This window comes from Clostridium chromiireducens (assembly GCF_003575225.1).
Taxonomy (GTDB): Bacteria; Bacillota; Clostridia; order Clostridiales; family Clostridiaceae; genus Clostridium; species Clostridium chromiireducens.
In genome coordinates this window covers 1,277-58,947 of record NZ_QXDJ01000001.1, presented here as the reverse complement: position 1 = coordinate 58,947, position 57,671 = coordinate 1,277, and the positions used below count along the sequence as shown (strand labels likewise).

Here is a 57,671-nt window from a genome sequence, read left to right as displayed (position 1 = left end):
TTCTACAGAAGCTGCAAGTTTATTAAAAGATAATGATGTATTAGCTACATCAGGTTTTGCATCATTAGGAGTTCCTGAGGCACTTATGAAGAGTTTAGAAAAAAGATTTTTAGAGGAAAGAAGCCCACAAAATCTAACGTTAATGTTTGCAGCGGCGTCAGGAGATGGGGATAGTAAAGGTTTAAGCCATTTGGCTCATGAAGGTTTAGTGCAAAAAGTTATAGGAGGACATTTTAACTTAGCACCAAAGCTAGGAGAATTAATTAGGAATAATAAAATATGCGCATATAATTTACCACAAGGAATCATGTGTAATATATTCAGAGATATAGCAAGTAAAAAGGTAGCGACTATTAGTAAAGTAGGATTAAATACTTTTGTAGATCCTAGAGTAGAAGGTGGAAAAGTCAATGCAATTACCAAAGAAGATATAGTTGAGGTAGTAGATATATTAGGTAAAGAAAATTTATTATATAAATGTCCAAGCATAGATGTGGCTTTTATAAGAGGGACATATGCTGATGAGAAAGGAAATATCTCAATGGAGCACGAAGCTACTTTATCAGAAGCAACATGTATAGCACAAGCAGTAAGAAATTGCGGCGGAATTGTTATAGTACAAGTTGAGAAAGTTGTTAAAGCAGGCACTTTAGATTCAAGATCTATTAAGATACCGAGAATTTATGTTGATTATATAGTTGAAGCAAAAGACAAAGAGGATCAAGCTCAAGTATTAGGATATGATTATGATCCATCATTATCTGGAGATATTAGAATAACTGTAGATGATTTTGCACCATTGAAATTAGATGCAAGAAAGATAATTGGAAGAAGAGCGGCTATGGAACTTGTTGAAGGAAGTATTGTTAATATAGGAATAGGGGTTCCGGAGGCGGTGTCAAATGTAGCAAATGAAGAAGGGATAGGAGATTTTATTACTTTAACAGTAGAACCAGGACCAATAGGGGGAATACCACAAGGAGGAAAGAAATTTGGATCGTCAATAAATCCAGAATGTATATTTGACCAACCAACACAATTTGATTTTTATGATGGAGGCGGTTTAGATATAGCGTTCTTAGGACTTGCTCAAGCGGACAAGCATGGAAATATAAATGTAAGTAAGTTTGGGACAAGGGTTGCGGGATGTGGAGGATTTATTAATATAACACAAAATTCTAAAAAAGTGGTATTTTGCGGAACTTTAACAGCTAAAGGACTAGAAGTAAAAGTAGAGAATGGAGAATTAAGAATTATAAAAGAAGGCGTAAGCAAGAAATTTATAGAGTCTGTTGAGCAAATTACTTTTAGTGGTGAGTATGCTATGAAAGTTAAACAATCTGTTATGTATATAACTGAAAGAGCTGTTTTTGAATTAAAAGATGATGGGTTACATCTAATTGAGATAGCACCAGGAATCAATATTGAAAAAGATGTATTAGATTTAATGGACTTTAATCCAATAATAGATAAAGATCTTAAGCTTATGGATAAGAGAATATTTATTGATGAAACAATGGGGCTAAAAGATTGATAGAAATATTTGAAGGGGGAAGAAATATGTTAGAAAATTTAAAAATAAAACTTCTTAAGATGGTAAAGGATTCAGAGAGGTATAACCTATGTTCAGAAAATGCAGGAAGTTTCAGTATTAGAGATGAAAGTTCAGGATATGTAATTATAACGCCTTCAAAGATAAAGATAGAGAATTTAGCAGAAGAACAACTTTGCATTTTAGATCTAGATGGAAACAAAATTAAGGTGATGGATGGAATTGAACCAAGCAGTGATTTGCAAATGCATATTGAAATATATAAAGAGAGAAAAGATCTAAGAGCTATTATGCATGTGCACCCAAGTTATACAACATCATTTGCAGTGATAAATAAAGTAATTCCACCAGTAACTTATGATTCAGCAAATTATGGAGGATATATTTATGTAGCTAATTATGATAATGCAAAAACTTCTGAAGCTGCAAAGGATTTAACAGAAAAATTAAAAACAAGTGATGCTTGTTTACTAGAAAGCAATGGAGTTATTATAGTAAGTAGAGATATAGAAGATGTGTTATCTAAAGCAAGACATGTTGAAAAGGTAGCTGAAACTTATTACAAAGCGCTAGTCCTAAATAAGTTCAAGGAGCCTAAAAGATACACAAGAGAGGAACTAGTATCATATCTTGCCAATCACTAGATTGTTATTTTAAATCAATAACTCTAATATAGGAAGGTGAGTAACTACATGCTAAAGTTGTTTTACTACACCTTCAGCTAATTTTTTGTTAAGTTTATTGATATCTATCCATTAATAAGTTTTCTATAACGGTTAAATCCTTAGATAGAGCTTGTAGTATGTGCTAATTATCGTAGTTTGCACTATCTATTTAACTATAGTATAATTTAGTTGATATTATCAATTAAGTTGAGGTGTTATGTATGAATAAAGAAGAAATAATTAGGAAAGAACTGCGATTGATTATAAGAGAATTAGGTTTGCTAAGTCATAATTGCTTAAATTCTGGATTGACTTTAGCGCAAGCTCATATATTAAGTTATCTTAAACAAAATGGAAATACCCCTTTTAATGAGTTGTTAGTTCAATTGGGAATTGATAAAGCTTCCTTAAGTAGAACTGTTAGTAACTTAGAGAGCAAAGGGTTTATAAAAGTGGAAAAATCTAAAACTGACAAAAGAATGAAAGACATTGATATTCTGCCATTAGGAAAGGAAAACATAATTAACGGAGATGGTGAAGTAAATAAAGTCATTAATGAGATTTTAGAGTATGGGGATGAGGAAACAGTAAGTAATATTGTAAAATCATTTAATGAATTCCGTATCCTTTCTTTAAAGAGTAACCTAATAAAAAATGAGTCTAGGATAAAAATAGAGAGAGTATCATTAAACTATATGGAAGATGCTATTAAATTAGCAATAGGAGTGTTTACTAAGGAACAAAACATTCCGGCAAATTTAGTTCCGTTAGAGAAGAATCTAGAGCCAATTTGGTGGTGTGCAAGAGTTGGTGAAGATATTGTTGGTGTTACAGCAGGATGGATTGAGAATAATGAGTGGCATTGGGGAAGGTATGCTGTTGATAAAAGATTACGTGGAATAGGCATAGGTAAGAAGTTAGCTGTATTTTCGTTAAATGATATATTTAACAATGGAGCTGAAGAAATATATAGTGAAGCTAGAGATATAACAGTAAAACTATTAAAGAATTTCGGATGTGAAATAATAGGAGAGCCAGTAAATTTTTATGGTGATTCAGTTACTCCGACTATAATAAAAAAGTCTGATTTTATTCAAGCTATAACTTAAACTTATGCATATAACTCATCGAAAGAATGGGTACTCTGTTGTTTCGGTTTCTAGAGAATTTGGTTGTGGATTTCTACCACCAGAAGTTGCGCCTATTTGAGCATGCTCCATTGGCAAGCAAATGACAAGCTCAAATGGAACAACTTCTGCTGAAAAAATCCTACAATCAAATTATCAATGAAACACTGCACAAAAGAGTACCCATTCTTTATGATATTGAATATACTCCGAGTTATAAATTAAATATTTAAATTGGACATCTATGCTAATGGAATAATGGGAAATAGGAGTGGTGTTGAAATTATATAATAAGATTGAATAATGGAACTTAAACATATATATGTAACTTAAATAATTGATTTATTAGATAAACATATTTATATTTTTGGGAAGTTATCTCATAAGTCTAAGCTATATGTGTTTATCTACATAGATAAACGAAACATAAAATTGATATATTTTGAAAGATAATTCAACTAGAAATGAATAGCATACTTTTGTGGAATGTTTCGTAAGGAATTTTTGTGGTAGTGATTCTTAGAAGAAAAGTTGTTCCAAATATGCTAGTTCAAAGCTTTGTCTTTGAGGCTAGCATTTTGGGCACAACTTTTGTTCTTAGAATCACCCATAAAAATTCCTTAGAAACTGGAACAAAACGTATGCTATTCATTTCGGTGAGTTATATGTTTAACTATAAGTTATGCGTTGGTTATCTATATTAAAATGTACCGTTTAAAAACTATATTGCTATATTATAATAATTTATCTTTACATTGGTATTTTCAAAATGTATAATTGATTTGTATTTTGTAAATACTAAATAAAATATAAATACAGATAATAGCAATGAAAAAGAAGAGTAAATAGAATTTTAATTTAAAGAGATCTAGGGATGGTGTAATCCTAGAATTTAAAACTATTGAAGGAAGCTTTGGAGTGATAAATAGAAAGCGTAAGCGTAGTATATTTATGGGGTTATTCCCTTAAAGATAATTAAGAGGGTTAAATTAGGTTTATTAATAACAAAAGTTAATATGCTTAAATTAATCAATTTAGGTGGTAACGCGGAAGTCAGCCTTTCGTCCTAATTATATTTTGGGACGAAGGGCTTTTTTGTATTTAAAACTAAGAAAAATTATATATTTAAAGAAGGAGGTTATTTATATGGGCATATTGTCTAACAGCGTACATACAGGGATATTTGCCGAAGATATTGAGAACATGGTAATGTTTTACAGGGATATCTTAGGCTACGAAACAGATTGGGATGGAGGACCGTTTGTAAGTTTCAAAGTAAAAGATGGTGGTTTGTTTATGTTTGACAGGAAAAAATTTGCTGAGGCGATGAACCAACCTTATTACCCGCCAATGGGATTCAATCTGACAATGCAGATAGGCATTGGCGTTCCTACTAAAGATGATGTTGATAGAGAATATGAACGGCTAATGAAACTTGGTGTTAAATCACTCACAGGAGAGCCAGTTACACAACCTTGGGGTCAAAGAAATTTTTGGATTGCTGATCCTGAAGGTAATTACATTGAAATTGGTTGCTGAACTTATAGAGTGTCTAATAAGCAATATTAGAAATTATTTTACTTCTCAATCTTCTTAAATTGTGAACTATGAATTAGAAATAGTGGTGCAATCCTTTGAATTATTTATAATGCAAAGATAAAAGTTGAAACTTTTTACTTAGAAAGGACTATATATTATATGGATATCAATATTTCATGGTACAAAGAAGAACAAGTTAATAGAACTATAAAAAATTTAAGGCAACGTTACATGGATGGTTTCTTTGTAAATGATGATAATGAATTAAAAGAACTTTTAAAAAAACTCATAGATGAAAATTCTGTTGTAGGGGTTGGTGATTCTATGACGTTGTTTGAAACGGGTGTTATAGACTTTCTTCGTGAGGGAAATTATGCATTTTTGGATAAGTATAGAGAAAGTATTACAAGTGAAGAAAAGAAAAGTATTTATATGCAAAACTTCTCTGCTGATACTTTTATGTGTAGTACGAATGCCCTGACTGAAAGTGGAGAACTATACAATATTGATGGTAATGGAAGTAGAGTCGCACCAATGATTTATGGTCCTAAGCAGGTTATTTTAGTGACTGGAACAAATAAGATTGTTAAAGATATAGAAGAAGCAGAAAGAAGAGTTAGAAATTATGCTGCTCCGATTGATGCAAAAAGATTAGGGAAGGATACTCCATGCGCTAAATTAGGGTATTGTGTGGATTGTAAAAGTCCTAATAGAATATGTAATGATTTTACCATTATAAGAGGACAATTTGTTAAAGGTAGGATAAAAGTAATAATTGTAGGAAAACAATTAGGATATTAATATTTTGTAATGTTATTAAATTGTGATAATTAAATAATTTGAATTTATTCTACATATTTATGTGTAGTTTATCCGATAGCTAGCATCCGTAATACCCCCACTTCTTTAAGCGGGGGATAACGGCTGCACGCTCCTGGACATTGTGCCCTTCATGGGTATAAGTTCAACTAGGATTCAGATGGGGATCAAACCCCACCTGAATCAAGTTTCACTTGATATAAATTGCCATGACAAGGGGCTTATAATACCTTGTAAGGAAGAATGATAAGGAGAGATACAAATAATGAGTTTTGAAAAATTAGCAGATATAATATTTGGGAATGTTGAACATACAACTGAATATTACGTTGAAAAATATCCAAAGAGAAATCTTAAAGAAGGTGCAAGAGTTACTAGATATGCACCAAGTCCAACTGGATTCCAACATATAGGTGGAGTTTTTGCTGCATTAATAAATGAAAGATTAGCAAGCCAAAGTGAAGGTGTTTTTTATTTAAGAATAGAAGATACTGATCAAAAGAGAGAAGTTCAAGGTGCAATAGAAGATACAATAGCTACTATGCATAATTTTGGCATGGATTTTAGTGAAGGTATGACAGGAGAAGAAACATCTAAAGGTGAATATGGTCCATACAGACAAAGTCAAAGAGCTGAAATATATAATACTTTTGCAAAAGATTTACTTATAAAAGGTTTAGCTTATCCAGATTTCTGTACTCCAGAAGAATTGGCTGAACTTAGAGAAAGACAAATAGCAAATAAAATAACTCCAGGTTACTATGGCGAATATGCAAAATTCAGAAATATAACTGAAGATGAAGCTATAAAGAGAATTGAAAACGGAGAAAAGTATATTATAAGATTAAAATCTCCAGGAAATCCTGAAACAAGAGTTGAGTTCCACGATTTAATAAAGGGAGATATATCATTCCCAGAAAATAATCAAGATGTAGTGCTTATTAAAGGAGATGGACTTCCAACTTATCACTTTGCTCACGCTATAGATGATTATTTAATGAGAACAACAGATGTAATAAGAGGAGAAGAGTGGCTATCATCACTTCCTATACACGTTCAATTATTTGAAGTTTTAGGTTTTGAAGCACCAAGATATGCTCATATTCCAACAATAATGAAACAAGATGGTGGATCAAAGAGAAAGCTTTCAAAGAGAAAAGATGCAGAAGCAGCTGTTTCTTACTATAAAGAAGTTGGATTCCCAGTAGTAACTGTAATTGAATATTTACTTAATATAGTAAACTCTACTTATGAAGAATGGAGAGCTGAGAATCCTAAGGCTGATTACCACGAATTCGAAGTTCATTTAGAAAAGATGGGTAAGAGTGGAGCATTATTTGATTTAGTTAAATTAAACGACGTATCAAAAGATAGAATAGCAGCAATGAAAGCTACTGATGTTTATGACTACTATACAGTATGGGCTAAAGAGTATGATGCAGAAATGTATAAATTAGTTACAGAAAATGAAACTATGGCAAAAGAGATCTTCAATATAGATAAAGAAGGTCCAAAACCAAGAAAAGACTTTGCTAAATGGGATGAAGTTAAAGATAAAATTTTCTATTTCTTTGATGAATTATTCTATAACGAAACAGCAGAACAAATAGAATTACCAAAGGGCGTTACAATAGAAGCTGCTAAGGCTGTAGTAGAAACTTATAAAAATGAATTTAACTATAATGTGGAAAGCCAAGAAGCTTGGTTTGAAGATTTAAAAGAAATTGGACTTAGACTTGGATATTGTGCAAATAGAAAAGACTTCAAAGCAAATCCAGATCAATATAAAGGAATGATTTCAGATGTTGCAGGAGCAGTTAGAGCTGCATTAACTCATAGAACTAACTCACCTGATATATATACAATTATGCAAATAATAGGTGAAGAAAATACTAGAAGCAGATTTGATAAATTTTTAAGTTTATAGGCAAACATTATTAAGAACTACTACAGGAGAACTTGTAGTAGTTCTTATTCTTTAAGAAATTATGATGCATAATAATTTGAAGGCAACTTATATACAGAGAGGTTTTATCAAATTTAATATAATAATTAAAGAATATAAAATAAAGTATATTCGCCTGTGATTTTGTCCTTTCAAATGTGGTTTACAAAAAATGAAAATAATAGTAAAATGGTTTACGTGGTGTAAATCGTTTATTGTGTGTAAACTTAGGAGGTAAAAATGTTCAATTCAAACATAAAAAAAAGACTGCCTTTAGGTATTTTGATGTTTAATATATTCATTGCGTTACTTGGACAAGGAATGGTAATACCAATTTTGCCGGAATATTTAAAGCAATTTAATGCAGGAGGCTCTGTAGCTGGTTACTTAGTAGCTGTTTTTGGAGCGGCTCAATTTTTATTTTCACCAATTGGTGGGAGATTTTCAGATAAATATGGAAGAAAAAAGATGATATTAGCTGGCTTATTTCTTACAGTAATTTCTGATTTCATGTTTGCCATATCTCAAGAATTGATATGGCTATATATAGCGAGATTTATTGGGGGAATTGGTTTAGGAATTATGATACCATCCAATCTTGCATATATTGCAGATACGACTACTAAAGAAACTCGTGCAAAGGGAATGGGATACTTTAGTGCTGCTATAAACTTAGGAATGGTTTTAGGGCCAGGAATAGGAGGGGTTATAGCTCAACTAGGTATTAGAGTACCGTATTTTTGGGCCTCTACTTTAGGCTTAGTTGCAACAGTATTAACTATTGGACTTCCAGAAACATTGTCCATAGAGAAGAGAAATTCATTAAAAAACCTTAAGAAGAACGAATCTATTTCAAGACAATTTATTCAATCCTTCCATACTCCATATTTTCCATATTTGATACTTATTTTTATTATGACATTTGGTTTAGTAAACTACGAAACAGTATATTCTTTATATGTAGAACAAAAATATGGATTTAATTCTCAGTATATTTCTGTTTTAATTACTTTGGGAGCAATTATAGGGATTATTATACAAGTAGGATTAATTGATAAGGTAATAAAACGTTTTGGAGAATATAAACTTATAAGATTTTCTCTTTTAATGACGGCTATTGCGCTTTTATTGATGCTTATAAAAGTTAACTTTATATATCTTTTAGTAGTTTCAGCAATATTCTTTGCATTTAATTCATTTTTGAGGCCTACTGTAAGTACAATGCTCTCAAATAAGGCTGGTGATCAGCAAGGATTTGTTTCGGGACTTAGTAATACTTATACTAGTTTTGGGAATATAATTGGTCCTCTAATGGCTGGAAATTTATTTGATAAACATATAAATCTTCCATATGCTGTAGGAGCTCTTATTTTAATTGGAACAATAGGAATTACTTTTATTGGAAACAAATCATATAAGGAAGAGGTAGCAGAAAATGAGTGAATCATGGCATGAAAAAATTAAAAATAAAAATCGTGAAGAGATTATTCAGACTGGAAAAGAATTATTTTTAAAATATAATTTTATTAATGTTAATATTAAAGATGTGTGCACTTTGTCAGGAATAAGTAGAGTCACTTTTTATAAGCATTTTAAGTCAATAGATGAATTGATTTTTGAAGTGCAAATGGATATTATACGGCATATGGTACAATTTATAAAAAGTGAGGATAGATGTGAAGAGAGTGGAAAAGATAGAATAATAGCAATGCTCAATGCTTGGATTAATTTTGCTAAAGAGTATAAAGATGAAATCAAATTTATTTTTCTGTTTGACTTTTATTACGGAGCTTATGATTCAAATGAAGAATTAAAATTAAAGTATGAGAATTTCATTTTAGAAGATGATATGAGTGATTTTTTTACCGATGCTATTAATAAAGGTATCATTGATAGGTCGTTAAAATCAGATTTACATCCCACCAAAACAGGATATTATATGTTTCAAACAATTATGGGTGTGCTGCAGAGAGTAAGTTATACGTCACTACAAATTAAGGATGAAGTTTTAACATTTGATGATATCACTGAGACAGTTGTAGAAATGATAATAAGCTCAATTAAAAATATAGAAGAGTGATTTTGATTAGAATAATTTGCATTATTTATATATTCTTTTGAATAAATATTCTAAACAATATGGGAATATTTATTCTATACCATATATATTCTTAAGAATATGCTTAAAAAATGCGGCATGAGGGGACCATATCAGAAAAAAGTTGGTTACTTATATGATAATAAGTAGTTATTTTTTTACAAAACTGATTGCTGTATCATAAGTCAAATTAAAACCATACTGTTTCCGGTATGGTTTTAATTTAGTTAATTATGAATATTTATAGTACTATTACAGAGTTCATTTTCATCAATAGATGTTATAATTTTTAAACTTGGAAAGAATTAACTGCTTCTCTGAGCTTCTCTGCAAGTATATTTAGGTCTTGAGTATGTTTTGCTATTTGATTTACACTTGCTAATTGCTGCTCAGTTGTAGCAGAAATTTGTTGAGTAGCAGCGGAACTCTCTTCAGTTGAAGCAGAAAGAGTTTCTAAAATTTCAACTATTTCATTTTTTTCGTCTTCCATTTCCAGGCTGTAAGTTTTTAAGTTTTTCATATCGTCTGTAATCTTTTCTACAGCTTTTAATATTTCAACAAATATATCCTTAGCTTCCAGCACAGACTTGTTTTGTTCTTTAGCAATTAACTTTCCATCCTCAATAGCTTTAACAGCGGCTTTTGATTTATCTTGAATTCCATTGATTAATTCTTTAACTTTTGCAGCAGACATTGAAGATTGAGAAGCTAATTTTCTAACTTCCTCAGCAACTACGGCGAAGCCTTTTCCTTGCTCACCAGCTCTTGCAGCTTCTATAGCAGCATTTAAAGATAATAAGTTTGTTTGTTCTGAAATCTGGCTTATTGCCTCAGTAATAGATCCAATTTCAACAGAAGTTTTATCAACTTCCATGATTATATCACTAGTTTTTTCAGTAGCTTTGCTGTTTTCAATTGATTTTTGTGAAAGTATATCAATCGCTTCTAAACCTCTGTTACTTATATTAGTTGTTTTAATTGCGATATCGTTAGTTTCTATTGTTAGTTTTGTAACTAAATCTATCTTGTCAGATAAATTTCTAATTCTAATGACACCGTTTTCTGTTTCTTTAGCCTGCTCATTTGAACCTTTAGCAATCTCTTCAACAGAAGCCGCAACTTCATTAATAGAGGCTGTATTTTCGGCAACAATTTCATCTAATAATTTGGAAGAGTCAAAAACAACATTAACGGAATTTTTAACTGAACTTATAAATTCACTAACATTCTTAACCATTATTTCGAAGGAATTATTTAAATTACCGATTTCATCTTTGTTTTTAATTTTTCCTATTTTTATATTCAAATTACCTGAAGCAACAATATCTACAGCGTTACTTATTTCTTTAATAGGAGCAGATATGTGTTTTGCAAATATCATGATTACGGCAGAACCTATAATAAGTACTGCTAGTAGTATGATAAGAGTAGTAATAAGAATATTGTTTGAACCAACATTAAAATCACTCATATAAGTACCAGCACAAACTACCCAACCCCAATGAGGATCAGTTTTTTGATAAGTTATCTTGTCTGAAATCTTATCTGAATTAGGAAGTGTCCACCAATAAGTCAGATAACCTCCGCCACCATTAGCTACTTTAATTTGATCTTTAACAAATAATGCGCCAGTCTTTTTATCTTTATAATCCAGTACACTTTTGCCTTCTAAACTAGGATGTACTGCTTCAACTCCATCTTGAGTATAAGCAAATAAATAACCACTTTTACCTAAGCTTAAATTTTGGTTGATTTTTCTTGTACCATCCGCTTGTTTTTCGCTAAGCATATATTCTTTAACTCTTTCTTGTGCTTCATCAAGGGTTAGATAGCCCTTATCAACAAGTTTTTGATTTGCATCAATTACTTGCAATGTCATTTCTACACTATTTTTTAATAAAATCTTTCCACTATTTTCAAGTTCTCCTCTGGCAACATAGTAGCTCACTAATCCAAGTACAAGTACGGGTATACTTAATAATAGTATCATTACTAAAATGAGTTTCGTTTTTATGGGTAAGCCTTTTGTTTTTTTGAGTGATTTTTCCATCTGTTGCATTCCCCCTAATATATATATAGTTTTATCTCTATTATCGAAATGCAATTTATTAACTTAATAGTTGAAGTTAGTTTTTATCGAAATATGGAAAATTAGATAAAATTTTAGGATTTGGTTACAATAATAATAAAAATTTTCTGAATGAGACAAGAGTATCAAAGGAGGATATATAATAAAAAGAAGGGTCACTCAGTGCACAGCTTTGCATAACTTTTAGCATAGCGGCAGAGTACCCTTTCAAGATGATAACTATACGATATTATCATCAAGTTTATGATATATAGATTAGCTTAATTTAAATGATGATTTTAATGGAACTATTCTATTAAATACTAACTTATCAGCAGTTGTATATTTAGTATCTACATTAAAGAAACCATTTCTAACCATTTGGAATTTATCTTGAGCCTTAGCATCTTTAAATGCAGTTGGTTCAATAAATCCTTGTAATACTTCTAATGAATTTGGATTTATTTGTTCTAGGAAGTGTTTCCCTTCATTTTCTTCTACGTCATCTAGAATTAATGGTTCATATAATCTAAATTCAGCAGGAAGACACGTCTTTGCATCAACCCAGTGAATTGTTCCTTTAACTTTTCTGCCAGTAAAACCAGAACCACTCTTAGTTTCTGGATCATAAGTACAGTGAATTTCTACAACTTCACCATTTTCATCTTTGATTACCTCAGTACATTTAACAAAATATGCTCCCTTTAATCTAACTTCATTACCAGGGAATAATCTAAAGTACTTCTTAGGTGGATTTTCCATGAAGTCATCTTTTTCAATAAATAATTCTCTAGAGAATGGAACAAGTCGAGTACCTTGAGTTTCATCCTTGGCATTATTTTCTATTGAAAGCATTTCTGTTTCATTTTCAGGGTAATTTGTTATAACTAGTTTCAATGGATTTAATACAGCCATAGCTAATGGTGCTTTTAGTTGTAAATCTTCTCTTATAAAGTAATCTAACATTTGAGAGTCTACTACAGAATTAGCTTTAGCAACTCCAATAGCTGTGCAGAAATTTCTTAAAGCTTCAGGAGTACATCCTTTTCTTCTAAGCCCACAGATAGTAGGCATTCTAGGATCATCCCACCCATCAACAACTTTTTCATCAACTAATTGTTTTAGCTTTCTCTTACTCATAACAGTATTAGTCATATTTAGCCTTGCGAATTCTATTTGTCTTGGGGAAGCGGTCATTTCGCATTCTCTTACTACCCAATCATAAAGTGGTCTGTGATCTTCAAATTCTAAAGTACAGATTGAGTGAGTTACTTGCTCAATAGCATCTTCTAATGGATGAGCAAAATCATACATAGGATATATACACCATTTATCACCAGTATTGTGGTGAGTAGAATGAGATATTCTGTATATAACAGGATCCCTCATATTAATGTTAGGTGAAGCCATGTCTATCTTAGCTCTTAGAACCTTTTGCCCATCAGCAAATTCTCCGCTTTTCATTCTTTCAAATAAATCTAAATTTTCTTCAACTGATCTATTTCTATATGGACTTTCTTTACCTGGTTGTGTTAATGTTCCCTTATACTCTTTAGCTTCTTCAGAAGTTAAGTCACATACATATGCTTTTCCTTTTTTTATTAATAAAACAGCTCTATTGTACATCTCATCGAAATAATCAGATGCAAAGAAAAGTTCATCCCAGTTTCCCCCAAGCCATTTAACGTCTTCTTTAATTGATTCAACATATTCTGTATCTTCTTTAACAGGATTTGTATCATCAAATCTTAGATGTGTTTTCCCATTAAACTCATAAGCTAAACCAAAGTTTAAAAGAATAGATTTAGCGTGACCTATATGTAAGTAACCGTTTGGTTCAGGTGGGAAACGAGTTATTATTTGGTTATGTTTACCACTGTCTAAATCCTCTACTACGATATTTCTAATAAAATTAGAAGAATTGATTTCGTTTGACATAGTCTTACCTCACTTATAACTGTATTTAAATTAAGAAAAAATCTATTATTTTAATTAGTATTCCCTCTTAACTATATTGTTATTTTCACTAATAATAATTTTAATCTAATATAAAGAAAAAATAAAGATAAAATTATTTGAATTAGCTAAAGTTGTTAAATGTGGGACTCATAAGCTTGGTAAAAGAAGTAATACGGAATACATCATTGGGAACTAGAATCCATGAGAAAAGGTTTGAATAAGAGGATAATTGAAAATTTGGTAAAGGTAAAAATATAAGACATAAAATTCACCAAAAAGGTAAATGTATTTAATATTTGATTTTTTTAGGATTTCTGATAAAATATTATATTATGGGTAACTCGAAGAAGGGTGGTCTTTTATTTCATGTAGAAATAAGCAGAAGACTATCTTTTTTTTGTACAATGAGATAATTAGTAATACAAAAGCAAAAACAGTTTATACTAGGAGGAATAAGATGATAAACAGATTAAAAGTTAAGAGTAAAATTTTTTTATTTACGTTTGTAATGATTTTCTTAATTGCTTTCATTGGAGGAACAGGTTTCTATTATAATTGGAAGTCAAACAATAATGTAACATCAATGTATAATGAAAATTTATTAGCAGTACAATGCTTAAATGATAATATAGCTCAGTCGCAAGCAATAGAGGCTGACATATATTATATTATTTTAGATACAAAAAATCCTGAAGAGCAAAAGAATAAATTAAATGATATTCAAGAAAGAACTAAAAAGTATAATGATAATTGGCAAATGTATAAGGGAACAAACCTTGATAAATTTGAATTAGATACAACCCCAATTATTGAAGATGAACTTAAAGCTTATAGTGAAGGAAGAGATAATATAATAAAATTGGCAATGGAGGGAAGGCAATCAGACGCATTTGAGAGATATAAAGTTATTTCTACTAAAGTTAATGAATTCCAAAAACAATTAAAGGCTTTATCAGAATATAATATTAAAGATGCTGAAGAAATAAATGCTCAAAATATTACAGATTTCAAGAATTCAATAAAGATATACATAGGGTTAGTTTTATTAGCCATTATAATATCAACCGTTTTAGCTGTTACTATTTCAAAAATGATAGTTAACCCGTTAAATTCAGCAGTTAAACATATTAAGGAATTAGCTAATAGAGATTTTACAGGAATTATTCAGGAAGAATATCTAAAACGTAAAGATGAGATAGGAGAACTCACAAAGTCTATATATTTAATGAAGAATGATATGAGAACCCTCATAAAAGAAATAATGGAAAAATCACAGGATATGAATGCAGCTAGCCATAAACTTTCTGCTACAGTTGAGGAATTAACATCAACGTCAGATAGCATAAATTCAGCAATAATGGATATAACAAATGATGTCCAAGAAACGAGTGCTTCAGCAGAGGAAATAAGTGCATCTGTTCAAGAAGTAGATTCTAACATTAATATATTATCAAATAAGGCAAAGGAAGGAAGCAATAATGCTAATAAATCTAAAGATAGAGCTTTAGAACTTCAAAGAAAAGGTAAATTATCTGTAGAGGAAGCAAGAGGATTATATGAAGAAAAAAGAGAAAAAGGACTGAAAGCAATTAGAGAAGGACAGGTCGTAAATGATATAAAACTAATGGCTGATACAATTGCAGGAATATCTGAGCAAACAAATTTATTGGCATTAAATGCAGCAATTGAAGCAGCTAGGGCTGGAGAGCAAGGTAAAGGCTTTGCGATAGTAGCTGATGAAGTTAGAAAGCTAGCGGAACAATCAGGGCGAGCTGTAACAAATATACAGGAGACAATTACAAAAGTACAAGCGGCTTTCGAAAATCTTTCTGATAATAGCAAAGAGATTTTGGATTTCATAAAGAACAATGTAGATCCTCAATTTGAGTCAATGAAAGAAATGGGTAATCAATACCATGGCGATGCAGAATTTGTAAAAAATATGTCTGAAGAGATAGAAGCTATGTCTGAAGGACTTACTGTAACGATAGAACAAGTAAGTGGAGCAATACAAACTACTGCTGAGACAGCACAAAAGTCATCTGAAAATGCTGAAACAATAAGAGAGAGTATTAACGAGACAACAAGGTCAATAGGAGAAGTAGCTAAAACCGCACAACATCAAGCAGAAATTGCAGAAAAGCTTAACGAAATAGTTCATAGATTTAGGATATAGTTTTGAATTAAAGGATTTAGAAAAATTATTATACGAAATATTTATTAAGTTTAACAAATAAGGGAAAGAGGTTACGGATAAAAGGACCTCTCCCTTTTTGTTTTCAGTAGAAATAGAATTGAAGTAATTTATTTAATTAGTAAGTTATTAACCTATAGTTATATATAGTATTTTTTATAATTAAAAAATAAGTTTTAATAATGATCATTAAATTAATAAAATAGTTACTATATACTATTTCAATATATAATAGATATATATCTTAGAAACGTAATATTAATATTTTGAGTTTTTTAATTTCTTATAACAATATATTGATGTGGTGGCTAGGGCAAATAAAGTCTTAATAATTAAATCAGTCATTGTATCTTCGAGTCCGCCAGTTGTCATACCTGTCTTAAGAAAATAGTCGCCTAAGAACTCAAATATTTCCCATAGTACACCTACAGCGAGTGTGAAACAAAAGGCTATAATACCAGTAAAAATAACAAAACGCTTTTTTGTAACTCCACTATCCCATGTTATAATTCCTGTTATTAAATGTAGTCCAATAATTGGCGCATAGCAGCCAAAGCAGCCATGAAGGAATAAATCCCACCACGGAAATGTGGTATATAATTGTATGAATTCACCAAAATATTGAGCAAGAAGAATAAATGACACGGATACTAATTGAAAGCTGGAAGGTAACATAAAATTATATTTGTTTGCTATATATGTAATTACAAAAGGAAGTGTCAAACATATTATCACTAAGAACAATAGATGCATGTCATTCCACTGTCTAGAAATTATTTTGATAATAACAGTGCTTATGGCTATTATTTCAAATAAGATGGCAATTCCGATAGCTAGTTTATTATCTTTATTTTTCATCAAACCTACTCCTTTTTGGAATACATAAGTAAAGGTGCAACTATATCTTTTCCATGTCTGCTCAAAAATATATATGGAAAATAAATTAATAATACATGAGTATAATTTACTTAGTCCAGATGAAAAATATTCTGTAGATATGGCTGTTTATTGTTTACAAAGGAGTTTTATAAATGTTTCACGAGCTAATTAAAAATCAAAGCTTAATTGTTAGTTTTAGGTAAAAAGTGCAAAATTGACTACATAAAATCAAAGATCTATAATATAATTATGAGATAATATACTATAGAGATTTACAAAATTATAATGTTTAAAGACTATAGTTATGATTTTTTATTAATAAAAAATATTGTTCTTATATGATATTTAAGAGCAATTTTTTAATATAGTCGGGGAGGATTTATGGAAAAGGCAGATAAATACATTGAGGTAAATGGCGATTTTAAGATGAGAAAATTAACAGAAAATGATCTCGAGCAATTTAATGGACTTCTGCGTTATGCCTTTCAAATAACCATGGAAGATCTTCTTCATACAGGCTGGACAGAAGATCAAATTATGCATGCAAAAATGCCTATTCTTAAAAATGCCTATGTTCTAGGCTGGTTTTATCATGATAAGTTAGCTTCAATGATTGTAGTATATTCTATGAAAGTAAATATTCATGATTATATTTGTAAAATGGGTGGAGTCACTGGTGTTGCAACTTATCCTGAGTATACAGGAAGGGGATTAATCCACTCGTTGATTAAACAGGCAATAAAGCATATGCATAAAGAAGGGCAGTCTATATCGTTTTTATATCCCTATTCAATTCCTTTGTATAGAAAACATGGATGGGAAATTATTTCGGATAAGATTACTTTCACTATAAAAGATACGCAGCTTCCTAAAGTAAAGCCAGTAACTGGAATGATGGAGCGTGTAGAGTTGGACCGTGAAGACCTTTTGAATGTGCATGATTATTTTTCAATGCAACGCCATGGAGCAATGATTCGTGATGAGATGGCTTGGGATGAATACTGGCGTTGGGATAATGATGATATTATTGCTGCTATCTATTATAATAAAAATCACAAGCCTCTTGGGTATCTGATTTATTATATTAGAAATGATATATTTCATATTAAAGAAATGGTGTATCTAAATACCGAAGCAAGTCACGGAATTTGGAACTATATAAGTGCACATCATTCAATGGTGAATGAAGTAAAAGGAAATAATTTCTCTGGAGAGCCAATGGCGTTTATGTTTGAGGATAGTGAAATAGTTGAGAATATTGAACCATACTTCATGGCGAGGATCATAGATGTACAAGATTTTATTTTGAAATATCCTTTTTTAGATAAGTCGCAAAAAATAAAAATTAATTTTAAAATAACTGATTCTATTGCAAAGTGGAATAATGGAGTTTTTAAAGTTTACTGGAATGAAGAAGAAACCTATTGTGAAAAAACAGATGATCTCCATGCTGCTAATTTAGTAGAAATAGATATTCAGACATTAACAACAATGTTCATGGGCTATAAACGTCCAACATTTTTATATGAGTGTGGAAGAATAAATACAGAGTATTATATGCTTAGAATTTTAGAACAGCTGATACCAGTTGAAAAGCCTTACTTTTCAGATTATTTTTAATTCTGAGGATATTAGCATACTAGTAGAAGCTTAAATATTTAATTATTTTTATAAATAAATTCATATTCTTTAGAAGAAGTTTTACAGGGAATTAATTTGAAATTTATTAATGTACTGCATAAAATTAATATTTAAGGGCTGCAGCTTAGCTTAATATCGCAGCTCTTAAAAGCATGCTTTAATTTACTAAGTATAATATTAAAGGCTGGCTGTATAGATACCCAGATTGTATATTTGACTTATTATTAGTATAACTTATATACTTATTTCGGGAAGTTACACGTAAATCTAAGTTTTAGCGTGTTTATCCATACTTGGTAAATTTGATTATATGTTGAAAGGCTGATAATATCAATTGGTATGTAAACTTATGAGGAGGCTGAAAATGATTCAATATATTATAGTATGTCCGCTGGTTTTTCTTGCAGGATTTGTAGATGCAATTGCAGGTGGGGGAGGGCTTATATCACTTCCGGCATTTATATTTGCAGGAATCCCTGTTCATTTAGCTATTGGAACAAATAAAATGAGTGCAAGTATGGGAACAGCTATATCAACATACCGTTATGCAAAGAATGGGTATATAAAATTAAAAATCGCAGCTTGTAGTGTAGTTTGTGCTTTGATAGGATCAGCACTTGGGGCTACCATTTCGCTAAAAATTGATGATCATTACTTTAAAATTTTAATGATAGTGATCTTACCTGTTATTGCATTCTATGTTTTGCGTAAGCGTGATTTTGAAGAGAATAAATGTGAAGAAACATCGATAAATTATAAAACATATATAATATGTATGTTAAGTGCATTTTTTATAGGTATTTATGATGGCTTTTATGGTCCGGGAACTGGAACATTTTTGATATTACTGCTAACAGGTGTTGCTAATTTACGTTTAAATACTGCCGCTGGAACAACAAAAGCTATTAATTTATCGTCAAATATAGCAGGGTTAATAACATTCATAATAAACGGGAAAGTGTATTTGATTTTGGGATTAGTTGCAGGCTTATTCAGTATAGCTGGAAATTACATGGGTTCTGGTTATTTTACTAAAAGTGGAGCAAAAATAGCACGTCCGGTAATTATAATTGTACTTACAGTTTTCTTTATTAAGATACTATTTGAAGTGTTATAGATGTAAATTGTGAGCAATTAATTTAGTTAAAGTCCACAAAGATTAATAATTAGAATAAAACCTCAAATTAAAAACTCTCTTGCCTAAGATTTATTATTGAGCTTAGGTAAGAGAGTTTGTTGCTAATAAGGTATATTTATAGACATAAATATTCTGCAAATTTATTTGGTAATTATCAATATAGGTTCAATAAATCTAGAAGTATCTGAATATTATTATAAAGATTAAATGTTTTCAAAGAAGTGTTTAATATAAGAATTGGAGGTTGGTTATATTATGAAATCTGCATTACTCCTAGTTGATATGCAGAAGATATTTAAAGATTTAAAAAATGAAGAGTTTGAAAAATCTATCATACCTAATACAGCAAAGGCATTAAACATAGCTAGAAATAAAAACATACCAGTTATTCATGTAAGAACTTTATACAGAAGAAATAAGAGCAACTGGCCAAGAGTTACATTAAATCTTGAAAAGATGTGGTGTGAAGAGGGAAGTTGGGAAAGTGAGTTTATTGATGATTTACTACCATTGAAAAATGAACTTGTTATTAACAAATGTAGATTTACTGCTTTCTATAATACTAAGCTTGAAAGTTACTTATATGAAAATAAAATTGAGCATATATATGTTGCGGGATATGGAACAGATGTCAGCATAAGGTCTACAGTAATAGATGCTTACGATAGAGATATTTTAGTTACAATATTAAAAGATTGTGTTCTTTCAGAAAGAGAAAAAAATGAAGAAGCTATAGAGTACCTAAAGTTTTTCGTTAAAAGTCCTGTATTAACAATTGAAGAACTAGAAAATAATATCTCGGAAGTTGAGGGAACGTAAGGAACTTTTTAATTTGGGACAGAAAGTATATTTAATATATAAATTAATCAAAATTGTAGCAAAACTACTGACCACAAAATTGTGGTCAGTAGTTCTAAATCATTAATTAAAGCCGCCATTAACGCGAATAGTTTGGCCTGTCATCCATTGAGATTTTTTGCTAACTAAAAATTCAATTGCATTAGCAATATCTTCAGGTTCACCAAGACGTTTAAATGAGCTAAGATTTTTATTAAACTCAATTTGTTCCGGTGTTTTTCCAGATATGAAAAGTTCAGTATTAACTGGACCTGGAGCTATTGCATTTATAGTAATTTGCTTTGGTGCAAATTCTTTTGATAGCTGCCTTGTTATTTGTTCAACAGCTCCTTTGGTAGCAGCATAAAGACTATAGCTTGGAATCATAGTTCCATTTACAGAGGTAGAGAAATCAACAATCCTGCCGTTAGTCTCCATAAGCTTCATGGCTTGCTGACAAGTAAAAAAGGTTCCTTTAACATTTATATCGAAATGTCTATTATATTCTTCTTCTGTTAAGTCTAATAATAATGTGTTTTTCATTACACCAGCATTATTAATAAGTATATCTAATTTTCCGAAGTTTTGAATTGTTTCAGAAAATAATTTTTCGATTTCTGCTATATTTCGTATATCAGCTTGAATAGCAATAGCTTCTCCACCTTTTTCAATAATATAATCCACTACTTCTTGTGCCTTTTCCGGACTGCTAGAGTAATTTACTACAACTTTGATTCCTAAATCAGCTAATTGTTTAGCTATGGCACTGCCTATTCCTCTAGATGCCCCTGTTATAATTGCTACTTTTCCTTCTAAATCGTTCATTTATAATCTTCCTTTCATTAATAGACTTACTTGTATCGTAAATTTTAAATAGATTGAATTTTTCTCATAATAATTAACATTTACAAGATATATTGTTGCATTCCTTAATAAAATTATAGGATAAGAAAAGCATCTAGAGGTAGTTCATTAGTAGAAGATTATTGCCTAATCCTGCAAAGAATAATATAATTAATATAATTTACAGTGGAAGGTGTAGAAAATAGTATGAATGAATTAGAAATTGATAGCAAGATAATTGAACAGAAAAAAAGCTTGCACTATTAATAAATAGTTTTGCACATAAAGATGGATTTACATCCACTGCAATTCCATCTTTAGACCTTATTCGTGCATCAGATATAAAAGAGCCGTTACACAATATTTATGAACCTTCTTTGTGTATAATTGCGCAGGGAGAAAAACTTGTATTATTAGGAGAAGAGACTTATAAATATGATTCGAATTCATATCTTGTAGCTTCAGTTCAATTGCCCATTACTGGTAGAATTCTTCACGCTTCTAAGGAATGCCCTTTCTTATGCGCTCGACTTAGTTTTAGTTCAGATCAAATTCTAGATATCATAAAAGAAGTTAATAAGGATTTAAGCGAAAAGAGTGATTCTGTGAGAGGGATGCTTGTGAGCAAGACAAGTACGCAGCTTTTGGATGCTGTAATAAGACTTGTGAATCTTTTAAACACGCCAAATGATATACCAGTGCTTGCACCTTTATTTATACATGAAATTCTCTATCGCATTTTACAGGATAATCAAGGATATCTAATAAAGCAATTTGTAAACAAAGGAAGCAATGCACAATCCATAGCAAAAGTAATTAAATATATTAATGATGACATATCTAAGCCATTGCGCATTGATGACTTAGCAGAGATAGTAAACATGAGTCCTTCATCACTACACCATCATTTTAAGAAAGTAACAGCGATGAGTCCGCTTCAATATCAAAAGCAAATACGCTTGCAGGAGGCACGTCGTCTTCTACTTTCAGAAATAGCTGAAGCAGCAGAGGTGGCATTTAAAGTTGGATATGAAAGTCCATCCCAGTTCAGCCGTGAATATGCGAGAATGTTTGGGTTACCCCCTATTAGTGATGTAAAAAACCTTCGGCAATCACTTACAGTTGATTTTTATTATTAATAGAAAAAATTGAGCAGAATAGAATAAAAATAGTTCTTATAGTATAATTACACATAAATAATCGTTTACGGTAACAAAAATAACTTATCGTTAATATAATTTACTAAGGGATAATATATTAAAGAGGGGATAAATATGTTGGCGGTAGTTATTTTTGTTTGTATTGTATTAATAGCCTGTAACGCCATTTATAACACAGATAATGACAAAGAAAAATAGAAATTTGATTCTGTAGATATAATAAATCCTTTTTTCAGCAGCAAATATTTAGGCTATCTAGAATACTAGATGGTCTTTTTTAGTTTACAACAATTCATATGAGTAAATGGGTTCATGAATAAAAGAATACACTCTTTAAAGAATTAGAAAATAAAACTATACTACCTTTTGTTAACTATTTCATAAGAGAAAATAAGCTTAAATGAGTTTGAATTTTTAATTACATTGGTGTAAACTGACTATTAATTAAAAAATTAACTTAATAGTCAATTGAGAATGTATTGGAATATTAGATATTTCTATTATTCAACGAGAAAGAGACTTATAAAAAAGGAGAAGTATGAATAAATTATTAGGACTTATAATTAAGATAACATTTGGATTTTTTTTATGCGCATGCGGAACAGTAATGGCTCTAAATTCTAATTTAGGATTAAGCCCTTGGGATGTATTTCATCAAGGTTTAACAAACGTAACGAGCTTAACTATAGGACAGGCTAGTATTGCCGTTGGAGTAGTTATTGTAATAATTACTAGTATGTTAGGTCTTAAAGTAGGACTTGGAACTATTGCAAATATGATAGTAATTGGGTGTTTCATTGATCTAATTATATATGCTAAAATCATTCCTGTTTGTGATAATGTATATATGGGAATATTAATGATGATAGGAAGCCTATTTATGTCCGCTATAGGAAGCTATTTGTATATTGGATGTGAAATGGGATGTGGTCCAAGAGATGGACTTATGATTGCACTAGTAAAGCGTACAGGCAAGCCTGTAAGTATAATAAGATTTTGTATAGAAATGGGTGCTTTAATTATCGGCTGGATATTAGGAGGATTTGTTGGTGTTGGAACATTAGTTACTGCATTTGGAATTGGGTATTGTGTGCAGCTGATTTACAAGTTGTTTAAATTTGATATAAGGCAGTTGAAACATAGAAATATAAAAGAAGGATTTAAATTTGTTAACGAGTGCATAACCAACTAAGGACATAAAGGAAGATACGCGAATTTTCCTCATTCTGATTTATTATGGGATAAGAGGATAATTCATAGAATAAACATTATATATAGCTTTTTAACACTATATTAGGTGACTCATATAAGTGTTAAAAGAACTAATTTAAAGCCCAACTCAAATAGGATTTTCTAGAGTTGGGCTTTAATATTTTAGGTGTATTATTGGGGTTGTATAAAACTTAAGATTTCTTAAGAAATTTTTATAAGAGTTGTAAGCTCTACCTTCTAAAATAAAATTATGATATTTAGAGGGGAGTAGAAAATATGAAAAATGGATTTAGGAATTTTTTGATAGTTATTATTACAATCTGTGGGACTTGGTATATAATACAGTATGCAGGGTTGGGATTAAATTTAAAAGGCATAAGAAGTGCAGGAAGTAAACTTTATTTAAGCGAAAAGGATAAATCATCAGATGCAGATAATATTAACATAGATAAAGAATTGGTATTAGTAAATAGCGAACATGGTTTAGGTAAGTATTATCAACCTGAAAGTCTAACTATACCAGATATATCGTTTGCTAGTGGCGTGAGCCAGGAAGAAAAACATGTAGCTGGAATCATTGAAAAACCTTTAGAAGAATTAGTAGATTCCGCTAAAAAGGATGGGGTAATATTGTTTGGTAACTCAGGTTACAGATCATATAAATCTCAAGAAAATACATACAGTAACAGAGTGAAGTCGCAGGGAGAGAAACTTGCAGATGCATACGTAGCTAAGCCGGGATTTAGTGAACACCAAACAGGATTATGTATTGATATTACTAATCAAGATAAGAATTTAATAAAAGGAACAAAGGAAGCAAACTGGCTCGCAGAAAATTGCTATAAATTTGGTTTCATTATAAGATATCCTTACGGAAAGAAGAGTATAACCGGTATAGAATATGAGCCATGGCATATTAGATATGTTGGAAAGAATGCCGCTAAATACATCTATGATAACGAAATAACCTTAGAGGAATACTTAGGGAAATAAATATACTAAAATAATATTTATAACAATAATTATATGAAGTGGAGGCATAAATGAATAACAATATTCTTGTAGTAGACGATGAGAAAGAAATAAGAAATTTATTAGAAATAAATCTTAGAAACGAAGGATATAATGTTTTTAAAGCAAGTCACGGAGAAGAAGCTTTAGCAATATTAGATAAAGAAGACATTCATTTAATTGTTTTAGATATAATGATGCCGGGGATGGACGGATTAGAAGTTTGCAGAAGAGTAAGAGAAAAGTATAGTATTCCAATTCTTATGCTGAGTGCAAAAGGTGAAGATATGGATAAGATACAAGGAATTATGACTGGTGCAGATGATTATGTATGTAAGCCCTTTAATCATTTAGAACTTACGGTTAGAATAAGAGCACTACTTAGAAGAGCATATTTTTTAAATAATAAAATGCAAGTTTCAAATGACATAATAAGAATTGAGTCAATGGTTATAGATAAGAGCAAGCATAAGGTGGCAATAGATAGTAATGAGGTGGATTTAACAGCAAGGGAATTTGATATTTTATATTTATTGGCCACAAATAGGGGAAAAGTTTTTAGTGGAGAGGAAATTTTTGAAAAGGTATGGAAAGAAAGATATTATCAATCTAATAATACTATTATGGTGCATATGAGTAGAATTAGGGATAAAATAGAACAATACATGGAAGGAAATAAGATAATTCATACAGTATGGGGAGTTGGTTATAAAATTGAAAAATAAAAGATTATATAAATATTGGTTAACGTCGCTCTCTGATGTTCTAGTTTCTGTAATATTGATGTATATGACATTATTTGTAAGTAGTGAAATATTAGTTTATTTATATATAAACACAAAAATTCAACTCATTAATTATATCTTTAAATTCTGGCGCATTATTGAGAATAATATATTTGGAGACAATATCTATATAATTATTCAAGTGTTTCTATTTACAATATTCTATTTGCTTATTACATATAGAAAAACTAAGAGTTTAGTATCTATCATGGATGAAACTGAAATAATGTCTAATGGTGATTTGGATAGAATAATAGAAGTTAAATCAAAAGGCGATATTAGAAAATTAGTAGAAAATATAAATGGTATAGCAAAGCAGCTTAAAGATGTAACATTAGAAGAAAGAAGAGCACAGCAAACTAAAAATGATTTAATAACTAATGTTTCTCATGATTTAAGAACTCCATTAACTTCAATAATAGGATATTTAGAGATTATAGATAATGATAAATATGAAGATGAGGTAAGATTAAGATATTATGCAAATATAGCATATGAAAAAGCCAAGGGGTTAAATTTGCTTATAAATGATTTGTTTGAGCTTACTAAAATGCAGAATAACAGTATTAATATAAATAAAACTACAATTAATTTAGTTGAATTATTAGGTCAGGTAGTTGCTTATTTTGAATATCAATTTATAAGTGCAGATATGCAATCAAGAATTAATTTTTCAAATGATAAATTAATAATAAATGCAGATGCAGGAAAATTAGTTAGAGCATTTGAAAATTTATTGTCTAATGCAATTAAATATGGTAAAGATGGTTTTTATGTAGATGTAATAACAAAGCTTGAGGATAAAATGGCGGTAGTTCAGCTTATAAATTATGGTCAATCAATATCATCAATAGATTTGCCTTATATATTTGACAGATTTTACAGGGTAGAAAAGTCAAGAAATAGCAGTATTGTTGGATCTGGACTCGGTCTAGCAATAACAAAAAATATTATTGAACTACATGGTGGAATCATTTCAGCCTATAGTGATAGAGAAAGAACTGTATTTGAGGTTAAACTACCAATTAATATGACTATGTAGTTAATAAAATAATTTGTAAAATATGCTTCTTTAAATGGTTGCAAATTCTTATATAAGCATTTACTTGAAATTTTCTTGAAATGAATATATAATTAGAGAGTATGATTTATATAAATTTGATTATACTAATAAAAATCTAATTAAATTGTATATATGAACATAATAAACAATATATTAGACAAAATATCCATAACAGATATTGAATAATAAAATAATTAGATTAAACAGCGATGATAAAAACTACGATTTATAAATTTCTTCAGAGAGCCGATGGTTGGTGAGAATCGGTGAAAGGTTAAGTCTTTCCACTTTTGGAGCTGTATATGATAAAGCACAATTTTATTTGTGCCTAAATATAAAGGTTAGTAACCTCTATATTACTAATGAAGTGGCTGATTTATATTATTTATCAGCAATTTGGGTGGCAACGCGGATTATTCCGTCCCAATATATATGTTTATATATTTGGGGCGGTTTTTTATTTCAATAATTTATATTTAACCAGGAGGTAACAAAATGTTAGACATTAAATTCGTAAGGGAAAATCCAGAGATTGTAAAGCAAAACATAAAAAATAAGTTTCAAGATAATAAGTTAGGGTTAGTTGATGAAGTATTAGAATTAGATATTGAACTAAGAAAAGTTAAACAAGAAGTAGAAGCTTTAAGAGCTGATAGAAATAAGTTATCAAAACAAATTGGGGGCTTGATGGCTCAAGGTAAAAAAGAAGAAGCTGAGGAAATTAAGCAAAAAGTTAATGCTGATTCAGAAAGAATGGCTGAGTTAGACGTTAAAGAAAAAGAATTAGAAGAAAAAGTTAAAACTATCATGATGACTATTCCAAACATAATAGACCCAAGTGTTCCAATTGGTAAAGATGATAGTGAAAATGTAGAAGTAGAAAAATTCGGTGAACCAGTTGTTCCAGATTTTGAAATTCCATATCATACTGATATAATGGAAAAATTAAGCGGTATTGATTTAGACAGTGCTAGAAAGGTAGCTGGTAATGGCTTCTATTACTTAATGGGAAATATAGCTAGACTTCATTCAGCAGTAATTTCTTATGCTAGAGACTTTATGATAGATAGAGGGTTTACATATTGTATTCCACCTTTTATGATTCGTAGCCAAGTTGTAACTGGTGTTATGAGTTTCGCAGAAATGGATGCTATGATGTACAAAATTGAAGGTGAAGATTTATACTTAATCGGAACAAGTGAACATTCTATGATTGGTAAGTTTATAGATACAATATTACCTGAAACTGCACTTCCTCAAACTTTAACTAGTTACTCACCTTGCTTTAGAAAAGAAAAAGGTGCTCATGGTATAGAAGAAAGAGGAGTATATAGAATTCACCAATTTGAAAAACAAGAAATGATCGTTGTATGTAAACCAGAAGACAGCATGATGTGGTATGAAAAAATGTGGAAAGATACAGTAGATTTATTCCGTTCTTTAGATATACCAGTAAGAACTTTAGAATGCTGCTCAGGTGATTTAGCAGATTTAAAAGTAAAATCAGTTGACGTAGAAGCTTGGTCTCCAAGACAAAAGAAATATTTCGAAGTGGGAAGCTGCTCTAACTTAGGTGACGCACAAGCTCGTCGTTTAAAAATTCGTGTTGATGCCAAAGATGGAAAATACTTTGCTCATACACTAAACAACACAGTAGTAGCACCACCAAGAATGCTTATTGCTTTCTTAGAAAATAACTTAAATGAAGATGGATCAATAAATATTCCAACAGCATTACAACCATACATGGGTGGAATGACAGTAATTAAATAATAAGGCTGAAAAAATTTAAAATCATGCAATGAGAAGCTGAAAAAGCATCAGTGCATGATTTTTTTTACTTATTTAATTGATAAGTGTATTAAATTTAGTATTATAATATTTAGAGTACTGACCACAAAATTGTGGTGAGCTAAATAGAGTGATAAAATTGTTTAATTTATAAATTAGTTATATATAAAAATGATATCGTTATAAAAATATAACTATATTGACAAAAACAGAAATCTGATTTAGACTAATAATAGTTAGAAGTCTAACAAGTTGATAGGAGCATAGCGATGGAGAATGAGCTACACATTGGAAAGAAAATAAATAAACTCGCGAAGAGGATTCATAGGGCAATAGATAAAGAGGCATCACAATATGGTGTAACAAGTGTTCAAGGCAGAATACTTGCATTTATATGTCATGAATCTAATGCAAGAGATATATTTCAGAAAGATATAGAAGAAGATCTTGATATTAGACGTTCTTCAGTAACTAGCGTGCTTCAATTAATGGAGAAGAACGGCTTCATTAAGAGGGTAAGCGTTTCTGAGGATGCTAGACTTAAGAAAATAGTGATTACTGAAAAAGGAACAGAGATTCATAATCATGTGCATAGTTTTATACAAAGATTTGAAAAATCTCTTAGAGATGAATTAAGTGAGGCTGAAATGAATATATTCGTCTCATTAATTGATAGATTATCAAAAAAAATTGCAGATTAAGAAATGCAATTTTTTTTAGATTATTAGTTAGAAACCTAACAAAGGGGGAGGAAAATTATGATAAAAAAATTAGCAAACTATATAGCAGAATTTAAAAGAGATACAATTCTCACTCCTGTATATGTTGCTTTAGAGGCAGTGATGGAAACAATCATTCCATTTTTGATGGCATTAATCATTGATAATGGAGTAGGAAAAGGAGATATGAAATATGTAACTATTATTGGGACAGCAATGATAATAGCAGCATTTTTATCTCTGGCTTTTGGTGTATTATCTGGAAAGTATGCAGCTAGCTCATCAACAGGTTTTGCAAGGAATATAAGAAAAGCAATGTATTATAATATACAGAATTACTCGTTTTCAAATATAGACAAGTATTCAACAGCAGGGCTTATAACTAGATTAACTACAGACGTAACAAACGTTCAAAACGCATTCCAAATGATAACAAGAATGTCTGTTAGGTCACCGTTTATGTTAATCTCTGCTATGGTTATGAGTTTTTATATTAATTCTAAATTAGCTTTAATATTTTTAGGTGCCATAGTATTTTTGGGTATTGTATTATATTTTATTATGACAACAGTACATCCGTACTTTGTAGAAGTATTTAAGAAGTACGATGACTTAAACGCAAGCGTTCAAGAAAATTTAACTGGAATCCGTGCTGTCAAGGCTTATGTAAGAGAGGAACATGAAACTAGTAAGTTCTATAAAGCCTCAGAAACCTTATATAAATATTTCATGAGAGCTGAGAAATTAATAATAATTAATGCACCAGCAATGCAGTTTACTGTATATGTTTGTATTTTACTTTTATCTTGGCTTGGAGCAAAGATGATTGTTTCAAAATCGTTGACAACTGGGGAATTGATGAGCTTATTTGCTTATACAATGAATATACTAATTAGTCTTATGATGCTTTCAATGGTGTTTGTAATGGTAATTATGTCAAAATCATCTGCTGAAAGAATTATAGAAGTTTTAGAAGAAAAAAGTGACTTAGCAAATATAGAAAATCCTATTTATGAAGTTAAGGATGGATCTATAACATTTAATAATGTTGACTTTAGTTACAGCAAAGATAAGGACAACTTAGTTTTAGAGAACATCAACATAGAGATTAATTCTGGGGAAACTATAGGTATTATAGGGGGAACAGGTAGTGCAAAATCAACCCTTGTTCAGCTTATTCCAAGATTATATGATGTTACTAATGGAACAGTTGAAGTTGGTGGAGTTGACGTTAGAAATTATGATATAGAAACTCTTAGAGATGAAGTTTCAATGGTGTTACAAAAGAATGTTTTATTCTCTGGAACAATAAAAGAAAATCTAAGATGGGGAAATAAGAATGCAACTGATGAAGAAATAATCAATGCATGTAGACATGCTCAAGCAGAGGAGTTTATAGAAAATCTTCCTAATAAATATGATACATTTATCGAACAAGGTGGAACAAATGTATCAGGAGGACAAAAGCAAAGATTGTGCATTGCAAGAGCATTACTTAAACGACCTAAAATATTAATTTTGGATGATTCTACCAGTGCAGTAGACACTAAAACTGATGCGTTTATTAGAAAAGCATTTATTGAGACAATACCTGATACTACAAAGATTATTATTGCTCAACGTATTTCTTCAGTGCAAGACGCAGATAAAATTATAGTATTAAACGATGGGAAAATAGATGGATTTGGTAATCATGAAGAATTAATAAAATCAAATGATATATACCGTGAAGTTTATGAATCACAAGTGAAAGGAGCTGATAATAATGAGTCAAAATAATGCTAATAAGCCTAGAGCTATGCGTGGACCAGGTGGCCCTCGTGGTCATGCCAAAGTTAGCAAAGATTCTTTAAAAACATTGAAAAGATTGTTAGCTTATGTTCTTAAAGAATATAAGGGGTTATTTTTCATTGTATTAGTAACAATTATTATAAGTTCCCTTGCCAATGTTATAGGTACATTATTTCTAAGAAATTTAATTGATGATTATATAGCGCCGCTTTTGAAGATATCTGGAGCCCCTGATTTTGGGCCTCTACTCAAAATGATTATTACACTGGCAACAATTTATCTTGTTGGAGTTTTAGCAACTTATGTATACAGTCGTATAATGATTATAATATCTCAAGGTTCTCTTAAGAAGATAAGAGATGATATGTTTGCCCATATGGAAACTTTACCAATTAAATTCTTTGATACACATGCCCATGGGGATGTGATGAGCCTTTACACAAATGATACTGATGCATTAAGACAGATGATAAGCCAAGGTATTCCACAGTTATTATCAGCAATTATCACAGTTGTTAGTGTATTTATTTCAATGATTTTTTTAAGTATTCCATTAACAATAGTTCAAATTGTAATTATTTTTATAATGATAAATGTAACTAAATTCATTGGAGCGAAGAGTGGAAAATATTTTGGGGCTCAGCAAAGAGATATAGGTGCAGTAAATGGTTATATTGAAGAGATGATGGAAGGGCAAAAGGTTGTAAAAGTATTCTGTCATGAGGAAGAAGCAAGGATTAACTTTGATAAATTAAATGATGCCCTTTGTGATAGTGCCAATAATGCTAATAAATATGCAAATGCTTTAATGCCTGTTATGAATAATATTGGTTATATAAACTATGTAACTGTTGCTATTTTAGGATCTGTTATTGCTATTGGAGAATTTGCAGGATTTACTATTGGAGCACTTGCATCATTCTTGCAGCTAACAAGGACTTTCAGCCAAACAGTAAACCAAATGGCACAACAATTTAACTTTGTAATTATGGCACTTGCTGGGGCAGAACGTATCTTTAAGCTTCTTGATGAAGAAAAAGAAACTGATGAAGGATATGTAACTTTAGTTAATGCAACTGAAGATGAAAATGGAGAACTAACTGAATCTACAAAACGTACTGGAATATGGGCATGGAAGCATCCTCATGAAGATGGCAGCGTTACTTACACAAAGCTTCTTGGTGAAGTAGTATTTGACGATGTTGATTTTGGTTATAATGATGAAAAAATTATACTTCACAACATAAAGCTCTTTGCTAATCCAGGGCAAAAAATTGCCTTTGTAGGTGCAACAGGGGCAGGAAAGACAACTATCACAAACTTAATTAACAGATTCTATGATATTCAAGACGGTAAGATTAGATATGATGGAATTAATATTAATAAAATTAAAAAAGACGATTTGAGAAGCTCCCTTGGAATAGTACTTCAAGATGCACATTTATTTACAGGAACAGTTGCAGATAACATCAGATATGGAAAGTTAGATGCAACTGAAGAAGAAGTACGTGCAGCAGCTAAACTTGCAAATGCAGATACATTTATAAGACATCTTCCAAAAGGATATGATACGGTGCTTACAGGAGATGGTGGCAGTCTTTCGCAAGGGCAAAGACAGCTGCTAACAATTGCTAGAGCTGCTATTGCAGATCCACCTGTTTTAATACTAGATGAAGCAACCTCAAGTATAGATACAAGAACAGAAAAGATTGTTCAAGACGGTATGGATAAACTTATGAAAGGAAGAACAGTTTTCGTAATTGCTCATAGACTTTCTACAATCAAAAACTCTGATGTAATTATGGTTTTAGATCAAGGTAGAATTATTGAAAGAGGAAATCATGATGATTTAATTGAGCAAAAAGGTAAGTACTATCAATTATATACTGGTGCTTTTGAACTATCTTAAAGAGTATTTAAGTAAAGTATAGGTATAAATTTATAACCGCAGATTATTTAGAAGAAACATAATTGAAAAGCTATAATCATATGATTATAAAAATGAATATTTCTCATAACAACATTGATATAAGCGTTGTTATGAGAATTTTTTATGAGTAAAAATGATAGGATTTTGTGAGCGAAGAAAAAATATGCACAATAAAGAAAAATATATAAGTTATATATTTCTTGCGAAGGTAGCTATTTATAAAGAATAAATAGCTTAACATTCTCATGGTTTATGTGATATACTTTTATTTAAAAGTATACTATATTGTAAAAGTTATTGTTTAATAGTATACAATATAAGTGGATTAAAATTACAAGGCACTTAATATTAATGATGAATTTTAAGAAAGCTTGAGGGGGGAAATATAATGCCTTATATTGAAGAAAATTTCAATACAGAATTTGATGATAAGCTTAGATATCTCAAACTTCTATCGAATCAGTATCCAACAATAGCTGATACTTGTACAGAAGTAATTAACTTACAAGCAATTTTAAATCTTCCAAAAGGTACTGAACATTTCTTGTCGGATATACATGGAGAGTATGAACCCTTTATCCATGTATTAAAAAATGCTTCAGGAGTTATAAAGCGAAAGATAGATGAGATTTTTGGAAATACATTGAGCCAAAGGGGTAGGAAAAGTCTAGCTACTCTTATATATTATCCAGAGCAAAAATTAGAATATGCGCAAAAAAGTGAACCTAATATTGAGGATTGGTATAAAATTACCTTATATAGACTTATTGAAATTTGCAGATATGTGTCTGCAAAATATACTCGTTCCAAGGTAAGGAAAGCTTTACCAAAGGATTTTGCATATATTATCGAAGAACTTTTACATGAACAGCCTGATAAGTTAGATAAAGAGGAATATTATAATGAAATAATAAAAACTATAATTAGAGTTGGGAGAGCTAATGAATTTATAATTGCACTCTCTAAGTTAATTCAAAGCTTAGTAATAGATAGGCTTCATATTATAGGTGATATATTTGACAGAGGTCCTGGTCCAGACATTATTATGGATACTCTTATAAATTATCACTCTGTGGATATTCAATGGGGCAATCACGATATAGTTTGGATGGGGGCAGCAGGTGGAAGTGAAGCTTGTATTGCTACAGTAATTAGAACATGTGCTAGATATGCTAATTTAAGTACCATAGAGGATGGTTATGGTATAAATTTGCTTCCACTTGCAACTTTTGCAATCGATTTTTATAGCGATGATGATTGTATGGCTTTTAAACCTAAGATTGAAAATGGAAATGATTATACGGATAAAGATTTAAATCTTATGGCAAAAATGCATAAAGCTATAACAATAGTACAATTTAAATTAGAGGGTGAAATAATTAATAGACGTCCATATTTTAAGATGGAGGATAGACTTTTATTAAATAATATAGATTATAAAGAAGGAACACTCAATTTAGGTGGGAAAATATACAAATTAAATGATACAAATTTTCCAACAATAAACCCTAGCAATCCATATGAGTTAATTCCAGAAGAAAAAGACCTTGTTGAGAAGCTCAAATCTTCATTTTTAAATAGTGAAAGGCTTCAAAAACATGTTAGCTTTCTTTTGGCAAAAGGAAGTATGTATTTAAAACATAATTCGAATTTACTATACCATGGATGTATTCCACTTAATGAAGATAGAAGTTTTAAAAGGGTGAGGATAGGCGCTTCAGGTCAAGAATACAGTGGAAAAGCTTATTTAGATAGATTAGAAATTTTAGTTAGGGAAGGTTATTTCTATAAAAATAACCCTGAAGCTAAATTATATGGTATGGATATAACTTGGTATTTATGGAACGGAGTTGATTCACCGCTTTTTGGAAAAGATAAAATGACTACTTTTGAAAGATATTTTATTAATGATGAGGAAACCCACCTTGAAAAGAAAAATTACTACTTCGAATTAGAAGATGATGAGAAGGCCTGCAATATGATTTTTGAAGAATTTGGGTTAGATCCAAATGACTCTCATATAATTAATGGACATGTACCTGTTAAAATAAAAAAGGGGGAGAGTCCTATAAAGGCAAATGGAAAGCTTTTAGTTATTGATGGAGGATTCTCAAGAGCTTATCAAGCTCAGACAGGAATAGCGGGATATACACTTATATATAATTCATATGGCCTTTTATTAGTATCTCATGAACCATTCGAATCTACTCAAAAAGCTATTGAAGAAGAGAAAGATATTCTTTCAACTACATTAGTGCTAGAACAGCAAGTTGAAAGAAAGCGTGTTGGAGATACAGATATAGGTGAAGAACTGAAACATCAGATAAAAGATTTGGAATTACTTCTAGACGCCTATAGAAAGGGAATTATTAAAGAACAAAGATAACACTCTCGAGGTATATAAATACACAATGTATATTTTGAGCTTATAATACAACCAAATGAAAGAGAAGGTACTCTGTTGTTTCGGTTTGCTATAGAATATGGCTGTTCCATTTACTGCTTGTCAAAATGAAATTGGGAGTATGCAGAAATGGGACTACCAGCCATTTAGAACCTTCAGCAATATTTTAATAGTTTTTCTAAATAAAAATGTTTATAATTTCGGTAAGTTACCACATAAGTCTAAGTTATATGTTTTTTATCTATATTCCAGAGGGGATGCTAGCTAGCGGATAAAGTGTTGATTGACAATTTGAACTTGAGAATATATACTATGTTTATAGAATTGGTTTTGGTAAATTTAATTTATTAAAACTTAATATTAAAATAATTATTATGTGATTAGTTGAAATTTAATTTTAATGAATATCAACTAATATATTTTTAACTGAATACATTGAATTAAATTTAATTTATATAAATATTAAATAGAAATAGAAGGAGAGAGTTAATATGAATTTTTATGATTTTTCAGCAAAAAAAATGAATAGGCAAGAAGTTAAAATGGAGAAGTACAAAGGCAAGGTGGTCTTAGTTGTAAATACTGCAAGTAAATGCGGATTGACACCTCAGTTTAAGGAGTTAGAAGAATTATATAAAGATTATAAGGATAAAGGTCTTGAAATTATTGGATTCCCATGTAATCAATTTGCAAGTCAAGATCCAGGTGATAACAAGGAGATTAGTGAATTCTGTTTAATAAATTATGGAGTTAGCTTTACAATGTTCGAGAAAATAGATGTAAATGGAGAAAATGCACATCCACTATATAAATATTTAAAAAATGAGGCTAAAGGAATTTTAAATAAAGAGATAAAATGGAATTTTTCTAAATTCTTAATAGATTCAGAAGGAAATGTTGTAAAAAGATATGCGCCTATAACCAAACCATCAAAATTAAGAGGAGATATTGAAAAATTATTAAAAAATTGATACTAAAAAATGGTGAAATAGTGATAGATGGAGTATTCGTACTAAGAGAAAGTGTGTCACCAGGTGAAGGCAATATAGAAGCTCTATTAGCAGTTTCATATGTAGATGTGCAAAAGAGAAAATAAAAATTTACGTAATTCAATTTATTTATTCAAACATGTATATGTTTAAAGGATGTAAAATAAATTTTATTAGATAGGTTTGATTTCTAGATTTGTAGAAATGCTAAATTTGTATTATGTTAGAGTAATTATTTTAAGATAGTTTTATGGTTATAGGGGGCTAAATAAATGAAGATTTTAATAACAACAGATACTTATTCTCCTATGATAAATGGGATTGTTACTTCGGTAAACAATTTATATAAAGAATTAAAAAATAAAGGGCACGAAGTTAGAATTTTAACATTGTCGCATACTGGTGAAGAAAAAGTTGAGAAAGATGTATATTATTTAAGATCTATTAAAATCAGAATTTACCCTGAGGCTAGAATAATCAATTTCCTACTGCATAATAAACTTATTAAGAAAATAATTGATTGGGGACCCGACACTATTCATTCGCAAACGGAATTCTCTATGATGATAGTATCTAAATACATTTCCCGTAAATTAAATATTCCTCATATTCATACATATCATACAATGTATGAACATTACCTAAATTATTTATTTCGTGGAAGGATAATTAATAAAAATGTATCAGTAAAAATAACTAAACTACTTTTAAATAGTTTAGATGGTATTATTGCTCCAACAGAAAAAACTAGAAAGATCTTGTTGAAATATAAAGTAAATAAACCTATATACGTAGTTCCTACAGGAATAGATTTAAGTAGATTTAAAAAGGAAATATCACAAAAAGAAAAACAGGAGATTATTAATAAACTACATCTTTATAATGAAGATAGAATTATATCTTACATTGGGAGAATTGGCGTAGAAAAAAATATAAGCGAGATTTTGATGACTTTACCAGAGATTATAAGGCAATTTAAAAATATTAAACTTTTAATTGTTGGTGGAGGACCATATTTAAATGATTTAAAAAAAGAAGCAAAGAGATTAAATATTGAGAGAAATGTTGTTTTTACAGGAATGATAAGTAGCGAGGAGATATATAAATACTATAAAATATCTGAAATATTTGTTACTGCATCAAATAGTGAGACTCAAGGATTAACTTATATTGAAGCATTAAGCAGTGGATGTCCTGTTGTCTGTAAATATGATCCTTGCATAGACAGCGTAATAGAATCTGGAAAAAACGGTTATGTATATAAAGAAAAAGATGAATTTATATATTATGTAAGTGAAATATTAAAAAATAGAGCATTAGGCGATAGAATGAGGCAGGCAGCTGTTTCAAAAGCTGATGAATACTCAAGTGATATTTTTGCAAGCAGAGTGCTGGATAAATATTATCGTCATATAGGTGGTAATAAAGAAGTGAGCATTACCTTAGCAAATTTAATTGAACCTAAATTGATAAAATAACACTAATCACCGTATCAAAAAATCTGATACGGTTTTTAATTTCGGTAAGTCATCACGTAAATTTAAGTTCATATTGTTTATCTATCGAAATACATTTTATTTGGGAGCCAAGGTTCTAATATTTCGTAAGGTATTTTTCCATCAGAAATGCTTTCGCCAAGTTTAACATTGGGTTTAAGTTTTCCATGATAATCACTTCCGCCAGATTTATAGAGGTTATTTTCATCGCAATAATCAAGTAAGCACTTTGTCTTATCAATTGAATGAAGTGAGTGGTAGCATTCAATCCCGTCAAGTTCGTTTAATGATATAATTGAATCTAAAAATTCTCTATGATCATCAGCAAAATATCCATAAAGATGGGCAAGGAAAGATTTGCCGCCAGCCTTTTTTATAGTATCGGCTATTTCAGGAACTGTAGGATAACTCTTCATTTGGTCTAGAAAAAATGGGCTATCTGGATTATTTACACAAGTTCTATAAAATGCATTTAGACTTTCCCAAATTTCTTTAGTAAAGTGTTTTTCATTTTCAGGATATTTTCTAAGATCAGCATGAATCATCTGAGTGGCGAAATATTTACCAGTTATAGATAGATCGTTACTGTATTTAATATTAAGGTTTCTGCATACTTCCATAATCTTCTTTAGATATGTATTTTCTCTTTCAAGAAATTTCTCATCTGAAACAATTCCCATTGAATTAATCATATCTAAGTCTAAACCATATCCTAATACCTCAATCGGTTTACCATTGTGTACAACAGAAAACTCACAGCCAGGAATAATATTTCCATTAAAGTAATCACTTACTTTAATATCTTTTAGTTTTTCATATGCATTAACAGAGTCATGGTCTGTAATTGATATATATTTTAGTTTTAATTTCTGAGCCATAATAAGAATGTCTTTTGGTTCATCGGAACCGTCTGATGAAGTTGTATGAATATGTAAATCTATCATTAATTACATCTCCTTATTTTCATTTGTATATTATATTTTATATGATTTTATTAATTGTAGCAAATTCATGGTGGGATAGGAATCAATTGGGTGATGACTCAGGATTATAAATATATAAATGTAATTAGGACTTTTAATAAATAAGAATTTAAGTGCGAGAAGAAAACCCTTCTAAGGCGAAAATCACCCCAAAGAAGAGTTTTTTTATTTAATATATTAATTAACACATTCAATCACAAAATACTCCCTAATCATTGATATTATGCTTGACCTGTAAATGTGAGATATAAGAGAATCATATTTAATCCTATTATTATGGCAGCTATTAAAACACCTAAAACCCTAACAAAGCCTTTGTTTGCTAGAACGCCCATTAAATCTTTACGTTTAGCTATAATTAGCATTTGTATTATTGGGAATGGAAGTATAAAACTTAAAACTACTTGACTTAAAACTAGAGCAGTCATTGGATTTACGCCAATAGCAATTATTATTATCGCAGGCAGCATAGTTATTAGTTTTGTAACATTTTCTGGTATGCTTAAGTTTACAAAACCTCTCATAATAGTTTGGCCAGCCATTGTTCCAACGGCGGAGGATGATAAACCTGACGCAAGTAATGCTATTCCAAAAGCACCACTAGATAGCGAACCTAATAATGGTTGTAATGATTTATGAGCCTGTTCCATTGAATCTACAGCAACACCATTGCTGTAGAATACAGCAGCAGAAACTATAACCATTGCAGCATTTACTATAAAGGCAATATTCATAGCAATTGTGACATCAATCTTTTCCATTTTTAAATGTTTAAGTTTTCCTTCATCTGATAAATCAGTACATCTATGCTGAACTAAATGCGAATGTAGGTATATTACATGAGGCATAACTGTTGCACCAAGCATTCCTACAGCAATAAATAAAGCTTCACTATTAGGCATTGATGGAATTATTGTGTGTATGCCTACTTGAGCCCAATCAGGTTTAGCTAGAAATAGTTCAACTGTGTATGCAATACAAATTACTGCAACAAGAACTGATATGATTATTTCAATAGTTTTTTGTCCATATTTTTCCATATAACAAATCAAAAATGTTAATATTCCTGTAATAAGTCCTGCATATACCATTGGTATATTAAATAATAGATACAATCCTAAGGTTGCTCCGAGAAATTCTGCTAAGTTGGTTGCCATGGCACCTATTTCTGCAACAATCCAAAACATCCAATTTACACTCCTAGGAAATACTTTTGCACACATTTCGGGAAGAGTATGGCCTGTTGCTATTCCGAGTTTTGCTGACATTGTTTGTAAAAAGATAGCCATCAAATTACTAAATAAAATTACCCAAATAAGTGAATAGTTAAATTTTGAGCCGCCGCTAATATTAGTAGCAAAATTACCTGGATCTATATATGCCACGCTTACAACGAAAGCTGGCCCTAAATATTTTGAGAGCTGCTTAAATTTACTTACTTTAGCACTTCTTCTTCTCACAGATATAAGATCAGTAACAGATAAGTCAGTGCCACTTAAACTTCTTTCGTTTTCCAAGAAAATACATCACCTTTCTAATTTTATTTTTTATATGTGATTAAATCTTTTTATCTTATATGTAGTTAAGATAGTTACTATTAATTAACTTTTTTAGCCTAGGCTAACTTTCTTTATAATATAAGTTATGCAGTTAGATTATAAATGTTACAGAAAAGTAACTTTTTCACCATTCAAGCATATAATTCATTAAGCAGATAATGATGAAAAGTAGGTGAGAATGTGATTAAAGATGATTTTTACACTTTTAATGAATATATGAAAAAAGAAGATAGTACACTCACTGCATCAATGGAAGATTATCTAGAAATGATATATAGGTTATATTTAAAGAAAGGATATTTAAGAGTTCATGAACTCTCAAGTGCCCTTAATGTCCAGCCTCCATCAGCAACAAGGATGGTACAGAAACTAGCAGAATTAAAGCTTTTAAAATATGAAAAGTATGGCATTATAATACTTGAAGAAAAAGGAAGAGTCCTTGGAGAAACACTTCTTAATAGGCACAATATTATTGAGAGTTTTTTGAAAATGTTAGAAGTTCCAGATTCTGAAATATTAGATGAAACAGAAAAAATTGAACACACAATAAGTAAACAAACAGCAAGATGTTTTCAAGATTTTGTGGAATTTATGAAGAGGAATCCCGATATAGTCAAGGAGTTTGAAAGTTATAAAAAATCTTTGAAATAAAATTGTTAAATATATTTTTATAATTGTAAAAAAGCAGACAAAAAAGTTAACGTTGGTAGCAATTTTGTATATATAACATAAATTACTCATTGAAAAAAGATTTTTCAGAATGAACGTTAACTTTATTCAAATTTGGAGGTTCGCAAGATGAATAAAAACACTCCTCAAGTGACAGAACATGTGTTTAAACAAAGTGAGCAGAAATTATTTCTCACAATTGTTGGAGTATCGATTATTTTTATTGGTAAGTTTTTAGGGGCTCTATTTACAAACAGCCTTGCACTTTTTAGTGACAGCTGGCATTTATTAACAGATATAGCTTCGTTAATATTGAGTTTCTGGGGACTTAAGATTGGACTTAAAGCTGCGGATGATAGGTACACTTTTGGTTATTATAGATTTAGTATATTAACGGCGTTAATAAACAATATTTCATTAATTCTTATTTCTATATATATTTTTTATAAGGCTATAGTTAGATATTTTAATCCTATAGATGTGCAGCCAGAAGGCATGATTATTTTTTCAATTCTAGGACTCTTAGTAAATACTATAGTAGTATTAAATCTTCGAGATAATTCTAATAATATGAATGTAAAAAGTGTTTTCCTACATTTTCTAGGGGATGCGTTGTCAGATATAGGAGTACTTATTGGTGGTATAGTAATTTACTTCACACACCTATCAGGAGTAGACACACTACTTAGTGCTATATTGGCTTGCTTAATTTTAAAAAATTCACTTAAAATGACTATTGAATGCACTAAAATACTCTTAGAGGCGGCACCTGAAGAGATTTCAATTGATGAAGTAAAAAAATCAATTAAATACTTAGGTGGTATAATGGAAGTTACAGATGTTCATATTTGGAGTTTATCCAAAGAAATTTTGTCTATGACAGCACATGTTTCAATACAAGAATGTACTATTGAAAATTGTGAGCGGAAATTGCATGAAATACAACATTTGTTAAAAGATAAATTTAATATAGAACATTCTACAATACAATTTGAAAAGTGTACTTGTGGAAGTTGTTTTCATAGTAAGCCAGATCATAATTATTGTTGCAATATGTGCATAGATAAATGCAAGAAAGAGAAGAATGCTATAACTATACAAAGTACAAAGATATAAAATAATATTTTATAATCTAAGAGAAGAAGGTATTTCAAGATTTTTATAGTTAGCTTGAAATACCTCTTTTATATTTAATTAATTTTATCATTTATTAAATACCATGATTTTAGCATATTATATGTCTCGAAACCATTATATGGATTTAAGGTATAAGTTAAAAATTTCTTTAAAAAGGATAATAAAAAGTGATATATTTAATTTGATATTAGGAAAAAGGTGGAGTATTGTATGAAAAGTTTATGTGTTATAGGTAGTTTAAATATGGATTTGGTGACATCGGTTAAAGATTTCCCAAAGCCTGGAGAAACTATTTTTGGAGAAAGTTTTAAGACTTTCCCAGGGGGAAAAGGGGCAAATCAAGCAGTAGCTTTAGGAAGACTTGGGGCAGAAATACTTATGGTAGGGAAAGTTGGGGATGATATATATGGAACAAAGTATCTAGAGGTTCTTAGAAACAATAATGTAAAACAAGATGGAGTATTTATAGAGGAGGGTATATCGTCAGGAGTTGCTATAATACAGGTAAGCAGTAAAGGTGAAAATAATATAGTTGTTGTATCAGGAGCTAATGATAAAGTTGACGGTAACTATATTGAGAGTAAATGGAATTTAATTGAAGAAGCAGATATATTCTTATTTCAATTAGAAATCCCTTTGGATACAGTGATTAATACTATGAGAAAATTAAAGGAAAAAGGAAAAATTATTATCTTAGATCCAGCGCCTGCAGCAAAATTGCCTGATGAAATTTTTAAGTATATAGATTATATAACGCCAAATGAAACTGAGATAGAAACATTGGTGGAGAAAAAGATAGATAATGATGAAGATTTAAGAGAAGCTGCGCAAGTGCTATTTGATAAAGGGGTAGAAGTGGTAATTGCCAAATTAGGAAGCAAGGGGGCATCCATAATAAAGGATGATGAGTATTTAAACATACCAGGATTTAAGGTTGACACAGTCGATACAACAGCGGCAGGAGATTCTTTTAACGCAGGATTTGCCTTTGCACTAGCGGAGGGAAGATCTTTAGAAGAATGCGTGATATTTGGAAATGCTGTTGGTGCAATTTCAACAACTGCATTAGGAGCTCAAGAGGCTATGCCAGCTCTTGAAGAAGTTAATGAGTTTATTTCAAAGAGAGATTAGGTAACAAGATATACTCTATTTTGTTACCGTATTTTAAGAATAAATTGCTGATTGCGTCTTTAGCCTTATCTTCTTCCCAATTGCATATTTTTGATGCGATTTTTTCAGTTGAAATATCAGATTCATTTACAGTTGCAATAGAAAGGTTCGTTCTTTCTCCTTATCTTTAGCATAATAATATTAATCTAATTCCTAAAATAATAAAATTCTTAATATTTTTAGTATGTGTTTTAAAGTAATGTTTATTCTTCTGTATTGCTTTCAACATTTTTTGCTTATTGATTAGGAATTAAGTAAAGTTATTTTAATTAGAATCGATAAATAATAATAAATACTAATGTTTATCTAGGGTAAAATGTAGAAAAACTTATACATAAAGAAGAGGATATAGTATTATGAGTTCACGGGAATTTTATTATTATTAATATAAACAATTTTTAGGGATATTTAAGTTTTATAAATGTGAACAAGCTCTATATTTACGTTTTACCTTCTATGAACTTAAGATTTTAATTAAGGATATCCTTAGAGGAGTGGTGCTCATGCAAATTAATTTACTTTACAAGTATTTAAGGGGGATTTTTTATGAACAAAGGAAAATTAAAAGCTAAATTTTCAATTAAGGCAAAGCTCATTGGAATTATTATTCCAATGATGGCTATAGTAGTATCATTGCTTATTATTATTTCTTATAATAAGTCAAAAAGTATTATAACCAATTCAGCAAATGATTTACTAGAAACTTCAGGTAAAAAGCAAGTTGATCAAATTGAATCGTGGTTCAATGAAAATTTGGCATCATTACAGGCGATAAAAACTACATTAGAAAATGGAAATTTAAGTAATGAAAGTGTACAAAATTTATTGGATAAATATTATGGATATAATAATAACTATCCAGAGGGGTTCTATATAGCTGATCAAAGTGGAAACATGCTAAAAGCTAAAGAATCTAAAAAATCTGATAAAGATATACTTAATTCAATATGGTATAAAGAAGGTCTAACTCGTATTAATATGGGCTTTGGATCACCTTATAAGAATGAGCAGGGAAAGAACATTGTTAGTGCGTCAGGGATAATAAATGATAATTCTGGAAAAATTAAAGTTTTATCAGCAGATTTTTCTCTTGATAAAGTAACAGTGATCGTAAATTCTATGATTGAAATGGATAATGCAGAGGCGTTACTTGTAAATATTAAGGACAATACAATATTAGCACATAGGGACAATTCTCTAATTTCAACTAAGATTGATTCAAATACTAGCGATAAATTTCTTAGAGATGTTGCAATAAGACTTCAAAACAGAGATTATAGTTCAACAGAATTAGATAATAATATGGTAGTATTTAAAGAAGTTCCTGGAACTGATATGGTTCTCATATCATATATTCCAACAAAATCTATTTTCGGAGAACTTTCACAGCTTCGAACTTTTATGATAGCAATTGCTATTATATCTATCATTGTTTTAATTGCACTAATTGAAAGAGTAGTACAAATTGTAATTAAGCCAATCAAAAAACTTACTGAAACAATTGTAGCTATGACAAATGGTGATTTTACAGTTGATGTAGAAGTTAAAGGAAATGATGAGATTTCAATTATGCTTGGTAGTGTAAAAGAATTTATAGATGTAATGCGTAATATGATAAATAACATAAACATTGTATCAAGCAAAATTTGGAATCAAGCTGAGGGAAGCACTAGGATTTCTAAGGAATTATATGATTCGTCTAAAGTTCAATCTGAATCTATGCAAAATTTAAATATAACAGTAGATCAGCTATCAAGTTCAGTAAATGAAATAGCAGAAAGCACAACAACATTAGCGAATGTTGTTAGCAACACTAGAGAAGATAGTATTAATGTAGATAAAAAGATGAGGGAGACAATAGATATATCAGAAAAAGGAAGAGAAGACATGGAAAAAGTAAATGCAGCCATGGAAAATATAAGAAAATCAATAACTTCTCTTCAAGAGGCAATAAATAATGTTGGAAATTCTTCGATTGAGATAATTAATATTATAAGTGTTATAGGAAGTATAGCAGAACAAACTAATCTTTTATCTTTAAATGCATCGATAGAAGCTGCGAGAGCTGGAGAGGCAGGAAAAGGATTTGCTGTAGTTGCAAGTGAGATTGGGAAATTAGCTCAAACAAGCTCTGAATCAGTTAAAAGCATATCAGCTCATGTAAGTGCGATTAATAAACTTGTTTCGAATACTGTAAAACAATCAGAAGAGAGTGCAGGATATATTAATGAAAGTAGTTATTTGATTAGTGGAACTGTAGATACCTTTGATAGTATTTTTGATAGGATTAATGATACAAATAACTTAATACAAAATATGATTGAGAAAGTAGGGCATTTGGATGATGTTGCTACAACAGTAGCAGCTATATCTGAAGAGCAGGCAGCAAGTTCAGAGGAAATATTAGCAACTTCACAAGTCATGGTAGAGCAATCAAATAATATTACGCAAAACAGTGAACTAGTGGCTAATGATGCAGAAGAATTATCTAATACATCTGATGAACTTAGTAAGCAAATTCAAATGTTTAAAATATAGTGAGATTTAACATTTGAGATTTGTTTAAATCTACATTGTAAATACAAGGAGGATTGTATATATGAAGAAAAAAATAGCTGTGCTATTAACTATACTTATGATGTTTGCACTTATCTCGGGATGCGGTTCAAAGAGTACTTCATCTTCGAATAAAAAGGTTAAAATATTATTTTCGATTTCGAATGCCACTGATGCCTATCGAAGCTTACTGGTAGCAAATGCTAAAAGTTATGCTGATAGTGAAAATGTTGAGCTTACTGTAAAAGATGCAGCGGGATCAATAGAAGAACAAGTATCCCATATGAAAGAAGCTGTTTCTGGTGGCTATAATGTTGTAATTTGTACACCAGTAAACTCAGCTACAACACTTCAGCTAAAAAAAGAGGCAGGAGAGCTGCCAATAATATTTATGAATAGTGCGCCAAGTGAAGATTTATTGGAAAGAGATAAATATATATATGTATCTTCAGATGAAATGGTAGCGGGTAAGATTCAAGCGGAGTATATTGCAGACTATCTAAGTAAGAAAAAAGATATTAAAGTAGTTCTATTTAGAGGAGAAAAGGGTCATTCTGCTACAATCGGACGTACGAAAGCAGTTAAAGAAACTTTTAAAGAAAAGGGAATAAATGCTGAGTATGTTTTTGAAGATACTGCAAATTGGAGTAGACAGGGAGCAAAAGAAATGTTTAATGTATTTCTAGCTACAAGTCAAAAATTCGATTGCGTAATTGCAAATAACGATGAAATGGCACTTGGAGTAATAGATTCTTTGAAAGAAAATAAAATAGATCCGTCTTCAGTACCAGTACTTGGAATTGATGCTACAAATGAAGCAACCAAAGCTATTGCTGATGGAAACATGAGACTTACAGTTTATCAATCAGCAAAAGACCAAAGTAAGAGTGCAGTACAATCAGCTATCGAGTTAGGTTCAGGAGGTACTATAGCTAAAATTGAAAATGCAACTGAGGATGGTAAACATGTATGGGTACCATTTGAAAAAGTAGATAAGAGTAATGTAAGTAAGTATATGAGTTAGATAGTAAAATATAAAGTGAAATCTGAATATAATATAAGAATATAAGATGCCAACTAATTTACTTTTTGGTATAATACTTATGACTAAGTTGATAAAGGATGATATAAATGGCAATAGGTAGAAGTAAAGTGGTAGTAGTTGGTACTGGGGCAGTTGGAGCAGCAGTGGCATTTGATATAGTCATGAATAATGTTTGTGATGATCTAATATTAATCGATATTAATAAAGAAAAGTCATGGGCCGAAGCAACAGACTTGCAGCATTCCTTAGGGTATAGTGGAAGCAAGATGAGAGTAAAAAGTGGGGAATATGATGACTGTAAGGATGCTGATTTAGTTGTAATAGCGGCGGCATTACCTTATATTACAGGCCAAACAAGGTTGGACATGCTAGAAAAAGCAGCTGGAATAATGGATAGCATTGTACCAGCTGTAATGAAGAGTGGGTTTTCGGGAATTTTTGTTGTGATAACAAATCCTGTTGATGTCATGTCATATTATGTACATAAATTATCAGGACTTTCAGCTAATAAAGTTATTGGTACAGGGACAGCGCTAGATTCTGCACGTTTAAAATATCATTTAGCAGACGTGATGAGTGTAGACCCTCAAAGCGTTCATGCGCTATGTATGGGAGAACATGGAGATTCACAAATAATTCCATGGAGCCAAGTAACAGTTGGTGGTAAAAAGTTTCTAGATATAATTAATGATAACAAGGTAAGGCTTGAAGGATTTAATATAAAGTCTGTTACTGAAGATATTAAGAAAATTGCATATCGTATTGTAAATGCAAAAGGAGCTACTACATTCGGAATAGCAGCAACGACAGTTCAAATTATTAAGGCGGTATTACGTGATGAAAATAAAGTGATTCCTGTATCCGCCATGCTTAATGGTGAATATGGTGAAAAAGATATATACATGGGAGTACCAGCAGTTTTAAATAGCCAAGGAGTAAAAGAGCTGGTTGAGTATCATTTAGCTGATAATGAAATAGTGGAACTGAAAAAATCTATTGAAATTATTAAAGAATATAATGATAAGCTTAAATTATAGAAATATTAGTTAAAATAGAATGAGATTTACTGACCACAATTTTGTGGTCAGTAAATCTCATGTTTGTCTTTTAACAAATTAAAATATATAATTTAGAATTAGCATAAATTTGGTTTTTTATTCGGTTATGAGTGGGGTGACAGCGTGGAAATCGCAATAGCATTTATAGTTTGTTTTTTATTATTAATCTGTAGTTCTATTAAAGGGATTTTTGTGGGATATTCCCTAAGTATAGGTTTATTGATGTTTATAATTTTAGCTTGCAAGAGGAAATTTAAATTAATGGATGTCTTAAGGATGGCTTATAATGGGGGAAAAAAGTCCTTTATTGTACTTCAAATATTTATACTAATCGGTGCAGTAACATCCACATGGATGGCGTCAGGAACAGTCCCAGCAATAGTTTATTACGGAATTAAGCTATTGGATCCAAACACATTTATAATATCTGTGTTTTTAATATGTTCTGCTGTATCATTTCTTTTAGGAACATCTTTTGGGACTGTAGGAACAGTTGGAGTAGCTTTTATGGTTATGGCAAGAGGGGGAGATGCTAACTTAAGTTTAGTTGCAGGTGCGATACTTTCAGGAGCATACTTTGGTGATAGATGTTCTCCTATGTCTTCAAGTGCTAATCTTGTTGCAAATATTACGGAAACAAATTTGTATACAAATATTAAAAATATGTTTAGAAGTTCTAGTATACCGTTAGTAATAGCAGTTTTTATATATTTAATTTTTTCGTTTATGTTTCCACTGAATGTTGTTCAGAGTAATATAAGTTCAGAGATTGTTAAAACATTTGATATAAGTATAATTACTCTAATACCGGCGTTGATAGTATTGGTCTTTTGTATATTTAGGATAAATGTAAAAGTGTCTATTGCTATTAGTATAATTGCAGCTTCTATTATAAGCATGGCTATTCAGCAGAATTCAGTAATTGATATAATAAGGTATATAATTATGGGATATGATTTAAAAACTGATTCGATTTTAAGTGAAATAATTAAAGGCGGAGGCATAGTCTCAATGCTTAAATCAGCTTATATAGTATTTGTATCTTCTGCTTTTACTGGTATATTTGAAGGTACAAAAATGTTGGAAAGTCTTGATAGTATTACTAACAAGTCAGATAGCAGGGCAGGAAGCTTTTTTACTACAATAATTGTGAGTATTATAACGTCAGCTTTTGGGTGCACTCAAACCTTAGCATTGATACTTACCCATATGTTAGTCAAAAAGAACTATGAAGAAAATGGAATAAATAAAGAAAGTTTAGCTTTAGATATAGAGAACTCAGCAATAGTTATAGCACCATTAATACCTTGGAATATTGCTTTATTAGTACCGTTGGCTACTTTAAATGCGGGAGAAAGTGCAATTCTGTATGCTTTTTACTTATACTTAATTCCATTAACAAGTGTACTGTATTTTAAAATGAGGAATTCTAAAAAACTTGCAATACAAGACTAATAAATATTTACATACTTTATTAAATTAAAATACCTGCACTTTTGGGTAAGTGCAGGTATTTTTTAGTGCTCTTGCAAGCTATCTAAAGATATTTCTCGTGACTTTTTAGGTTGATTATTGAAATGTATATTAGCAGTATTATTATTCTAATTGACAGGGCTGTGTATGAGTGATAGCATTAAAAATATATTAGTTATACAACTGACGGAAGTGGAATAAACCACATGAAGTATAACAAGAAGAAGCCGACCGTCTGGGCAAAAGTCCGGACAGTGGGCTTTTTTATTGTGAAAAGGAGTGTGCTAATGTAATGAAAGAAATTAAATTAAAGTATGGATGTAACCAGAATCAAAGTTCAGCAAGAATTTATACAGAGAATTGTGAATTACCTATAAAAATTCTAAGTGGAACACCAGGTTATATCAATTTGTTGGATGCATTTAATAGCTGGCAACTTGTAAAAGAATTAAAGGAAGCAACTGGGTTAGCATCTGCAGCATCTTTTAAACATGTAAGTCCAGCAGGAGCTGCTGTAGCAGTTCCATTGAATGAAACATTGAAAAAAATATATTTCGTGGAAGACTCAAACCTATCAGATATTGCTACAGCATATGTAAGAGCAAGAGGAGCAGACAGAATGTCATCCTATGGTGATTTTGTGGCACTATCAGATGAGTGCGATGAACAAACTGCAAAATTATTAGCGTTAGAAGTTTCAGATGGAATAATAGCACCAGCTTATTCCGAAGAGGCACTAAATATATTAAAAAATAAACGCAAAGGAAATTACTTGATAATACAAATAAATGAATCTTACAAACCTAAAGAAATAGAAAAAAGAGAGATTTACGGAATAACTTTTGAGCAAGAGCGCAATGATATAAAAATAACAGAAGCTATGTTAAATGATTTACGGACTAAAAATAAAATAATACCTAATAATGCAAAAAGAGATTTAATTGTATCTTTAATTATATTGAAATATACGCAATCAAATTCAGTATGTTACGTAAAAGATGGGCAAGCGATTGGAATTGGTGCAGGACAACAGTCAAGAATTCATTGTACAAGGTTAGCAGGAAATAAAGCTGATATATGGTTTTTAAGACAAAGTTCTAAGGTTATAAACCTTCCTTTTAAAAGAGAGATTAGAAGGGCAGATAGGGATAATGCTATAGATATTTATATTTCAGAAGATTATGCAGAGTTATTAGCTGATGGAGTATGGGAAAAATTTTTTGTTGAAAAACCAAATCCATTCACTAGAAAGGAAAAGAAAGAGTGGATGGAAAAATTAAATGATGTATCATTGGGATCGGATGCATTTTTTCCTTTTGGTGATAACATTGAGCGTGCAAGGAAGAGTGGTGTTTCTTATATAGCTCAATCAGGTGGATCTATAAGAGATGATAATGTGATTGAAACTTGCGATAAATATAATATCGCTATGGCTTTTACAGGAATACGTCTTTTTTATCATTAGGATAAATTATTAATAAATATTTCGCGCAAAATAAAAACCATAGATGAGCCTATATTAAATAAACCCATCTATAGTCATTAAATAAAGTCACTAACAGTTCTACTAACACCAATATAGATAACTAGTATCTAATTATAATCATTTAACCATAATTAAACTGTTCACTACCCATAGTGATATTTTGTTTAATTATATAAGATACTACATGATCATATATAACCTTTTGATTATACATGATTATTTTATCACCTGATATAATCGTCGCTTAACCCTATAAGCAGGTATCAAATAATTAAAAAAGACTTTTATCCTGAACTAATAGGATCTTATCTTTGTTTAGATATAAACCTTTTGGCTCATAGGAAAACTTGATAACATATATTCTTTATAAGAATATATTAAATTTTAACTGTTAGCTTCTTTATGGTAGTATCTTAACCCAAATAGAATTAATGATACGATGAAAGTTATAGAAATATTTCATAGATTTTCACATTTTTATAGACTAAAAACAAGCTAAATTAATATAGTTTATTTACAAATTATACATTCTTTTGTCTATTGATAAATACTGATACTAGCACACTTACTATAAGTATAAATACTATAATGAGAATTGAAGCGCCTACAGGTATATGATACTTAAAGGAAATAGAAAGTTTTATACCAGTAAATACAAGTATTACACCTATTCCGTATTTAACATACTCAAAGGTGCTATGAAGTTTTTCTAAAAGAAAATATAAATTTCTAAGTCCTAGTATTGCAAGAATATTTGAAGAATACACAATAAATGGATTAGTTGTGATCGCGAAAATTGCAGGTATTGAATCTATAGCGAATAATAAGTCTGAACCCTCAATTAGAAAAAGTATTGCAAACAAAGGAGTTGCATGAAGAACTTTATTTATCCGAATAAAGAATTTTTCTTCATAGAGATCTTCCGTTACTGGGATTATTTTCTTTAGTAGTTTAATCAATTTACTATTTTCAAAAGACACATCATCTTCCTTATTAATCATAATTTTTATTCCACTTATAATTAAAAGTAATCCAAACACATAAAGAATCCATTTAAACCTATTTATTACGGCAATACCTAGTATAACAAATATGAATCGCAATATGATTGCACCAATAATTCCATAGGTTAAAATTCTTTTTTGATGTTTAGTTTCAATCCCAAAGCTTGAAAAAATCAATAAAAATAGAAATAAATTATCAACACTAAGGCTTAGTTCTATGATATATCCTCCAAGAAACTCTAGTGCACTTTCTGATCCCATGTAATACCATACACCTAAATTAACTATAAAGGCTATTAGTGTTATTAATAAAAATTTAATTAAATGCTTTTTAGCAGTCATTCTCATAACCTCCTTTGATGAAAAAATACGTCTATATTAAATCATATTTCAAATAGTATTTAAATATTGTTTCCTAATATTAAATTTTTACTATTTAAAGTACATAATTTATAAAAAATTCTTATTGAGGTTTTGTATTAAATAACTAGAGTGAGTCATTGTTGTTGTTGTTAAATTTTGAAATTTTGGATATGTTATTGTCTTAAAAGCATAGAATGAATAAAATATTGTTAAAACTGTTACACTAACTTTATAAATAAGATAATTATTTTTAAAATAGCAGGATAAAGTTACAACGTTGAAGAATTTTACAGAGAAGTAATAAAAAAAGCGTCAATAATAATATGCATGAAGATATGATGGTATGAGAATTATTCCAATTAATTAAAAAAAATCTAAATTTTTCTTTTAATTATATAGATTAACTAATATAATATTATTTTGTAAGTAAGGATTGAAATAAAATACTTATAGATGATACAGGGGGGGAAATAAATGCTTACTAAATTTTTAGATGTTTTACTAGGAGAACCTTTAGCAAACGAGCAAGGAAGTCATGAAAAGTATAATATTCCATTTGGCCTAGCCATTATGGCGAGTGATGCAATATCATCTGTAGCTTACGCTGCCCAAGAAATACTTTTTGTTTTAATAGTTTTAGGTGTAGCGGCATATCAATGGTTGACCTGGACTTCATTTATGATTATAGGATTATTAATAATATTAACAATTTCATATATTCAAATCATTAGAGCTTATCCCCAAGGTGGAGGAGCATATAAGGTTGCGAAGGAAAACATAGGTACTAAGGCAGGACTAGCTGCTGGAGCAGGTCTTATAATCAGCTACATACTTACAGTTGCAGTTAGTGCTAGTGCTGGAGCAGATGCAATTATTTCAGCATTTAGCGGTTTGGCTCAATATAAAGTTGCATTTGTTTTAACCATAATTGTAATTTTAACCATTTTAAATTTAAGAGGTATAAGTGAATCTTCAAGAATTTTCGCTATACCAACATACATCTTTATATTCAGTATGATTTTTATGATTGTTTATGGCTTAATTAAGTATTTCATACTTGGTATACATCCGGAACCAATGTACTCTGTGCCATCAGTAGCTACGGAAGATTTATCAATATTTCTTATTTTAAGAGCTTTTTCTTCAGGATGTTCTGCGTTGACTGGGGTAGAAGCGGTAAGTAACTCAGTTCCAAATTTTAAGGAACCAAGTCAAAGAAATGCAAAAACAGTTATGATATTGTTAGCAGGGCTAATATTTTTCGTTTTTGGAGGAACTTCAGTACTTGCCATTTTTTACACAGCTATACCAATTCCTAATGGTCCTACAGTTGTTTCACAAATAGCTAGTGCTATATTCGGGAATGGATTTATGTATTATGTAATACAATTTAGTACGGCTGTAATTCTTCTAATGGCATGTAATACCGCATATACAGGATTTCCTATGCTTATGTATATAGTTGGAAAGGATGGTTTTGTACCTAGACAATTTACTGTTAGAGGGAAGAGATTAAGTTTTTCATTTGGAATTATTGCATTATCGTTTATAGCGTGCCTTTTAGTTATAATATTTAAGGCAGATACACATAGATTGATTCCATTATACGCAATTGGTGTATTTATATCCTTTAATTTAGGTCAATATGGTATGGTAAATCATTGGAGGAAAGAAAAAGATAAAGGTTGGTTAAAACGTGCTTTTATTAATGGATTTGGTGCTCTTGTTACTTTAATGACAACAATAATAATTTTGGTTGAGAAGTTTAGCGAAGGAGCATTCATTGTAGTAATATTAATTCCAATTATAATGTTAATTCAGCTAAGAATAAAAAAACATTACGATAAAGTTGCATCAGGTTTAAGTATTAGTCAATTGAATTTAAAGAAAGTAGATTTAAGAATAAAATATACTCATATTGTAATAGTTCCGATTGCCAGTTTAAATAGAGCTACAATAGGTGCGCTTCAATATGCGCAAAGTGTAAGCGATAATGTTATTGCTCTTAACATTTCGCCAGATAAGGAATCAATGGAAAAGTTGAAAGCTAGATGGAGTGAATTAAATACAGATATACTTTTAGTAGCAAAATATTCTCCATTTAGAGCAGTAGTTACACCTCTATTGAAAAATATAGAGTTAATAGCGAATTCAGCCGCTAAAGGTGAAAAAATAACAGTTATAGTTCCGCAATTTGTGACACATGAGCGTTTTGGTGAAGTTTTACATAACCATACGAGTTTTTTTATTAGAGAAACATTATTGAAAAATAATAATATAATAGTATCTACTTACCCTTATCATTTAGGAGATGATGAAAAGGAGAATTAAGATAGTAATTTGTTGAAAAAGTATATGAAAAATTAACGTGCTATGTCACCTTAACTAGGTAATAGCACGTTTTATTATATCTGTTTTTAATTTCATTTATTTGCCTTGTATTAAAATTAATTATATTAACTTTGCATTTATTATAGGATAATTATTGTAAATATAATGAAGAAAGCAGAAAAACCTCGTAAAATACAAAAAAATAAATAATAATAGCAATTGTATTCGTATTCATGAGGATATTTGTAGGTTTTTTTAGAATTTTAATGAAATTTATGATATTGCGTTTAAAGGCACTCGTGCTATACAATATTTTTCGAATGATTATATAGGGGGAGAATAAATGCTTACAAAATTTTTAGATGTTTTACTAGGAGAACCTTTAGCCAATGAGCAAGGATGTCATGAAAAGTATAATATTCCTTTTGGGTTGGCAATTATGGCTAGTGATGCAATTTCATCTGTTGCATATGCTGCACAAGAAATTCTTTTTGTTTTAATTGTTTTAGGGGTGGCAGCATATCAGTGGTTAACCTGGACTTCATTTTTGATAATAGGATTGTTAATTATATTAACAATTTCTTATATACAGATTATTAGAGCATATCCTCAAGGTGGAGGAGCTTATAAGGTAGCTAAAGAAAATATTGGAACCAAAGCAGGACTTGCTGCCGGTGCAGGACTTATTATTAGTTACATACTTACAGTTGCAGTTAGTGCTAGTGCCGGTGCAGACGCAATTATTTCAGCATTTAGTGATTTAGCACCATATAAAGTTTTATTTGTTTTAATTATAATTACCGTTCTAACTATATTAAATTTAAGAGGTATAAGTGAATCATCCAAAATATTTGCGATACCTACATATATTTTTATTTTTAGTATGATTTTTATGATCGCTTATGGCTTGTTTAAGTATTTTATACTAAATATTCATCCAGAGCCTATGTACACTATTCCAACACAGGCTACAGAGAATTTATCAATATTTCTTATTTTGAGAGCCTTTTCTTCAGGATGTTCTGCATTAACTGGAGTTGAAGCGGTAAGTAATTCTGTTCCTAATTTTAAGGAGCCAAGTCAAAGAAGCGCTAAGATAGTTATGATATTACTAGCAGCTTTAATATTCTTTATATTTGGAGGTACTTCAATACTTGCTATTTTCTATACGGCTGTGCCAATTAATAATGGTCCTACAGTTATTTCACAAATAGCTAGTGCAATCTTTGGTAACGGGTTTATGTATTATGTAATACAATTTAGTACTGCTGTAATTTTACTTATGGCATGTAATACAGCATATACAGGATTTCCAATGCTCATGTACATAGTTGGTAAGGACGGTTTTGCTCCTAGACAATTTACTTTAAGAGGTAAAAGGCTTAGTTTTTCTTTTGGAATAGTTGCTTTATCATTAATAGCTTGCCTTTTAGTAATTGCATTTAAGGCAGATACACATAGATTAATTCCATTATACGCAGTTGGTGTATTTATATCTTTCAATTTAGGTCAATTTGGTATGGTAAATCATTGGAGAAAAGAGCGAGATAAAGGCTGGGTGAAACGTGCTATTATTAACGGATTTGGCGGCCTTGTTACATCAATTACAACAATAATAATACTAGTTGAAAAATTTAGTGAAGGTGCATTTGTAGTTGCAATTTTAATCCCGATTATAATTTTAGCTCAGTTAAGAATTAAAAAGCACTATGATAAAGTTGCTTCATGTTTAAGTATTAGCCAGATAGATTTAAAGAAAGTGAATTTAAGAAGGAAATACACTCATATTGTAGTAGTTCCAATTGCCAGCTTAAACAGGGCAACTATAGGAGCTCTTGAATATGCTCAAAGTATAAGTGAAAATGTTATTGCACTTAATATATCAACTGACAAAGAAGCAATGGAAAAGTTAAAACAAAGATGGAGTGAATTAGATACTGATATACTACTTGTTACGAGATATTCTCCATTTAGGGCAGTGGTTACACCGCTTCTAAAAAATATAGAACTAATTGCAAATTCAGCAGCTAAGAATGAAAAGATAACGGTAATAGTACCTCAATTTGTTACTAATGAACGTTTTGGAGAGGTCTTACATAATCATACAAGTTTCTTTATTAGAGAAACACTATTAAAAAATGACAATATAATCGTATCAACATTCCCTTATCATTTAGTAGATGAATGTGCATGTACTGAATAGAATTGAATTTATAATTTGCATATAGAATCCAAGGGAAAAGAGATACATGTTTATTCATCGGGACTTTGAAAACATCGCTGAAAGTATTAAAGGAGAGTTGTATCCAATTTGGCTTGCTTCAACCATTAGGTTAGACAAGCTAAATCGGAACAACTCTCCTTTAATAATGAAGTTAACTTATTTGCTAACATTAAATGACTACAGTATATAGGATTCTAATATATTAGAAAAGAAAGCAGGAATATTAAGAATAACCTGTCATATACTATGCCTTATATATAAAAAAGGCTGAGTACATATAAAGAAATCAGCAAATTAGGATATATGAAATGTTAGTTTTTGTATGATTATGCAAGACAACTACTGCTAGCGTGTCAGTATGTGTAATAAGTAGTAAAGGGGAGTATTATGGTTAAATATACATATAATATCATAAAATCAGTAAAAAAGTAAAAAATATGAGTATAGTATAGATGTTAAGATAAAACACGTCGCTGAAACACATAAACGAAAACAGCTTAAAACTGAAAGAACTTATTGAAATGGGTTCAAAAAGTTTTTTGAAAAAGTTGTTGACAAGCTTTGGACGCGATGATATACTGAGTAAGCTGTCAGAAACGACAGAAGCTTATAAGCCTTGAAACAAGAGGCTTAAGGAAGAAAATTGGTCTTTGAAAATTGAACAGAATAACATAAATACATTTAAGTAAACCAGCAATTCTTTATTTGAGTAAGCTGAGATTAAACTTTTTATTGAGAGTTTGATCCTGGCTCAGGACGAACGCTGGCGGCGTGCTTAACACATGCAAGTCGAGCGAGAGAACTTCCTTCGGGAAGGACTCTAGCGGCGGACGGGTGAGTAACACGTGGGTAACCTGCCTCATAGAGGGGAATAGCCTTTCGAAAGGAAGATTAATACCGCATAAGATTGTAGTTTCGCATGAAACAGCAATTAAAGGAGTAATCCGCTATGAGATGG

42 protein-coding genes, 1 rRNA gene, 1 riboswitch and 2 other annotated features (2 of these 46 running past the window's edge) are annotated in these 57,671 nt (G+C 30.4%); of the genes, 36 read left to right on the top strand and 7 right to left on the bottom strand.

Annotated elements, in window-relative coordinates; all coding sequences use genetic code 11:
* From D2A34_RS00215 to D2A34_RS00180, 8 genes are all read left to right on the top strand, one after another.
* A protein-coding gene (locus D2A34_RS00215; protein ID WP_147357731.1) for an acyl CoA:acetate/3-ketoacid CoA transferase crosses the window boundary here: on the top strand, nt 1-1,534 show its 3' portion. It extends 17 nt beyond the left edge of the window; 1,534 of the gene's 1,551 nt are visible here — the last part of the coding sequence; its start codon lies off the left edge, out of view; the stop codon is at nt 1,532-1,534.
* Nucleotides 1,535-1,560: 26 nt separating this feature from the next.
* Nucleotides 1,561-2,196 carry a class II aldolase/adducin family protein gene (locus D2A34_RS00210; protein ID WP_079438443.1) on the top strand — a complete coding sequence of 212 codons (636 nt, stop codon included), beginning with the start codon at nt 1,561-1,563 and terminating at the stop codon, nt 2,194-2,196.
* 242 nt (nt 2,197-2,438) lie between these two features.
* Nucleotides 2,439-3,326 carry a bifunctional helix-turn-helix transcriptional regulator/GNAT family N-acetyltransferase gene (locus tag D2A34_RS00205; RefSeq protein WP_119365373.1) on the top strand — a complete coding sequence of 296 codons (888 nt, stop codon included), beginning with the start codon at nt 2,439-2,441 and terminating at the stop codon, nt 3,324-3,326.
* Nucleotides 3,327-4,163: 837 nt separating this feature from the next.
* Nucleotides 4,164-4,416 (top strand) — a binding site (T-box leader).
* Nucleotides 4,417-4,421: 5 nt separating this feature from the next.
* Complete coding sequence (locus D2A34_RS00200; protein WP_423243109.1) at nt 4,422-4,883, top strand: VOC family protein; 462 nt, start codon at nt 4,422-4,424, stop codon at nt 4,881-4,883.
* A gap of 159 nt (nt 4,884-5,042) precedes the next feature.
* Nucleotides 5,043-5,684 carry a lactate utilization protein gene (locus D2A34_RS00195; RefSeq protein WP_119365372.1) on the top strand — a complete coding sequence of 214 codons (642 nt, stop codon included), beginning with the start codon at nt 5,043-5,045 and terminating at the stop codon, nt 5,682-5,684.
* Nucleotides 5,685-5,967: 283 nt separating this feature from the next.
* The gene (gltX, locus tag D2A34_RS00190; protein WP_079438387.1) at nt 5,968-7,629 is read left to right on the top strand and encodes a glutamate--tRNA ligase; all 1,662 of its coding nucleotides are present in this window, start codon (nt 5,968-5,970) and stop codon (nt 7,627-7,629) included.
* Between the two features lie 258 nt (nt 7,630-7,887).
* Nucleotides 7,888-9,090, top strand: a complete 1,203-nt coding sequence (locus D2A34_RS00185) for an MFS transporter (RefSeq protein ID WP_119365371.1) — start codon at nt 7,888-7,890, stop codon at nt 9,088-9,090.
* A complete protein-coding gene (locus D2A34_RS00180; protein WP_119365370.1) occupies nt 9,083-9,727 on the top strand; it encodes a TetR/AcrR family transcriptional regulator in 645 nt (214 codons plus the stop codon). Before D2A34_RS00185 ends, D2A34_RS00180 begins: the two co-directional genes overlap by 8 nt.
* 307 nt (nt 9,728-10,034) lie before the next feature.
* On the opposite strand, the gene D2A34_RS00175 is transcribed toward D2A34_RS00180, so the two are convergent.
* Both D2A34_RS00175 and D2A34_RS00170 read right to left on the bottom strand, forming a co-directional pair.
* The gene (locus tag D2A34_RS00175; protein WP_119365369.1) at nt 10,035-11,795 is read right to left on the bottom strand and encodes a methyl-accepting chemotaxis protein; all 1,761 of its coding nucleotides are present in this window, start codon (nt 11,793-11,795) and stop codon (nt 10,035-10,037) included.
* Nucleotides 11,796-12,089: 294 nt separating this feature from the next.
* A complete protein-coding gene (locus D2A34_RS00170) occupies nt 12,090-13,751 on the bottom strand; it encodes a glutamine--tRNA ligase/YqeY domain fusion protein (protein ID WP_079438383.1) in 1,662 nt (553 codons plus the stop codon).
* 478 nt (nt 13,752-14,229) lie between these two features.
* Here D2A34_RS00170 and D2A34_RS00165 point away from each other — a divergent pair, with 478 nt between their 5' ends.
* A complete protein-coding gene (locus D2A34_RS00165; RefSeq protein ID WP_119365368.1) occupies nt 14,230-15,948 on the top strand; it encodes a methyl-accepting chemotaxis protein in 1,719 nt (572 codons plus the stop codon).
* A 276-nt stretch (nt 15,949-16,224) separates the two neighbouring features.
* Here D2A34_RS00165 and D2A34_RS00160 read toward each other — a convergent pair whose 3' ends face one another.
* The gene (locus tag D2A34_RS00160; RefSeq protein ID WP_119365367.1) at nt 16,225-16,824 is read right to left on the bottom strand and encodes a DUF2238 domain-containing protein; all 600 of its coding nucleotides are present in this window, start codon (nt 16,822-16,824) and stop codon (nt 16,225-16,227) included.
* A gap of 402 nt (nt 16,825-17,226) precedes the next feature.
* On the opposite strand from D2A34_RS00160, the gene D2A34_RS00155 reads away from it, so the two are divergent.
* From D2A34_RS00155 to D2A34_RS00145, 3 genes are all read left to right on the top strand, one after another.
* Nucleotides 17,227-18,465, top strand: a complete 1,239-nt coding sequence (locus D2A34_RS00155; protein ID WP_119365366.1) for a GNAT family N-acetyltransferase — start codon at nt 17,227-17,229, stop codon at nt 18,463-18,465.
* Between the two features lie 385 nt (nt 18,466-18,850).
* A complete protein-coding gene (locus D2A34_RS00150; protein ID WP_119365365.1) occupies nt 18,851-19,603 on the top strand; it encodes a sulfite exporter TauE/SafE family protein in 753 nt (250 codons plus the stop codon).
* Nucleotides 19,604-19,879: 276 nt separating this feature from the next.
* Nucleotides 19,880-20,443, top strand: coding sequence for a cysteine hydrolase family protein (locus tag D2A34_RS00145; RefSeq protein WP_119365364.1), 564 nt, complete (start codon nt 19,880-19,882; stop codon nt 20,441-20,443).
* 102 nt (nt 20,444-20,545) lie between these two features.
* Here the strand turns inward: D2A34_RS00145 and D2A34_RS00140 are convergent, their stop codons facing one another.
* Nucleotides 20,546-21,286 (bottom strand): SDR family oxidoreductase, encoded by a 741-nt coding sequence (locus tag D2A34_RS00140; protein ID WP_119365363.1) that lies wholly within the window; start codon nt 21,284-21,286, stop codon nt 20,546-20,548.
* 284 nt (nt 21,287-21,570) lie between these two features.
* Between D2A34_RS00140 and D2A34_RS00135 the strand changes: the two genes are divergently transcribed.
* From D2A34_RS00135 to D2A34_RS00080, 13 genes are all read left to right on the top strand, one after another.
* A complete protein-coding gene (locus D2A34_RS00135; protein ID WP_119365362.1) occupies nt 21,571-22,443 on the top strand; it encodes an AraC family transcriptional regulator in 873 nt (290 codons plus the stop codon).
* Nucleotides 22,444-23,002: 559 nt separating this feature from the next.
* Nucleotides 23,003-23,656: a YczE/YyaS/YitT family protein gene (locus tag D2A34_RS00130; protein WP_079438377.1), complete on the top strand. Its 654-nt coding sequence runs from the start codon at nt 23,003-23,005 to the stop codon at nt 23,654-23,656.
* A gap of 296 nt (nt 23,657-23,952) precedes the next feature.
* The gene (locus tag D2A34_RS00125) at nt 23,953-24,669 is read left to right on the top strand and encodes a M15 family metallopeptidase (protein WP_119365361.1); all 717 of its coding nucleotides are present in this window, start codon (nt 23,953-23,955) and stop codon (nt 24,667-24,669) included.
* A gap of 50 nt (nt 24,670-24,719) precedes the next feature.
* Nucleotides 24,720-25,412, top strand: a complete 693-nt coding sequence (locus tag D2A34_RS00120) for a response regulator transcription factor (protein ID WP_119365360.1) — start codon at nt 24,720-24,722, stop codon at nt 25,410-25,412.
* Nucleotides 25,402-26,514 carry a sensor histidine kinase gene (locus tag D2A34_RS00115; RefSeq protein WP_119365359.1) on the top strand — a complete coding sequence of 371 codons (1,113 nt, stop codon included), beginning with the start codon at nt 25,402-25,404 and terminating at the stop codon, nt 26,512-26,514. The genes D2A34_RS00120 and D2A34_RS00115 overlap by 11 nt, the downstream gene beginning before the upstream one ends.
* A 221-nt stretch (nt 26,515-26,735) precedes the next feature.
* Nucleotides 26,736-26,964, top strand: a binding site (T-box leader).
* Between the two features lie 66 nt (nt 26,965-27,030).
* Nucleotides 27,031-28,308, top strand: coding sequence for a serine--tRNA ligase (gene serS / locus D2A34_RS00110; RefSeq protein WP_119365358.1), 1,278 nt, complete (start codon nt 27,031-27,033; stop codon nt 28,306-28,308).
* 287 nt (nt 28,309-28,595) lie between these two features.
* Nucleotides 28,596-29,027, top strand: coding sequence for a MarR family winged helix-turn-helix transcriptional regulator (locus D2A34_RS00105; RefSeq protein WP_119365357.1), 432 nt, complete (start codon nt 28,596-28,598; stop codon nt 29,025-29,027).
* A 57-nt stretch (nt 29,028-29,084) separates the two neighbouring features.
* Nucleotides 29,085-30,824 (top strand): ABC transporter ATP-binding protein, encoded by a 1,740-nt coding sequence (locus D2A34_RS00100; protein ID WP_119365356.1) that lies wholly within the window; start codon nt 29,085-29,087, stop codon nt 30,822-30,824.
* Nucleotides 30,811-32,745 (top strand): ABC transporter ATP-binding protein, encoded by a 1,935-nt coding sequence (locus D2A34_RS00095; protein ID WP_182629283.1) that lies wholly within the window; start codon nt 30,811-30,813, stop codon nt 32,743-32,745. Before D2A34_RS00100 ends, D2A34_RS00095 begins: the two co-directional genes overlap by 14 nt.
* 409 nt (nt 32,746-33,154) lie before the next feature.
* The gene (locus tag D2A34_RS00090; RefSeq protein WP_119365355.1) at nt 33,155-35,152 is read left to right on the top strand and encodes a fructose-1,6-bisphosphatase; all 1,998 of its coding nucleotides are present in this window, start codon (nt 33,155-33,157) and stop codon (nt 35,150-35,152) included.
* 509 nt (nt 35,153-35,661) lie between these two features.
* The gene (locus D2A34_RS00085) at nt 35,662-36,141 is read left to right on the top strand and encodes a glutathione peroxidase (RefSeq protein WP_119365354.1); all 480 of its coding nucleotides are present in this window, start codon (nt 35,662-35,664) and stop codon (nt 36,139-36,141) included.
* Complete coding sequence (locus D2A34_RS27370) at nt 36,138-36,266, top strand: hypothetical protein (protein ID WP_278336978.1); 129 nt, start codon at nt 36,138-36,140, stop codon at nt 36,264-36,266. Before D2A34_RS00085 ends, D2A34_RS27370 begins: the two co-directional genes overlap by 4 nt.
* A 165-nt stretch (nt 36,267-36,431) precedes the next feature.
* Nucleotides 36,432-37,637, top strand: a complete 1,206-nt coding sequence (locus D2A34_RS00080) for a glycosyltransferase family 4 protein (protein ID WP_119365353.1) — start codon at nt 36,432-36,434, stop codon at nt 37,635-37,637.
* A gap of 77 nt (nt 37,638-37,714) precedes the next feature.
* Here D2A34_RS00080 and D2A34_RS00075 read toward each other — a convergent pair whose 3' ends face one another.
* Together D2A34_RS00075 and D2A34_RS00070 are read right to left on the bottom strand one after the other, a co-directional pair.
* Nucleotides 37,715-38,599: a PHP domain-containing protein gene (locus tag D2A34_RS00075; RefSeq protein ID WP_079438366.1), complete on the bottom strand. Its 885-nt coding sequence runs from the start codon at nt 38,597-38,599 to the stop codon at nt 37,715-37,717.
* Between the two features lie 260 nt (nt 38,600-38,859).
* Nucleotides 38,860-40,155 carry an Nramp family divalent metal transporter gene (locus tag D2A34_RS00070; protein WP_079438365.1) on the bottom strand — a complete coding sequence of 432 codons (1,296 nt, stop codon included), beginning with the start codon at nt 40,153-40,155 and terminating at the stop codon, nt 38,860-38,862.
* A gap of 222 nt (nt 40,156-40,377) precedes the next feature.
* Here D2A34_RS00070 and mntR point away from each other — a divergent pair, with 222 nt between their 5' ends.
* The 8 genes from mntR (at nt 40,378) to D2A34_RS00025 (ending at nt 50,770) form a co-directional block, all read left to right on the top strand.
* Nucleotides 40,378-40,848, top strand: a complete 471-nt coding sequence (gene mntR / locus D2A34_RS00065; RefSeq protein WP_119365352.1) for a transcriptional regulator MntR — start codon at nt 40,378-40,380, stop codon at nt 40,846-40,848.
* Nucleotides 40,849-40,995: 147 nt separating this feature from the next.
* Nucleotides 40,996-41,982 (top strand): cation diffusion facilitator family transporter, encoded by a 987-nt coding sequence (locus D2A34_RS00060; protein ID WP_119365351.1) that lies wholly within the window; start codon nt 40,996-40,998, stop codon nt 41,980-41,982.
* A gap of 231 nt (nt 41,983-42,213) precedes the next feature.
* Nucleotides 42,214-43,134: a ribokinase gene (rbsK, locus tag D2A34_RS00055; protein ID WP_119365350.1), complete on the top strand. Its 921-nt coding sequence runs from the start codon at nt 42,214-42,216 to the stop codon at nt 43,132-43,134.
* Between the two features lie 585 nt (nt 43,135-43,719).
* Nucleotides 43,720-45,711, top strand: coding sequence for a methyl-accepting chemotaxis protein (locus tag D2A34_RS00050; protein ID WP_119365349.1), 1,992 nt, complete (start codon nt 43,720-43,722; stop codon nt 45,709-45,711).
* Between the two features lie 61 nt (nt 45,712-45,772).
* A complete protein-coding gene (locus D2A34_RS00045; protein WP_119365348.1) occupies nt 45,773-46,753 on the top strand; it encodes a substrate-binding domain-containing protein in 981 nt (326 codons plus the stop codon).
* 107 nt (nt 46,754-46,860) lie between these two features.
* Nucleotides 46,861-47,811 carry an L-lactate dehydrogenase gene (locus tag D2A34_RS00040; RefSeq protein ID WP_079438360.1) on the top strand — a complete coding sequence of 317 codons (951 nt, stop codon included), beginning with the start codon at nt 46,861-46,863 and terminating at the stop codon, nt 47,809-47,811.
* 243 nt (nt 47,812-48,054) lie between these two features.
* Nucleotides 48,055-49,287 (top strand): Na+/H+ antiporter NhaC family protein, encoded by a 1,233-nt coding sequence (locus tag D2A34_RS00035; protein ID WP_479723282.1) that lies wholly within the window; start codon nt 48,055-48,057, stop codon nt 49,285-49,287.
* A 187-nt stretch (nt 49,288-49,474) separates the two neighbouring features.
* Nucleotides 49,475-49,553, top strand: a riboswitch (ZMP/ZTP riboswitch).
* Nucleotides 49,554-49,597: 44 nt separating this feature from the next.
* Nucleotides 49,598-50,770, top strand: coding sequence for a phosphoribosylaminoimidazolecarboxamide formyltransferase (locus D2A34_RS00025; protein ID WP_119365346.1), 1,173 nt, complete (start codon nt 49,598-49,600; stop codon nt 50,768-50,770).
* A gap of 542 nt (nt 50,771-51,312) precedes the next feature.
* Here the strand turns inward: D2A34_RS00025 and D2A34_RS00020 are convergent.
* On the bottom strand, nt 51,313-52,143 hold the full coding sequence (locus tag D2A34_RS00020; protein WP_278336977.1) for a TerC/Alx family metal homeostasis membrane protein: 831 nt from the start codon (nt 52,141-52,143) through the stop codon (nt 51,313-51,315).
* Nucleotides 52,144-52,632: 489 nt separating this feature from the next.
* Between D2A34_RS00020 and D2A34_RS00015 the strand changes: the two genes are divergently transcribed.
* From D2A34_RS00015 to D2A34_RS00005, 3 genes are all read left to right on the top strand, one after another.
* Nucleotides 52,633-54,489 carry an APC family permease gene (locus D2A34_RS00015; RefSeq protein ID WP_079438356.1) on the top strand — a complete coding sequence of 619 codons (1,857 nt, stop codon included), beginning with the start codon at nt 52,633-52,635 and terminating at the stop codon, nt 54,487-54,489.
* A gap of 343 nt (nt 54,490-54,832) precedes the next feature.
* On the top strand, nt 54,833-56,692 hold the full coding sequence (locus tag D2A34_RS00010) for an APC family permease (protein WP_079438355.1): 1,860 nt from the start codon (nt 54,833-54,835) through the stop codon (nt 56,690-56,692).
* Nucleotides 56,693-57,441: 749 nt separating this feature from the next.
* A 16S ribosomal RNA gene (locus tag D2A34_RS00005) occupies nt 57,442-57,671 on the top strand; its annotated part runs 1,276 nt beyond the window's last position; the annotation flags it as partial.

What these genes read in the sequence shown, in the direction of transcription:
- D2A34_RS00125 (WP_119365361.1), top strand. Translation starts at nt 23,953, where the DNA reads ATGAAAAATGGATTTAGGAATTTTTTGATAGTTATTATTACAATCTGT.
- D2A34_RS00035 (WP_479723282.1), top strand. Translation starts at nt 48,055, where the DNA reads ATGTTTATAATTTTAGCTTGCAAGAGGAAATTTAAATTAATGGATGTC.
- D2A34_RS00075 (WP_079438366.1), bottom strand. Translation starts at nt 38,599, where the DNA reads ATGATAGATTTACATATTCATACAACTTCATCAGACGGTTCCGATGAA.
- D2A34_RS00105 (WP_119365357.1), top strand. Translation starts at nt 28,596, where the DNA reads ATGGAGAATGAGCTACACATTGGAAAGAAAATAAATAAACTCGCGAAG.
- D2A34_RS00170 (WP_079438383.1), bottom strand. Translation starts at nt 13,751, where the DNA reads ATGTCAAACGAAATCAATTCTTCTAATTTTATTAGAAATATCGTAGTA.
- D2A34_RS00210 (WP_079438443.1), top strand. Translation starts at nt 1,561, where the DNA reads ATGTTAGAAAATTTAAAAATAAAACTTCTTAAGATGGTAAAGGATTCA.
- D2A34_RS00100 (WP_119365356.1), top strand. Translation starts at nt 29,085, where the DNA reads ATGATAAAAAAATTAGCAAACTATATAGCAGAATTTAAAAGAGATACA.
- D2A34_RS00095 (WP_182629283.1), top strand. Translation starts at nt 30,811, where the DNA reads ATGAGTCAAAATAATGCTAATAAGCCTAGAGCTATGCGTGGACCAGGT.
- D2A34_RS00080 (WP_119365353.1), top strand. Translation starts at nt 36,432, where the DNA reads ATGAAGATTTTAATAACAACAGATACTTATTCTCCTATGATAAATGGG.
- D2A34_RS00050 (WP_119365349.1), top strand. Translation starts at nt 43,720, where the DNA reads ATGAACAAAGGAAAATTAAAAGCTAAATTTTCAATTAAGGCAAAGCTC.
- D2A34_RS00045 (WP_119365348.1), top strand. Translation starts at nt 45,773, where the DNA reads ATGAAGAAAAAAATAGCTGTGCTATTAACTATACTTATGATGTTTGCA.
- D2A34_RS00175 (WP_119365369.1), bottom strand. Translation starts at nt 11,795, where the DNA reads ATGGAAAAATCACTCAAAAAAACAAAAGGCTTACCCATAAAAACGAAA.
- D2A34_RS00150 (WP_119365365.1), top strand. Translation starts at nt 18,851, where the DNA reads ATGATTCAATATATTATAGTATGTCCGCTGGTTTTTCTTGCAGGATTT.
- D2A34_RS00160 (WP_119365367.1), bottom strand. Translation starts at nt 16,824, where the DNA reads ATGAAAAATAAAGATAATAAACTAGCTATCGGAATTGCCATCTTATTT.
- D2A34_RS00010 (WP_079438355.1), top strand. Translation starts at nt 54,833, where the DNA reads ATGCTTACAAAATTTTTAGATGTTTTACTAGGAGAACCTTTAGCCAAT.
- D2A34_RS00120 (WP_119365360.1), top strand. Translation starts at nt 24,720, where the DNA reads ATGAATAACAATATTCTTGTAGTAGACGATGAGAAAGAAATAAGAAAT.
- D2A34_RS00060 (WP_119365351.1), top strand. Translation starts at nt 40,996, where the DNA reads ATGAATAAAAACACTCCTCAAGTGACAGAACATGTGTTTAAACAAAGT.
- D2A34_RS00155 (WP_119365366.1), top strand. Translation starts at nt 17,227, where the DNA reads ATGGAAAAGGCAGATAAATACATTGAGGTAAATGGCGATTTTAAGATG.
- gltX (WP_079438387.1), top strand. Translation starts at nt 5,968, where the DNA reads ATGAGTTTTGAAAAATTAGCAGATATAATATTTGGGAATGTTGAACAT.
- serS (WP_119365358.1), top strand. Translation starts at nt 27,031, where the DNA reads ATGTTAGACATTAAATTCGTAAGGGAAAATCCAGAGATTGTAAAGCAA.
- D2A34_RS00090 (WP_119365355.1), top strand. Translation starts at nt 33,155, where the DNA reads ATGCCTTATATTGAAGAAAATTTCAATACAGAATTTGATGATAAGCTT.
- D2A34_RS00085 (WP_119365354.1), top strand. Translation starts at nt 35,662, where the DNA reads ATGAATTTTTATGATTTTTCAGCAAAAAAAATGAATAGGCAAGAAGTT.
- rbsK (WP_119365350.1), top strand. Translation starts at nt 42,214, where the DNA reads ATGAAAAGTTTATGTGTTATAGGTAGTTTAAATATGGATTTGGTGACA.
- D2A34_RS00145 (WP_119365364.1), top strand. Translation starts at nt 19,880, where the DNA reads ATGAAATCTGCATTACTCCTAGTTGATATGCAGAAGATATTTAAAGAT.
- D2A34_RS00130 (WP_079438377.1), top strand. Translation starts at nt 23,003, where the DNA reads ATGAATAAATTATTAGGACTTATAATTAAGATAACATTTGGATTTTTT.
- D2A34_RS00195 (WP_119365372.1), top strand. Translation starts at nt 5,043, where the DNA reads ATGGATATCAATATTTCATGGTACAAAGAAGAACAAGTTAATAGAACT.
- D2A34_RS00140 (WP_119365363.1), bottom strand. Translation starts at nt 21,286, where the DNA reads ATGAACGATTTAGAAGGAAAAGTAGCAATTATAACAGGGGCATCTAGA.
- D2A34_RS00025 (WP_119365346.1), top strand. Translation starts at nt 49,598, where the DNA reads ATGAAAGAAATTAAATTAAAGTATGGATGTAACCAGAATCAAAGTTCA.
- D2A34_RS00205 (WP_119365373.1), top strand. Translation starts at nt 2,439, where the DNA reads ATGAATAAAGAAGAAATAATTAGGAAAGAACTGCGATTGATTATAAGA.
- D2A34_RS00180 (WP_119365370.1), top strand. Translation starts at nt 9,083, where the DNA reads ATGAGTGAATCATGGCATGAAAAAATTAAAAATAAAAATCGTGAAGAG.
- D2A34_RS00185 (WP_119365371.1), top strand. Translation starts at nt 7,888, where the DNA reads ATGTTCAATTCAAACATAAAAAAAAGACTGCCTTTAGGTATTTTGATG.
- D2A34_RS00040 (WP_079438360.1), top strand. Translation starts at nt 46,861, where the DNA reads ATGGCAATAGGTAGAAGTAAAGTGGTAGTAGTTGGTACTGGGGCAGTT.
- D2A34_RS00165 (WP_119365368.1), top strand. Translation starts at nt 14,230, where the DNA reads ATGATAAACAGATTAAAAGTTAAGAGTAAAATTTTTTTATTTACGTTT.
- D2A34_RS00020 (WP_278336977.1), bottom strand. Translation starts at nt 52,143, where the DNA reads ATGAGAATGACTGCTAAAAAGCATTTAATTAAATTTTTATTAATAACA.
- D2A34_RS00015 (WP_079438356.1), top strand. Translation starts at nt 52,633, where the DNA reads ATGCTTACTAAATTTTTAGATGTTTTACTAGGAGAACCTTTAGCAAAC.